This is a genomic window from Variovorax sp. YR750, assembly GCF_900109805.1.
Classification (GTDB): Bacteria; Pseudomonadota; Gammaproteobacteria; order Burkholderiales; family Burkholderiaceae_C; genus Variovorax; species Variovorax gossypii.
Genome location: NZ_FOBJ01000004.1, coordinates 445,812 through 502,450 on the forward strand (window position 1 = coordinate 445,812; position 56,639 = coordinate 502,450).

Consider the following 56,639-nt stretch of genomic DNA (forward strand, 5'->3'; position numbering starts at 1 on the left):
ATGAGCACCATGCCCAGCGAGATTTCCTTCAGCGGCCGGTCGAAGTACGGCTCGCACACGGTGCGGATGGCCGCTTCGAGCTCGTCGATGCGGGTGCCCACGGGAACCCAGCCGCTTTCGAGGTGCAGCTCGGCCACGCGCTTGTAGTCGCGCCGGAAGAAGGCCACGAAGTTCTGCGCGAGGTATTCCTTGTCCGACTCGGTCAGCGTGCCGATGATCCCGAAGTCCAGCGAGATGTAGCGCCCGAAGGTCTCGGGCTCCAGGCTCACCTGGATGTTGCCGGGGTGCATGTCGGCGTGGAAGAAGCCGTCGCGGAACACCTGCGTGAAGAAGATGGTCACGCCGTCGCGCGCCAGCTTGGGGATGTCGACGCCGGCCGCGCGCAGGCGGTCCATCTGCGCGATGGGCACGCCCTTCATGCGCTCCATCACGATGACCTCGGGGTGGCAGAAGTCCCAGAACATCTCGGGGATCAGCACCAGGTCGAGCGCGGCCATGTTTCGGCGCAGCTGGGCGGCGTTGGCGGCCTCGCGCACCAGGTCGAGCTCGTCGTGCAGGTACTTGTCGAACTCGGCGACCACCTCGCGCGGCTTCAGGCGCTTGCCGTCGGCCGAGAGGTTCTCGAGCCAGCCGGCCATCATGGCCATGAGCGCCAGGTCTTTCTCGATCACGCCGCGCATGTTGGGACGCAGCACCTTGACCGCCACCTCGCGCTCCTCGCCCTGGTTGGTGCGGATGGTCGCGAAGTGCACCTGCGCGATCGACGCACTGGCGATGGGCGTCTCGTCGAACTGCACGAACACGTCGCTCACCGGCCGGCGGAACGCGCGCTCGATGGTGGCGATGGCCACCGACGAGGGGAACGGCGGCACGCGGTCCTGCAGGAAGGCCAGCTCGTCGGCGATGTCAGGCGGCAACAGGTCACGCCGCGTCGACAGCACCTGGCCGAACTTCACGAAGATGGGGCCGAGGCGTTCGAGCGCCTCGCGCAGCCGTTGGCCTCGCGGCGCGTCGAGGTTGCGCCCGAAGGAAACGACGCGCGTGACCACGCGCAGCCAGGGCTTCTGGAAGCTCGAGAGCACCAGCTCGTCGAGGCCGTAGCGCAGCGCGACCCAGACGATGAACAGACCGCGGTAGAAGCGCCTCATTCGGCGTTGCTCGCCGAGCCAGCCTTGGCCGTGCGGTCGCCCACGAACTGGCGCAGCGCGCCCACCACGCGCCGCACGCCGTTGCCCAGCGTGTGCGCGGGCACGTCGCCGATCACGCGGGCGAGGTCATCCTCGATGTCCCAGCGCACGTGATCGACCAGCCAGTTGACCTCGGCCGCCAGCTGCACGTCGCCGATGATCTGCACGGCGGGCTTGTCGCCGCGAAGCGCGGCGCGGGCGATGTCGAAGGGGGAATCGTCGGTGACGGTGAGCGTCAGCTCGGGCACCGAGCCAGCGGGCGCCAGGTCGAGCAGGCCGGCCGGCGTGGCCACCAGCTCCATGGTCACGAAGCGCCACTGAAAGCGCACCACCCGCCCCTGCTGGCGCAGCAGCCGCTGCTGGGCTTCAGGCTCCTGCTGGAGCACATGATTGAGGAACAGCACCGCGCGGTTCTGTATCTCGTGGACCGCCCAGTCCGGGGGCTGCAGGCGCTCGCCAATGGTGTTGAAGAGGTCGCCTAGAAAAGAAAATGGGGACGATGGTGTGGCCATGTCCCCATTATCCCGCCTGCGTCGCGGCCCCGAGAGGGCCGCGTTCCAGGTTTTTCTTGCCTGCCTGCGTTTACTGCAGTGCCTGCACGCCGGCCACCAGCCAGCCGCTGTTGCCGCTGACGGGCTTGGTCATGTTCCAGACTTCGCGGAACGGGCCCGGGCCGGCCGAGGCGTCTTCGCGGATCATGCCGGAGAACTCCACGCTGGCCATGTAGGCGTCAGGCAGCTCCTCGATACCGAGCAGCTTGGCGTCGAGCATCACGACTTCGGTCTTGTTCGAGGCACCGCCGGTGTGGCTGGCGCGATCGGCCAGCTGCGAGCGGATCTCGTCGACCATGCCGTCGGTCATCATCGAACGCAGCGTCGACACGTCGGCGCGGTCCCATGCGTCCTGCAGGGTCACGAAGTTGCGCTTTGCGGCGCCGAGGAAGCCGTCGACGTCGAAACCGGCGGGGATGCCCCACGACTGCGAGCCGCCGAGCGCCGAGCCGATCATGCTGCCGCCTGCCGCTGCGCCAGCCGCCGAGAGGCTGCTGCCGTGCGGCGTGGCGTCGAAGGCAGCGTTGTTGCGCTCCCAAGGACGCGCCGATGCGTCGTTGCCCACGTTGTTCGGGCTGTACTGCGCCGGAGCGCTCGCGTTGCTCGGGCTGGCACCAGCGCCCTGGAAGGCGAAGCCGCCCTGGCGGTTGGCGACGGGCTGCGAGCGCGACTTGATCATGCGCCACACCACCACGCCGGCCAGCACGAGCAGGCCGATCAGCAGGATGTTGGCGAAGCCGGCGCCGAGGCCCAGCGAATTGGCGAGCCATGCGAGACCCAGGCCGGCGGCGAGGCCGCCGAGCATCGCGCCCCAAGGACGCTTCGGCGCTGCTGCTGCCGGCGCGGGCGTCGCGGGCTTGGCCGCCGCGGCGTTGGTAGCGTTCTGCTGCGCGGGCGCGGACGGTGCCGCGGACTCGCGCTGCGTCACGTTGGACGACTGGCGACCCACCGACTTGCCGCCACCGATGCGCGCAGCCTCGGCCTGGACACTGACCAGTACCAACGCGGCTGCCAGGAACAAAGAACTCAAACTCTTCATATCGTCGTCTCCTCTCGAGCGAAAGATCCGCTTGTCAACACTTGATTCCAACATGGAGGGCAGCGATTCCCCCAGTCATGTTGTGATAGTCCACATGTCCGAAACCGCCCTCTTTCATGAGGGTCTTGAGCTCCTCTTGCGAGGGATGCATCCGGATCGATTCGGCGAGATAGCGATAGCTCGCGTCATCGCCGGCAACGAGCTTGCCGAGCCTCGGCAGCACGTTGAAGGAGTACCAGTCGTAGGCCTTCGCGAGCGGCTTCGCGACCTTCGAGAACTCGAGCACCAGCAGCTTGCCGCGCGGCTTGAGCACGCGGTTCATCTCCTTGAGCGCCGCGTCCTTGTGCGTCATGTTGCGCAGGCCGAAGGCCACGGTGACCACGTCGAAGTGGTTGTCGGGAAAGGGCAGCTTCTCCGCGTCGCAGACCATGGTGGGCAGCACCACGCCGGCGTCGAGCAGGCGGTCGCGGCCGGTGCGCAGCATGGCCTCGTTGATGTCGGTGTGGACCACCTGGCCGCTGGCGCCGACCTTCTTCGCGAAGGCGAGCGCGAGGTCGCCGGTGCCGCCCGCGATGTCGAGGACGCGCGAGCCTTCGCCCACGTTCGCGACCATGACGGTGTACGCCTTCCAGGCGCGGTGCAGGCCGGCCGACATCAGGTCGTTCATGATGTCGTAGCGCGATGCGACCGAATCGAAGACACCGCGAACGCGGCTGGCCTTCTCGCTTTCGTCGACCGTTTCGAAGCCGAAGTGTGTGGTACTCATGCGACCGATGTTAGGCCGGAAGCCTTCACATCAAGTCGACGACCCCGCGCGCACGGCGGACATTTGTTGCTTTTTCAGCCCCGCCCTTTCTGGGCGTAGGGCTATCTTTTCAATAGCACGCGCGGAGTTTCGGGCGAACCGGCGAGCTCAGTGGCTGCCGCAGGCGTGGCCGCCCTTCTCGATCATCGGCGCGTCTCGATCGACGCCCGCTTCGGCGAGCCGGCGTTCGTAGGCGGCCCACAGCTCGGCCTGCTTCTCGCCCAGTTCGTAGAGCAGGTCCCAAGAGTAGATGCCGGTGTTGTGGCCGTCGCTGAAGGTCGGCTGCACGGCGTAGTTGCCCACCGCCTCGAGGTCGACGAGCTCGACCTCGCGCTTGCCGGTCTGCAGCACTTCCTGGCCCGGGCCGTGGCCCTGCACTTCGGCCGATGGCGAATAGATGCGCATCAACTCGAAGGGAATGCGAAAGGTGGCGCCGTCGGAAAAGCCCACCTCGAGCACGCGCGACTGGCCGTGCACGGTGATCGATTGCGGCGTCGGTGCGCCCGGTTTCAAGCCTGCCATCAGAAACTCCTGTTGCCCAGGCGCTCGATCATCGCCGCTTCGGCCGCGGGCAGGCGTGCGGCAATCTCCGCTTCCTGCACCGCATCGCGCTCGCGCTGGACCGGCGCCCACACCGAGCCCGGGAAATGGCTGTCGGTCGAGAAGCGCGCGATGACGTGCCAGTGCAGGTGCGCCACCATGTTGCCGAGCGCGGCGAGATTGATCTTGGTCGGGTTCAGGTGCTCGCGCAGGCACTGCTCGATCACCGTCACCGCATCCATGCACAGCGCGCGGTCGGCCGCGTCGAGGTCGGAGAACTCGGCCGCATGATCGCGCCACACGACGCGATAGAAAGCCGGAAAACCCGCTTCCTCCGCATGGATGACGCGCAGCTTCGCGCCCTCGAACACGAGGCGCCCGCCCGGGCCTTCGCACAGCACGCAGCCTTGTACCTTCGTCACACCAGCACCCGTTCGATGCCGCCCTGGTTGGCTGCCGCAACGTAGTTGGGCATCCAGTCTTCGCCGAGGATCTTGTTGGCCATCTCGACCACGATGTAGTCGGCTTCGAGCAGGCCGTTGTTCAGGTCGCCGCCGTAGCGCGAGAGGCCTTGCAGGCAGCTCGGGCAGCTGGTGAGGATCTTCACGTTGTCCTTCTCGCCGACCTTGCCGGCCTCGCGCAGCGCAGCCTCGCCCTTCTTCAGCTCTTCTTCCTTGCGGAAGCGGATCTGCGTGGAGATGTCGGGCCGCGACACGCCCAGCGTGCCCGACTCGCCGCAGCAGCGGTCGTTCTTGAGCACGTTGTCGCCCACCAGCGCCTTCACCGTCTTCATCGGGTCCTGCTGCTTCATCGGCGAGTGGCAGGGGTCGTGGTACAGGTAGCCGCCACCGGCCGCATCGGCCAGCGTGATGCCCTTCTCGAGCAGGTACTCGTGTATGTCGATGATCCGGCAGCCCGGGAAGATCTTGTCGAACTGGTAGCCCTGCAGCTGGTCGTAGCAGGTGCCGCAGCTCACCACCACCGTCTTGATGTCGAGGTAGTTGAGCGTGTTGGCCACGCGGTGGAAGAGCACGCGGTTGTCCGTGATCATCTTCTCGGCCTTGTCGTACTGCCCGCTGCCGCGCTGCGGATAGCCGCAGCACAGGTAGCCCGGCGGCAGCACGGTCTGCACGCCCGCATGCCAGAGCATCGCCTGCGTGGCGAGCCCCACCTGCGAGAACAGCCGCTCCGAGCCGCAGCCCGGGAAGTAGAAGACAGCCTCCGTCTCGGAGGTCGTCGCCTTCGGGTTGCGGATGATCGGCACGTAGTCCGCATCCTCGATGTCGAGCAGCGCGCGCGCCGTCTTCTTCGGCAGGTTGCCCGGCATCTTCTTGTTGATGAAGTGGATCACCTGCTCCTTGACGGGAGCCGGCCCCAGCGAGGCCGGGGGCGCCGAGGTCTGCTTCTTCGCGAGGCCACGCAGCAGGTCGTTGGCCAGTCGCTGCGCCTTGAAGCCCACGCCCACCATGCCCGCGCGCACCGCCTTGATGGTCTGCGGATTGGTCGCGTTGAGAAAGAACATCGCGGCCGCGTTGCCGGGACGGAAGCTCTTCTGGCCCATCTTGCGCAGCAGGTTGCGCATGTTCATCGACACGTCGCCGAAGTCGATCTTCACCGGGCAGGGCGTGAGGCACTTGTGGCACACCGTGCAGTGGTCGGCCACGTCCTCGAACTCTTCCCAATGCTTGATGCTCACGCCGCGCCGCGTCTGCTCTTCGTAGAGAAAGGCCTCCACCAGCAGCGAGGTCGCGAGGATCTTGTTGCGCGGGCTATACAGCAGATTGGCGCGCGGCACGTGCGTGGCGCACACCGGCTTGCACTTGCCGCAGCGCAGGCAGTCCTTCACGCTGTCGGCAATGGCGCCGATGTCGCTCTGCTGCATGATGAGCGACTCATGCCCCATGAGGCCGAAGCTCGGCGTGTAGGCGTTGGTCAGGTCGGCGTGCAGCGTCTCGGGCTTGCCGGCGGGCGCGCGCAGCAGCTTGCCCTTGTTGAAGCGGCCCTCGGGGTCGACCTTGGCCTTGTATTCGGTGAAGGGGCGCAGCTCCTCGTCGCTAAGGAACTCGAGCTTGGTGATGCCGATGCCGTGCTCGCCCGAGATCACGCCGTCGAGGCTGCGCGCCAGCGCCATGATGCGCACCACCGCGGCATGCGCGGTCTGCAGCATGTCGTAGTTGTCGCTGTTGACGGGGATGTTGGTGTGCACGTTGCCGTCGCCCGCGTGCATGTGCAGCGCGACCCACACGCGGCCCTTGAGCACGCGCTTGTGGATGGCCGCGCACTCGGCCAGGATGGGCGCGAACTCGGCGCCCGTGAAGATGGCCTGCAGCGGCTGGCGCAGCTGGGTCTTCCAGCTCGCGCGCAGGGAGTGGTCCTGCAGCTGCGGGAACAGCGTGTCGACGTTTTCCAGCCAGCCGGCCCACAGGGCGCGCGTTTCCTGCACCAGCGCCACGGCCTGCGCGACGCGGTCTTCCAGCAGCTCGGCCGCGGGGATCTCGTGCGCGTCGTCGGTCTTGCCCAGCGGCAGATTGCCGCGCATCAGGAAGGCTTCGAGCTCGTCGGTGAGCGCGAGCTTGTTCTGCAGCGACAGCTCGATGTTGATGCGCTCGATGCCGTCGCTGTACTCGGCCATGCGAGGCAGCGGGATCACCACGTCCTCGTTGATCTTGAAGGCGTTGGTGTGGCGGCTGATGGCGGCCGTGCGCTTGCGGTCGAGCCAGAACTTCTTGCGCGCCTCGGGGCTGATGGCGATGAAGCCTTCGCCGCTGCGCGAGTTGGCGATGCGCACCACTTCCGAGGTGACGCGGGCCACCGCGTCGGCGTCGTCGCCGGCGATGTCGCCGAACAGCACCATCTTCGGCAGGCCGCCGTGCTTCTTCGACTTGGTGGCGTAGCCCACGGCCTTCAGGTAGCGGTCGTCCAGGTGCTCCAGGCCGGCCAGCAGCACGCCCGAGCGCTTCTGCTCGGCGAACATGAAGTCCTTGATCTCGACGATGCTGGGCACGGCGTCCTTGGCGTTGCCGAAGAACTCCAGGCACACGGTGCGCGTGTGCGCCGGCATGCGGTGCACCACCCAGCGGCAGCTGGTGATGAGGCCGTCGCAGCCCTCTTTCTGGATGCCGGGCAGGCCCGAGAGGAACTTGTCGGTCACGTCCTTGCCGAGGCCTTCCTTGCGGAAGGTGCGGCCCGGGATCTCGAGGCGCTCGTTGCGCAGCTTCGTCCTGCCGTCGGCGGCGTAGTACTGCAGCTCGAACACGGCACTGTCGACGTCGTGGATCTTGCCGAGGTTGTGGCCGATGCGCGTGACCTCGAGCCACTCGGCCTGCGGCGTCACCATGCGCCACGAGGCGAGGTTGTCCAGCGCCGTGCCCCACAGCACGGCCTTCTTGCCGCCCGCGTTCATGGCGACGTTGCCGCCGACGCACGAGGCCTCGGCGGAGGTCGGGTCGACCGCGAAGACGAAGCCCGCGCGCTCAGCCGCATCGGCCACGCGCTGGGTGACGACGCCCGCCTCGGTCCAGATGGTCGGAACGGGGTCGGCCAGCCCGGGCAGCGCGACGTGCTCGACCTCGGTCATCGCCTCGAGCTTCTCGGTGTTGATGACGACGCTGTTCCAGGTCAGCGGGATGGCGCCGCCGGTGTAGCCGGTGCCGCCCCCGCGCGGGATGATGGTCAGGCCCAGCTCGATGCAGCCCTTCACCAGCAGGGCCATCTCGGCTTCGCTGTCGGGGCACAGCACGACGAAGGGGTACTCCACGCGCCAGTCGGTGGCGTCGGTGACGTGGGCCACGCGCGAGAGGCCGTCGAACTTGATGTTGTCCTTCGCCGTGAGGCGGCCCAGCACGCGGGTGGCCTTGCGGCGCAGGGCGGCGACGTCGCGGAACTTGGTGTCGAAGGCAGCCACCGCCTCGCCCACGAGGCCGGTGAGCTCGCCCACGAGCTGGTCGCGCGGCAGGTCGCTGTCGGGGGTGCGGCGCTTCTGCACCTCGGCCAGGCGGTGCCTGAGGGCATCGACCAGCTGGCCGCGGCGGCGCGGGTTGTCGAGCAGGTCGTCGACGAGGTAGGGGTTGCGCTGGACCACCCAGATGTCGCCCAGCACCTCGTAGAGCATGCGCGCCGATCGGCCGGTGCGGCGCTCGGCGCGCAGGGTCTGGAGCAGTTCCCAGCCGCGTTCGCCCAGCAGGCGAATCACGATCTCGCGATCGGAGAAGCTGGTGTAGTTGTACGGGATCTCGCGCAGTCGTACAGGCTCTGCGGCCTGCGACAACAGCGTGTTCAACGCAGTCGGAGCATTCATCGGGTGGGGCGCCTCGGCCGGACGCTGCGCGCCCATAGCCGGGCTGGGGATTTTATTGCAGGGCTTGGGGTCTTGCCGCGTGGCGGTGGTTGCGACCTTGTGCTAGGCGCAGCTTTCCGGGGATCCCGCCCCTATCCGGGCCCCCGCCCCCCCTGCCGCCGGCTCCGGATCAGCCCGGATCAGAACAGCACGCGGCTGCGGATCGTCCCGTTCACCTTCGCGAGCTTCTCCAGGGCCAGGTCGGAAGAGGCGGCGTCGATGTCCATCACCACGTAGCCGATCTTCTCGTTGGTCTGCAGGAACTGCGAGGAGATGTTGATCTGGTTGTCCGAGAAGATCTTGTTGATCTCCGACAGCACGCCGGGCACGTTGCGGTGCACGTGCAGCAGGCGGTGCTTGCCCGGGTGCGCCGGCAGCGCCACCTCGGGGAAGTTGACGGAAGACGTCGAGGTGCCGTTGTCGCTGTACTTGACCAGCTTCTCCGCCACTTCCAGCCCGATGTTGGCCTGCGCCTCCATGGTCGAGCCGCCGATGTGCGGCGTCAGGATCACGTTGTCGAGGCCGCGCAGAGGCGACTGGAACTCGTCCTTGTTGCTGCGCGGCTCCACCGGGAACACGTCGACGGCGGCGCCCAGCAGCTTGCGGGCCTTCAGGGCCTCGGCCAGCGGCTCGATCTCGACCACCGTGCCGCGCGAGGCGTTGATGAGGATGGAGCCGGGCTTCATCGCCGCGATCTCGGCCGCGCCGATCATCCATTGCGTGGCCTGCGTCTCAGGCACGTGCAGCGTGACGATGTCGCTCTGGGCCAGCAGCTGGTGCAGGTCGCGCACCTGGCGCGCATTGCCCAGCGGCAGCTTGGTGACCACGTCGTAGAAGGCCACGTGCATGCCCAGCGCCTCGGCCAGCACCGACAGCTGCGCGCCGATGGAGCCGTAGCCCACGATGCCCAGCGTCTTGCCGCGGATTTCGTATGCGTTGTCGGCCGACTTGAGCCAGCCGCCGCGGTGCGCAACAGCGCTCTTCTCGGGCACGCCGCGCAGCAGCAGGATGGCTTCGGCGAGCACCAGCTCGGCCACCGAGCGGGTGTTGGAATAAGGGGCGTTGAACACCGCCACGCCATGCTCGCGGGCGGCTTCCAGGTCGACCTGGTTGGTGCCGATGCAGAAGCAGCCGGCGGCCACCAGCTTGTGGGCGGCGGCGAACACATCGGCCGTGAGCTGGGTGCGCGAGCGGATGCCCAGGAAGTGCACGTCGGCGATCTTCGCCTTCAGTTCGGCATCGGGCAGCGCGCCCGGCAGCGACTCGATGTTGGTGTAGCCGGCGGCGCGCAGCACCTCCACGGCCGAGGGATGGATGCCTTCGAGCAAGAGGAACTTGATCCTGCTTTTGTCGAGGGATGTTTTGCTGCTCATGGAGGTCTCTTGGAAGCCCCGGCCATGGCGACAGGCTAGGCCAAAAAAAGGGCGGGCGATGCTAGCATGGTGCGGCGCAGCATGCGGGGCCGCGCCCCGTGCCGGCCTGATGCGAACAGGGCCAAGGAGCCAGCGGCGCCAAAGGGGTTTCCCCGATTGGAGGAAACCCGTGCTCCGTGCGCCAATGTGACGCGGCTGTGTCATCCACATGCCCTAGCATCCGCGCTTTCCATTTTTCCCTTCAGGAGTCTTCATGCGATTCAAGACGCTCGCCTTGGCATCGGCGTTGGCCGCCACCACGCTCTTCAACGTGGCGCAGGCCCAGACCGAGATCCAGTGGTGGCATTCCATGACCGCCGTCAACAACGAGTGGGTCAACGACCTGGCCAAGCAGTTCAACGAGAGCCAGAAGGAATACAAGGTCGTCCCGACCTTCAAGGGCACCTACGACGAATCGATGACGGCCTCCATCGCGGCCTTCCGCGCCGGCAACGCACCGCACATCCTGCAGGTGTTCGAGGTGGGCACCGCCACCATGATGGCCAGCAAGGGCGCCATCGTGCCGGTGGGCCAGGTCATGAAGGACGCGGGCGAGAAGTTCGACCCGGCCGCCTACATCCCCGCAGTGGCCGGCTACTACACCGCCCCCAACGGCCAGATGCTGAGCTTCCCGTTCAACAGCTCGACCACCATCTTCTATTTCAACAAGGACGCCTTCAAGGCCGCCGGCCTGCCCACCGACAAGGCGCCGTCGACCTGGCCCGAAGTGGTCGCCGCCGCCGCCAAGCTCAAGGCCAGCGGCCACAAGTGCCCGTTCACCACGGCATGGCAGAACTGGACGCAGGTCGAGAGCTTCTCGGCCTGGCACAACGTGGAGTTCGCCAGCAAGAACAACGGCCTGTCGGGCCTGGACGCACGCCTGAAGGTCAACTCGCCGCTGCACCTGCGCCACATCGAGAACCTGGCCAGCATGGCCAAGCAGGGCCTGTTCATCTACAAGGGCCGCGGCAACGTGCCCGAGGCCTCGTTCGTGTCGGGTGAGTGCGCCATGATCAACACCTCCTCGGGCTTCTACGGCAACGTGGCCAAGAACGCCAAGTTCGCCTACGGCCTGGCTCCCCTGCCCTACTACCCGGACGTGCCGGGCGCACCGCAGAACACCGTGATTGGCGGCGCCAGCCTGTGGGTCATGTCGGGCAAGAAGCCGGCCGAGTACAAGGGCGTGGCCAAGTTCTTCAGCTTCATCTCGACGCCTGAAGTGCAGTCCGCCAGCCACAAGCGCACGGGCTACCTGCCCGTGACCACGGCCTCGTACAAGCTCACCGAAGACTCCGGCTTCTACAAGCAGAACCCCGGCACCGACGTGGCCGTGACGCAGATGATCCGCAAGGTCACCGACAAGAGCCGCGGCATCCGCCTGGGCAACTACGTGCAGATCCGCGCCATCGAGGACGAAGAGCTCGAACAGGTCTGGAACGGCAAGAAGACCGCCAAGGAAGCCCTCGACGCCATCGTGACCCGTGGCAACGAGCAGCTGGAACGCTTCCAGAAGGCCAACAAGGGCTGACGCCCGGCCGCCGGACAGCTTCCGTGTCCGGCTAATATCGCCCGCCCCCGTCCGCTCTTGAGAAAGAGCGGGCGCGGCGGGATTTTTTACGTAGAGGGTTCATGGAAAAACGCGTTTTCTTTCGCTCGGGCTGGCTGCCCTGGCTGCTGCTTGCACCGCAGATGGCGGTGATATTCGTGTTTTTCTTCTGGCCGGCGGGGCAGGCCCTCCTGCAGTCGCTGCAGCAGCAGGACGCGTTCGGCACCTCCGTCGATTTCGTCGGGCTGCAGAACTTCAAGGAACTGTTCGAAGACCCGGCCTATGGCGAGTCGTTCAAGACCACCGCCGTCTTCTCGGTGCTGGTCGCGACCATCGGCCTCACCCTGTCGCTGACGCTGGCGGTGTTCGCCGACCGCATCGTGCGCGGCGGCATGTTCTACAAGACCATGCTGATCCTGCCGTACGCCGTGGCGCCCGCGGTGGCCGCCGTGCTGTGGGTCTTCATGTTCTCCCCCTCGCTGGGCGTGGTCGCTTATGCGCTCGGCAAGATCGGCATCGACTGGAACCACCTGCTCAATTCCAAGCACGCGATGACGCTGATCGTGATGGCCGCGGTGTGGAAGCAGATCTCCTACAACTTCCTGTTCTTCCTGGCCGGCCTGCAGTCCATTCCCAAGTCGCTGATCGAGGCGGCCGCCATCGACGGCGCGCGCCCGTGGCGCCGCTTCTGGACGGTGCAGTTCCCGCTGCTGTCGCCCACCACCTTCTTCCTGCTGGTGATGAACGTGGTCTACGCGTTCTTCGACACCTTCGCCATCGTCCACGCCGCCACCGAAGGCGGCCCGGGCAAGGACACGGAAATCCTCGTCTACAAGGTCTATCACGACGGCTTCAAGGCCCTGGACCTTGGCGGCTCGGCAGCGCAGTCGGTGGTGCTGATGGTGATCGTGATCGCGCTCACCATCGTGCAATTCCGCTACGTCGAAAAGAAGGTGCAGTACTGACATGGTTGAAAGAAGAAGCACCCAGGGCATCCTGGCCCACGTGGTGATGATCCTCGGCGTCCTGATCGTCGCCTTCCCCATCTACCTCGCATTCGTGGCGTCCACCCACACCGCGCAGGAGATCGTGCAGCGGCCGATGCCGCTGCTGCCCGGCTCGAACATGCTCGACAGCTACAAGGGCGCGCTCTTCGGCCGCGCGAGCAGCGCGGGCTCCAACGCCCCGGTGGCCCACATGATGTGGGTGAGCTTGGTGACGGCGCTGGTCATCGCCATCGGCAAGATCACCATTTCGCTGCTGTCGGCCTTCGCCATCGTGTACTTCCGCTTCCCGTTCAAGAAAATCTGCTTCTGGGCGATCTTCGTGACGCTGATGCTGCCGGTGGAAGTGCGCATCCTGCCCACCTACAAGGTGCTGTCGGACCTGAGCATGCTGAACAGCTACGCGGGCCTCACGGTGCCGCTGATCGCGTCGGCCACGGCCACCTTCCTGTTCCGGCAGTTCTTCCTGACCGTGCCCGAGGAGCTCACCGAGGCCTCGCGCATGGACGGCGCGAGCCCGATGCGCTTCTTCTTCGACGTGCTGCTGCCGTTGTCCAAGACCAGCATCGCCGCGCTCTTCGTGATCCAGTTCATCTACGGCTGGAACCAGTACCTGTGGCCGCTGCTGGCGGTCACCAACGAAGACATGTACCCGATCGTGGTCGGCATCAAGCGGCTCATCGCCGGCGGTGACGGCCAGAACGAATGGAACGTGGTGATGGCCACCGCCATCCTCGCGATGCTGCCGCCCGCGCTGGTGGTGGTGCTGATGCAAAAGTGGTTCGTCAAGGGCCTTGTTGATACCGAGAAATAAAGAATGGCTGCTCTTTCCCTACGCAACGTCATCAAGCGCTACGGCCACGGGCCCAAGGCCAACCAGGTCATCCACGGCGTGAGCGCCGAGATCGCCGACCACGAGTTCATCGTCATCGTCGGGCCCTCGGGCTGCGGCAAGTCGACGCTGCTGCGCATGGTGGCCGGCCTGGAAGAAATTTCCGCCGGCGAGATCGCCATCGGCAACAGGGTCGTGAACCAGCTCGAGCCTTCCGAGCGCGACATCGCCATGGTGTTCCAGAACTACGCGCTCTACCCGCACATGAGCGTGTTCGCGAACATGGCCTACGGCCTGAAGATCGCGAAGGTGCCGCCGGCCGAGATCAAGGTGCGCGTCGACAAGGCCGCGAAGATCCTCGAGCTGGGCCACCTGCTGGAGCGCAAGCCGCGCGAGCTTTCCGGCGGCCAGCGCCAGCGCGTGGCCATGGGCCGCGCCATCGTGCGCCAGCCGCAGGTGTTCCTGTTCGACGAACCCTTATCGAACCTCGACGCCAAGCTGCGCGCCCAGACCCGCTTCGAGATCCAGAAGCTGCACCGCGAGCTCGGCATCACCTCGCTGTTCGTCACGCACGACCAGGTCGAGGCCATGACGCTGGCGCAGCGCATCATCGTGATGAACGGCGGCGTGATGGACCAGTTCGCGACGCCTGAAGAGGTGTACTCGCGCCCCGCCACCACCTTCGTGGCGAGCTTCATCGGCTCGCCGCCGATGAACCTGCTGAAGCACGCGCCGGGCGTGCGCCCCGGCCAGATCCTGGGCATCCGTCCCGAGCACCTGGTGCTCGACGAGAACGGCTGGTCGGTGCAGGTCGAGCACGTCGAACTGCTGGGTGCCGAGCGGCTGGTGTACGGCCGCATCGGCGACGAGCAGATCATCATGCGCACCGACGAGGCAGACCACCCGCCAGTTGCCGGCGACACGGTGAAGATCGCCGCGCGCGAAGAAAAACTGCACTGGTTCGACGCCGGCTCCGGCAAGCGCGCAGACTAGCCAATGCTCGCCCCCGGGCTGCGCGCACTTCGTGTCGCTTCGCCAACCCCCTGCCGGGGGCGGCACCGGCGGCCCGGCAAAGCCGGTTCCGCGGTGCCTCACGAAGAAACCGGGGCCGCACTTAAAGAATGCTCATGAAATCCTGGCCCTACCCCCGCTGGGTCGCGCACCGCGGCGCCGGCAAGCTCGCCCCCGAAAACACCCTCGCCGCATTCCGTCTCGGCGCCTCGCACGGCTATCGCATGTTCGAGTGCGACGCCAAGCTCAGCGCCGACGGCGTCGTCTTCCTGATGCACGACGCCACGCTCGACCGCACCACCAACGGCCATGGCACCGGCGGAGAGCAAGCCTGGAGCGCGCTGGCACAGCTCGACGCGGGCGGCTGGCACTCGACCGCCTACGCGGGCGAGCCGCTGCCCACGCTGGAGAACCTCGCGCGCTTCTGCCTGGCCAACAGCTACCTGCTCAACATCGAGATCAAGCCCACGCCCGGCGCCGAGCGCGAGACCGGGGAAGTCGTGGCACGCGAAGCCGCCCGCCTGTGGCAAGGCGCGGCCGTGCCGCCGCTGCTCACGTCCTTCCAGGTCGAGTCGCTCAAGGGCGCGCAAGCGGTGCAGCCTGAACTGCCTCGCGGCCTGCTGCTCGACAAGCTCTGGGACCGCTGGCTCGAAGCAGCCAAGGAACTCGGCTGCTCGGCCATCGTCTGCAACCACACGCTGTGGGACGCGGCGGTGGTGGCGCTGGTTCATGGCGCGGGCATGCGTGCGCTGAGCTACACGGTGAACGACGACAAGGCCGCGCAGCGGCTGATCGACCTGGGCACCGACGGCATCATCACGGACAAGGTCGACCTGTTCAGCCCTGCCGGCTGACGCTGCGGAACCGGGGCTGCACTCCGGGGCTGCACTTCTTACCGGCCCTTACGACATGGCGGCTTCTATGATGCGGCCATGAGTTGGACCCTACGCTTCGCGAGCCTCTGCCTCGCGGCCCTGTGCATGTGCGGCGGCGCGCTGGCCCAGCCGGACCTCGGCACCAGCGGCAACGCCAACAGCGCCGCGGCGGCCGCCACGCCTCCCGCCCCCACCGTGGCGGAACTGCGCGCCCAGTTCACCAGGCTCAGCACCGCGGCCGAAACCGACGAGGACGCGCGCAAGCTGCTCGCGCAGATCAACGACATCGGCCAGCAGGCCGACAAGTTCGTCACGGCGCGCACCGGCGAACTCGCCGACCTGAACGCCAAGCTCGGCGAACTGGGCAACCCTCCCGCCGCCGGCGCCACCGAAGACCCCGACATCACCCGCCAGCGCGCCCGCCTGACCAAGGAGCGCAACGCGCTGGACGCCGACATCCGCCTCGCCCGCCTGCTCTCGGTCGACGTGCGGCAGCGCGGCACCGAGCTGGTCACGCAGCGCCGGGCGCTGTTCGAGGCGCAGCTCACGGAGCGCGCGGCCTCGCCGCTGACGGCCGAGTTCTGGAGCGACCTGCGCGAGGCCTGGCCCGACGACCTGGTCCGCCTGAAGGCGATGGTTTCCTCGGTGAACGACGGCCTGGAGGCCGCCATGCAGCCAGAGACGAGCCTGCAGGTGATCGCGGCGCTGGTCGCCGCGCTGCTGCTCGCGGTGTTCGGCAACTGGGCGGCGGAGGCCCTGCTGGTCTGGCTCGCCGCGCGCTTCCTGCCGGCGGGTCGGCTTAGGCGCTCGCTGCTGGTGATCGGCATCGTCGCGAGCCACGTGCTGCTCGTGGCCATCGCCGCGCACGGCTTCGTCGAGGTGCTGAAGGAGTTCGCCACCTGGGAGCCGCAGGCGCGCAAGGTGCTGAATTCGACGGCGCAGGCGCTGGTGTTCATGGCTTTCGTGATCGGGCTGGGCCGCGGGCTGCTCGCCACCAGCCGGCCTTCGTGGCGCCTGCCGCCGATTCCCGACGCCATGGCCACGCGGCTGGCTGCCCTGCCCTGGCTGGTGGCGCTGGTGGCCGCGCTGGCCTGGACGCCCGCGGAGGTCAACTCGCTGATCGACGCGAGCTTCGCGGCCGTGGTGGCCACGCACGTGCTCACGGCGCTGGTGCTGACGGCGCTGGTCGCCACGGTGCTCTATGTCGTGAAGCCGTTGCGCGCCGACGCGGCCGAGGCGGGCCTGCCCGAGCGGCCGATGTGGGTCGGCCTGCTGGTGGCGCTGATCGGTGCGCTGATGATCGCGATCTGGGTGCTGGTGGCCGTCGGCTACGTGGCGCTCGCCAGCTTCCTGGCCTCGCAGCTGACCTGGAGCGGCATCGTCGCGGCCGCGTTCTACGTGCTGTTCAAGTTCGCGGACGACGTGTTCATGGCCACGGTGTCCTCGCGCGCCGGCTTCGGCCAGCGGCTGCAGAAGAGCTTCAACCTCGCGCCGCAGACACTCGACCAGGCAGCCACGGTGCTGTCGGCGCTGAGCCGGGTGGCTCTCTTCTTCTACATGTTGGTGGCGCTGGCCGCGCCGCTGGGCACGGGGCCGGGCGAGGTGTTCCAGCGCGGCGGCAAGATCGGTACCGGCATGAAGGTGGGCGAGTTCCAGCTGGTGCCGGGCGCGATCCTGAGCGCCGTCGGAGTGGCCGTGGTGGGCTTCATCCTGCTGCGGATCTTCAAGCGCTGGCTCGCGGGCAGCTACCTGCCGAACACCAAGTTCGAGCCGGGCATGCAGAGTTCCATCACCACGCTGCTGGGCTACGTGGGCGGCATCCTGGTGATCGCCTTCTCGCTGTCGGCGCTGGGCATCGGCATCGAGCGCATCGCGTGGGTGGCGAGCGCGCTGTCGGTGGGTATCGGCTTCGGCCTGCAGGCCATCGTGCAGAACTTCATCTCGGGGCTGATCCTGCTGGCCGAGCAGCCGGTGAAGGTGGGCGACTGGGTCGTGCTCGGCACGGCCGAGGGCGACGTGCGGCGCATCAACGTGCGCGCCACCGAGATCCAGCTGGGCGACCGCTCCACGCTGATCGTGCCGAACTCGGAGTTCATCACCAAGACCGTTCGCAACATGACGCTGGCCAACGCCGAGGGCCGCGTGCTGATCCGCCTGCCGATGCCGCTGACCACCGACGCGCAGCGCGTGCGCGAGCTGATCCTCGCGGCCTGCAAGGCGCACGAAGGCGTGCTGGAAACTCCGGCGCCCTCGCTCACGCTGGAGGGCATCGAGAACGGGCTGCTGATCTTCCAGGCGATCGCCTACGTGGCGAGTCCGCGGCTGGCGGGCGGCGTGCGCAGCGACCTGCTGTTCACGATCCTCGACGACCTGAAGAAGGCCTCGCTGCCGCTGGCAGTGCCGACGATGGTGATGGCCGCCGCCCCTGAAGTGCCCGCCGCGCCGGCGGCCGTGCCTTCGTCGCCTGCGTCGCCGATCCCGGGTGTGCCTCCGGCCTGAGCAGGCCGGCCGTTCACTCCAGCGGCAGCGCGGTGGTGAACTTGATCTCGTTGAGACACACGCTCGAGCGCACCGCCGACACGCCGGGCATGTGCATCAGCGTGTGCATCAGGAACTGCGAGAGCGCCTCCAGGTCGTGCGCGACGACCTTGAGCACGTAGTCGAAGTCGCCCGTCACCGAGTAGCACTCCAGGATCTGCTTCATGTCGGCGATCAGGTCCTGGAACTTGGGCAGCTCGTCGACGTGGCCGCGCGCCATGGTCACGTGGATGAAGGCGATCACGCCCAGCCCGATGTGGCGCGCGTTCAGCCGCGCCGCGTAGCCGTGGATGAGCCCCAGCTCCTCCAGCCGGCGATGGCGCCGCAGGCACTGGGCGGGCGAGAGATTGGCCACCTCCGCCAGCTCCAGGTTGGAGGCCCGGCCGTGGGCCTGCAAGTGCTCGAGAATCTTCCGGTCGATCCGGTCCAGTGCGATGTCATGCAATTTCTTCTCCCTTTGCACCAAGTCGATGCAATTTTATGGCGCAAAGCGGGGTAAGCCCGAGGCTTTCATGCACCTTAATTGTGCAAAGTACGATCTAGACTTCGAGCCGCCCGGACCGCATGCCGCGATGTCCAGCCGCTGAATCCCTTGCCGCCGGCACCCGCCGGCGGCTTCAGACGCATCCATTCCCCACCCGGAGACCCTTTCCCGTGAAAAACGCTTTGCTTCGCACCCCCTTCAGCGCAGTGGCCCTGGCCCTCGGCATGCTGGCCGCCGCGCCTTCGTTCGCGGCCGACACCAAGTCGGTGGCCGTGACCGCCATCGTCGAGCACCCGGCGCTGGACGCGGTGCGCGACGGCGTGAAGGCCGAGCTGAAGGCCTCGGGCTACGAGGAAGGCAAGAACCTCAAGTTCACCTACCAGAGCGCGCAGGGCAACGTGGGCACCGCCGCCCAGATCGCCCGCAAGTACGTGGGCGACCAGCCCGACGCGATCGTCGCCATCGCCACGCCGTCGGCGCAGGCCGTGGTGGCCGCCACCAAGAGCATTCCGGTGGTGTACTCGGCGGTCACCGACCCGGTGGCGGCCAAGCTGGTGAAGAGCTGGGAGCCCACGGGCACCAACGTGACGGGCGTGTCCGACCTGTCGCCGCTGGAAAAGCACATCGCCCTCATCAAGCAGGTGGTGCCCAATGCCAAGCGCGTGGGCGTGATCTACAGCCCCGGCGAAGCCAACTCGGTGGCCATCGTCGACTCGCTCAAGAAGGCCGCATCGGCCGCCGGCATGACCGTGGTCGAGGCCGCCGCCGCCCGCACGGTGGACGTGCCGACCGCCGCGCAGAGCCTGGTCGGCAAGGCCGACGTGATCTACACGCCCACCGACAACAACGTGGTCTCGGCCTTCGAGGGCATCGTGAAGGTTGCGCAACAGGCTAAGCTGCCCGTGGTGGCGGCCGACACCGCCACCGTCGAACGCGGCGCCGTGGCCGCCCTGGGCCTGAACTACACCGACATCGGCCGCCAGACCGGCAAGGTCGTGGTGCGCATCCTCAAGGGCGAGAAGCCCGGCGCCATCGCCTCGCAGACCAGCGCCAACTTCGAGCTGGTGGTGAACCCCGGCGCCGCCAAGCTGCAGGGCGTGACGCTGTCCGACGAGCTGCTGAAGACCGCGAAGGTCGTGAGCACGAAGTAAGAAGCCGCCGGCTTTCCGCTTTTTCCCATGTCCCTCATCGCTTCGCTGGGCGCCATCGAGATCGGCCTGATATTCGGGCTGGTCGCGCTGGGCGTCTTCCTGTCGTTCCGCATCATCAACTTCCCCGACCTCACGGTGGACGGCAGCTTCCCGCTGGGCGCCGCCGTGGCCGCGACGCTGATCGTCGCGGGCTGGAACCCGGTCGCCGCCACCGCGGTGGCCTGCGTGGCCGGCGCCGTCTCGGGCTGGGTCACGGCCTGGCTCAACGTGAAGCTGAAGATCATGCAGTTGCTCGCGAGCATCCTGGTGATGATCGCGCTGTACTCCATCAACCTGCGCGTGATGGGCAAGCCCAACGTGGCGCTCATCACCGAACCCACCGTGTTCAGCATGGCCAGCTTCGGCGGCATGCCCGAGCAGTGGGCCAAACCGCTGTTGCTGCTCCTGATCGTGATCGTCGCGAAGATCGTGGTCGACATGTTCTTCGCCTCGGAAGCCGGCCTGGCGATGCGCGCCACCGGCGGCAACGCGCGCATGGCTCGGGCCCAGGGCATTTCCACCGACTTCCACACCATGGCGGGCCTGGCGCTGTCGAACGCGCTGGTGGCGCTGGCCGGCGCGCTGTTCGCGCAGAGCCAGGGCACGGCCGACATCTCGATGGGCGTGGGCACGATCGTGATCGGCCTGGCGGCGGTGATCATCGGCGAGACGCTGATACCGGCGCGCAGCATGGTCATCACCACGCTGGCCTGCATCATCGGCGCGCTGCTCTACCGCTTCTTCATCGCGATGGCGCTGAACACCGACTTCATGGGCCTGCAGGCGCAGGACCTGAACCTGGTGACCGCCGTGCTGGTGGCCTTCGCGCTGCTGGTGCCCGCCTACAAGCGCAGGCTGGGTGGCCTGTTCAAGGGGAAGAACTGATGCTGCGCGCCCAACAACTCGAGATGACCTTCAACCCGGGCACGCCGATCGAGAACCGCGTGCTGCGCGGGCTCAGCCTGGAGATTCCCACCGGCCAGTTCGTCACCGTGATCGGATCGAACGGCGCGGGCAAGTCGACCTTTCTGAATGCGGTGAGCGGCGACCTGATCGTCGACAAGGGCCGCATCGAGATCGACGGCAAGGACGTGACGCGCATGAACGCCTGGCAGCGCTCGGGCATGGTGGCCCGCGTGTTCCAGGACCCGATGGCCGGCACCTGCGAGGCGCTGACCATCGAGGAGAACATGGCGCTGGCCTGGAAGCGCGGCGAGCGCCGGGCCTTCGGCTTCGCGCTCAACCGCAACCTGCGCGAGCTGTTCCGCGAGAAGCTGTCGATCCTGAAGCTGGGGCTGGAGAACCGCCTGGCCGACCGCATCGGCCTGCTCTCTGGCGGGCAGCGGCAGGCCGTGAGCCTGCTGATGGCCTCGCTCAAGCCCTCGCGCATCCTGCTGCTCGACGAGCACACGGCCGCGCTCGACCCGAAGACGGCCGCCTTCGTGCTGGAGCTCACGGCAAAGATCGTCGAGGCCGGCCAGCTCACCGCGATGATGGTGACGCACAGCATGCGCCAGGCGCTGGACTACGGTTCGCGCACGGTGATGCTGCACGAGGGCCAGGTGATCCTCGACGTGGCCGGGCCGCAGCGCTCGGGGCTCGACGTGCCAGACCTGCTGCGCATGTTCGAGCAGACCCGCGGCGAGAAGCTGGACGACGACAAGCTGCTGCTGGCCTGATGGAGCCGGACGCCGTCCTCGTGCGCGGCATGCGCGCCGACGACCTCGACGCGGTGCTGGCAATCCAACTCGCCTGCTACGGCGCGGGCTTCGTGGAAGACGGCGCGCTGATCGCGAGGCGCCTTTGCGCCGCACCGCACACGGGATGGGTGGTGGAGCATCGGGGCGGCGTGCGGGCTTACCTGGCGGGCTATCCGTCGGTGGCCGGCAAGCTGACGCCGCTGCACGGCGAGTTCGAAGTGGCGCAGCGGCCCGATTCGCTCTACCTGCACGACCTGGCGGTGGACCCAGGCGCCTCGGGCCTTGGGCTGGGGCCCCAGCTGGTGCGCCATGCCTGGGCCCACGCACTGCAGGCCGGCTGGCGGCATTCGACGCTGGTGTCGGTGCAGTCGTCGGTGGGTTTCTGGCAGCGGCAGGGCTACGAGGCCACGCTGCCCGATGGACCGGGCCAGCAGGCTCGCCTCGCCACCTATCCGGGCGAATCGGTCTACATGATCCGCCGGCTGGACTGAAGAGAAGAAGGCCGGCCCTCAGCGGCGCCAGCCGCGCATCGCCAGCCACTGGACGACGCCGCAGACCACGACGAGCGCGGCGTAGGTCACCATCGCCCCGTCGCGCCCGAACACCACGAGCCCGACAACCAGCACCCCGACGCCGGCGGCGAAGGTCAGCGCGAACTGAACCCACCAGCGCGGAACGCCGGCACGTGCGCCGCCCAGGAAGCGCCCGGCAAAGGCCAGCACCAGGGCCAGGAAAGCCGCGGGTGCTACAAAATTAAGCAGGTGATTCAGGAGGGCCGGCAGGTCCATCGGGAGGGGTTGCGCACTCGCCGGATCATGCGTCCGGGGTTATGGCTGTCATAGGGAAAGCCATTTGTCCCCTGGCCAGCCTCGTGCGGCTGCTGATTTTATAATCACGGGCATGTCAGTCTGGGCCCTCGGCTTGAACCACACGACCGCGCCGCTCGATCTGCGCGGTCGTTTCGCGTTCGCGCTCGACCAGATCGCCCCCACGCTGCAGAGCCTGCGCAGTTCCTTCGCCTCCGGCCGCCATCCCCAGGTCGAGGCCGCGATCATCTCCACCTGCAACCGCACCGAGATCTATTGCGCCTCGGAGCATGCCGCGCTCGACCACACCTTCGGCTGGCTCGCGCAAAGCGGCGGCGTGGCCCCTGCCCTGCTGCGCTCGCACGCCTACACCCTGCACGACGGCGACGCCGCCCGCCATGCCTTCCGCGTGGCCAGCGGGCTCGATTCGATGGTGCTGGGCGAAGCCCAGATCCTCGGCCAGATGAAGGACGCCGTGCGCGCCGCCGAGACGGCCGGCGCCCTCGGCAGCACGCTCAACCAACTGTTCCAGCGCTCCTTCGCGGTGGCCAAGGAAGTGCGGACGGCCACCGAGATCGGCGCCCACTCCATCAGCATGGCCGCCGCCGCGGTGCGACTGGCCGGCCAGCTCTTCGAAGACCTGCGCAAGACGCGCGTGCTGTTCGTCGGCGCGGGCGAGATGATCGACCTCGCGGCCACGCACTTCGCCGCCAAGGAACCGAAGGCCATCGCCATCGCCAACCGCACGCTCGAGCGCGGCGAGAAGCTGGCCTCGCGCTTCGGCGGCGAGGCGATGCGGCTGGCCGACCTGCCCGCGCGGCTGGCCGGATTCGACATCGTGGTGAGCTGCACCGCCAGCACGCTGCCGATCATCGGCCTGGGTGCCGTGGAGCGCGCGCTCAAGGCACGCAAGCACCGCCCGATGTTCATGGTCGACCTGGCCGTGCCGCGCGACATCGAGCCCGAAGTGAAGGCGCTGGAAGACATCTACCTCTACACCGTGGACGACCTCGCCCAGGTCGTGCAGCAGGGCCAGGCCAACCGCCAGGCCGCCGTGGCACAGGCCGAGGTGATCATCGATGCCGGCGTGCAGAGCTTCATGCACTGGCTGGGCCAGCGCGGCACCGTGCCGCTGATCCAGCAGCTCAACGCGCAGGCCGACGAGTGGCGCGCCGCAGAGATGGCGCGCGCGCGCAAGCTGCTGGCCAAGGGCGAATCGGTCGAGGCCGTGCTCGAGGCCATGTCGCGCGGCCTCACGCAGAAGATGATGCACGGCGCGATGGCCGAGCTGCACGCGGGCGATGCCGCCTCGCGCGAGCAGACGGCGCAGACGATCTCGCGCCTGTTCCTGCGCAAAGAGCGTTAGCGGCGCTGGTCCGCTGCCCGGCTGCGGAAGCCGTGGCCTTCATGCGCATCGCCGCTGCATCGCGGCTTTTTCCTCCATTCATCCCGAGCTTCTTCCGTCGTGAAATCCTTTCTTCGCCACCAACTCGAACGCTACGCCCAGCGCCTGGGCGAGCTCGACTTCCTGCTCTCGCGCGAAGACATCATGAGCGACATGGCGCAGTACCGCACCATCTCGCGCGAGCATGCCGAGGTCACGCAGATCGCCGGCCGCTATGAGCGCTACAGGCAGCGCGAGGCCGACATCGCCGGCGCGAAGGAAATGCTCGACGACCCCGACATGGCCGAGATGGCGAAGGAGGAAATCGCCGGCGCCGAGGCCGAGCTGGTGCAGCTCGAGGACGAGCTGCAGCGCCTGCTGCTGCCCAAGGACCCTGACGACGCGCGCAACGCTTTTCTCGAAATCCGCGCCGGCACGGGCGGCGACGAATCGGCCCTGTTCGCGGGCGACCTGCTGCGCATGTACACGCGCTACTGCGAACGCGCGGGCTGGCGCTGCGAGATCGTCAGCGAGAGCGAGAGCGAGCTCGGCGGCTACAAGGAAGTAGTGGTGCGCGTGGTGGGCGACGACGTGTTCGGCCACCTGCGCTTCGAATCGGGTGGCCACCGCGTGCAGCGCGTGCCCGCCACCGAGACGCAGGGCCGCATCCACACCAGCGCCTGCACGGTGGCCGTGCTGGCCGAGCCCGACGAGACGGTGGCGGTGCAGATCAACCCGGCCGACCTGCGCATCGACACCTATCGCGCCAGCGGCGCAGGCGGCCAGCACATCAACAAGACCGACTCGGCGGTGCGCATCACGCACATCCCGACCGGCATCGTGGCCGAGTGCCAGGACGACCGCAGCCAGCACCGCAACAAGGCCAAGGCGCTGCAGGTGCTGTCGGCGCGCATCCAGGAGAAGGAGCGCAGCGAGCGCGCCGCCAAGGACGCCGCCATGCGCAAGGGGCTGATCGGCAGCGGCGACCGCTCGGACCGTATCCGCACCTACAACTTCCCGCAGGGGCGGCTGACCGACCACCGCATCAACCTGACTCTCTACAAGCTGCTCGCCATCATGGAAGGCGACCTGGGCGACGTGCTGCGCGCGCTGCGCGCCGCGCGCGAGGCCGAGCAGCTAGCCGAGCTGGAATCGAGCCTGCCGGCATGAGCGCCGTCGAAGACCCGCGTCCGGCCACTGTGGCGCAGGCGTTGGCCGCATCCATCGCGCTGGGCGTGGACAGGCTCGACGCCCAGCTGCTGCTGCTGCACGCGCTGGGCCGCGCGCCGCATGACCGGGCCTGGCTGCTGGCGCACGACACCGATGCGATGCCCGATGCCGCATGGTCCGCACTGGCCGCGCAGCTGTCGCGCCGCCGTGCTGGAGAGCCGGTCGCCTACCTGCTGGGCGAAAAAGAATTTCACGGGCTCAACCTGCAGGTCGATGCCCGCGTGCTCGTGCCGCGCCCCGACACGGAAACGCTGGTCGAATGGGCGCTGCAATGCCTCGAAGGCCAGACCGCCCCGCGCGTGCTCGACCTCGGCACCGGCAGCGGCGCGATCGCCCTTGCACTGCAGCACGCCCGGCCCGACGCGCAAGTCGACGCGGTCGATGCCAGCGCCGATGCGCTCGCCGTGGCGCAGGCCAATGCCCGGAAGCTCGGCCTGCCGGTGCGCTTCGCGCAGGCGGACTGGCTCGACGGCGCTGCCAGCGGCTACACGGTCATCGCCAGCAACCCGCCGTACATCGCCGCCGGCGACCCGCACCTGCCTGCCCTGCGCCACGAGCCATCTTCCGCACTGGTCTCGGGCGCAGACGGCCTCGACGACATCCGCCGCATCGTGCAGGACGCCCCGGCCCATCTCGCCGAGGGCGGCTGGCTGCTGCTCGAGCACGGCCACGACCAGGCCGCGGCGGTGCGCGAACTGCTCGCCGCGCGCGGTTTCGCCGAAGTGCAAAGCCGCGACGACCTCGCCGGCATCCAGCGCTGCTCCGGCGGAATCTGGCGCACGGTGAAATAATCCCCCCAGCCTATTTTTTCAGGAGTCCCCATGTCCGACGCCCAGCAACGCATCGACGACCTCGTCAAGACCAACGACCTCGTGCTCTTCATGAAGGGCAATGCAAGCTTCCCGATGTGCGGCTTCTCGGGCCGCGCGATCCAGATCCTGAAAGCGGTCGGCGTCGACACCAAGACGCTGAAGACCGTGAACGTGCTCGACGACGACAGCATCCGCCAGGGCATCAAGGAATACAGCAACTGGCCCACGATCCCGCAGCTCTACGTGAAGGGAGAGTTCATCGGCGGCTCGGACATCATGATGGAGATGTACGAATCGGGCGAACTGCAGCAGGTGGTGAACGGCGCCAACGCCTGAAGCCTGGGGAACGGTCATGAGCCACGATCACGCGGACCACGACCACTCCCCTGAAGACGGCAGCGACAGTGCTGCCCCGGCCTGGAAGCACGACGGCGTGCGTGTGATCCCGGCCGACCGGCTCGACGCCAACACAGCCCAGACACCCGGCATGAACCGGGCAGCGGCCATCAACTTCGCCCGCGTGGGCGCGCAGAAGCTCTGGGCCGGCACGGTGACCATCCATGCCGACGCCAAGACCGGCGCCCACCATCACGGGCATCTCGAATCGGTGATCTACGTGGTGCGCGGCCGGGCCCGCATGCGCTGGGGCGAGAAGCTCGAGTTCACGGCCGAGGCCGGACCGGGCGACTTCATCTACGTGCCGCCGTACGTTCCGCACCAGGAAATCAACGCCAGCGCGACCGAGACGCTCGAATGCGTGCTGTGCCGCAGCGACGGCGAGGCAGTGGCGGTGAACCTCGACATCGAGCCTGTCGAGAAGCCCGAATCGGTGCTCTGGGTCGACCCCACTCACCCGCAGGGCGGGGTCTGAACGCTTTTCGGGTGCAGAGTCATGGCACCATGGTGGCCGTCTTCGACGTGCCAACATGACCCTCACCCAAAGCCTGCTCATCATCGCGCTGCTGATCGCGCTGAGCGCCTTCTTCTCCCTCGCCGAAATCACCCTGGCCGCCTCGCGCCGCCTGCGCCTGCGCCAGATGGCCGACGAGGGCGATCCCAGGGCCGAGAAGGTGCTGCGGGTGCAGGAGCAGCCGGGTCACTACTTCACCGTGGTGCAGATCGGGCTCAACGCGGTGGCGATACTCGGCGGCGTGGTTGGCGAAGGCTCGCTCAGCCCGTACTTCGCGGTCATCTTCGAGAAATGGCTCAGCCCCGAGGCCTCGGCCAGCGCGGCCTTCCTGTGCTCGTTCGTGATCATCATCGCGGTGTTCCTGGTGTTCGCCGACCTGTTCCCCAAGCGGCTGGGCATGAGCAACCCCGAGCGGCTGGCGATACGGATGGTCGGCCCGATGCTGCTGCTGATCACCACCTTCAAGCCGCTGGTGTGGTTCTTCACGCGCTGCACCGACCTGCTGTTCAAGGCGCTCGGCATGCCGATGGCGCGCGACGACAAGATCACCTCGGCCGACATCCTGGCCATGACCGAGGCCGGCGCGCAGGCCGGCGTGCTCGCGGTGCGCGAGCAGCAGGTGATCGCCAACGTGTTCGAGCTCGACACGCGCCTGGTCAGCAGCGTGATGACGGTGCGCGACAACATCGCCTGGTTCCTGCACGACGACCCCGAGTCGGTGCTGCGCGCGCGCATCATCGCCGAGCCCTTCTCGGCCTACCCGGTGTGCGACGGCGACATCGACCACGTGCTGGGCTACGTCGATGCCAAGGACATGTTCCAGCGCGTGCTGAGCGGCCAGCCGCTGGCCTTCGACCAGGGCCTGCCGCTGCACAAGGCGCTGGTCATCCCGGACCGGCTGTCGCTCACCGAGGTGCTCGAGCAGTTCCAGCAGGCGCACGAAGACTTCGCGATCATCGTCAACGAATACAGCCTGGTGGTGGGCGTGATCACGCTGAACGACGTGATGAGCACGGTGATGGGCGACCTGGTGTCCACGCCCGACGAGGAGCAGATCGTCCAGCGCGACGAGAACTCATGGCTGATCGACGGCATCACGCCCATCCAGGACGTGCAGCGCGCGCTGCACATCGACGAACTGCCTCACTCGGAGGAGTACGAGACGCTGGCCGGCTTCCTGATGGTGATGCTGCGCCGCGTGCCCAAGCGCACCGACAACGTGAGCTGGGGCGGCTACACCTTCGAAGTGATGGACGTCGACAGCTACCGCATCGACCAGGTGATGGTCACCAAGGGCTCGGGCACCGCGAAGGCGCCGGCGAACTGAGCAGACAGAAAAAAGGAAGGCGTCAGGCCGCCGAGCGGTCCTTGTCCTTTTCTTTTTCCTTCTCGCGTTCCCTGTCGTTGAACACCCAGAACCGCTGGTTGGCGAAGACCGCGTTCGGATACGGCGACTTGCCGCGGCTGCCGTTGTAGCGGCCGAGCGTCATGAACAGGTCGCCGTTCTCGCGGTCGAGGTAGTGGCGAAGAATGACGCAGCCGAAGCGCAGGTTGGTCTGCATGTGGAAGAGCTTGGCCGGGTCGCTGTCGCCGATCACGCGCGTCCAGAACGGCATGACCTGCATGTAGCCGCGCGCTCCGGCGCTCGACACCGCGAACTTGCGGAAATTGCTCTCGACCTGGACCAGCCCCAGCACCAGGCTCACTTCGAGCCCCGAGCGCTTGGCTTCGTACCAGACGGTCTGCAGGAATTCGATGCGCGAAGGTGCGTCGGCGATCTTCTTCTTGAGCCGCTCGCTCATCTCGCCCAGCCAGCGCAGATAGGCGAGCCGGGCTTCGGTGCTCGCGAACTGCGGCACCGGCGGTGCCTTGTTGTGAATGGCGGAGCTCAGCGCGGTGCGCACCGAGTCGATCAGCGGCTCCTCGATCTGCGCGCCGGCATGGGCGGCCTGCGGCAGCGACAGCACGGTGAGGGCGCCTGCAGTCACGGCGCCGCCCAGGCACTGGCGTCGCGAGAGGCCGCCCTCCAGGCTCATTTGGCGAGCTTGCCGGCGATGAAGTCGGCGATGCCGGCCGCGGGCACCTTGGTGGCGGCCGTGTCGCGGCGGTGCTGGTACTCGAGCTGGCCTTCCTTGAGACCACGGTCCGAGATGACCACGCGGTGGGGCACGCCGATCAGCTCCCAGTCGGCGAACATCGCGCCGGGACGCTCGCCCCGGTCGTCGAGCAGCACGTCGGCGCCCTTGGCCAGCAGCTCTTCGTAGAGGGCCTCGGCAGCCGCCTTGACCTCGGGGCTGCGGTCCATGCCGATCGGGCAGACCACCACCGTAAAGGGGGCGATGGCGTCCGGCCAGATGATCCCGCGCTCGTCGTGGTTCTGTTCGATGGCGGCGGCCGGCAGGCGGGTGATGCCGATGCCGTAGCAGCCCATCTCGAGGAACTGCGGCTTGCCGCCTTCGTCGAGATAGGTGGCGTTCATGTCCTTGCTGTACTTGGTGCCCAGCACGAACACGTGGCCCACCTCGATGCCGCGCTCGATGGCCAGCACGCCCTTGCCGTCTGGCGAGGCGTCGCCGGCGACCACGTTGCGGATGTCGGCCACCAGGTCGGGCTCGGGCAGGTCGCGGCCCCAGTTGACGCCGGTCATGTGGAAGTCGATTTCGTTGGCGCCGGTGATCCAGTCGGCCATGACGGCGGCTTCGCGGTCGGCCACCAGCTTCACGGGCTTCTTCAGGTTCAGCGGGCCCAGGTAGCCGGGCTTGCAGCCGAAGTGGTCCTCGATCTCGGCCAGGGTCGCGAAGCGGAAGCCCTGGTTCAGGCCCGGCAGCTTGCCGACCTTGATCTCGTTCATGTCGTGATCGCCGCGCAGCAGCAGCAGCCAGACCTGCGAGCCCTTGATGTCGCCGGCCTCATTGACGACGTCGGTGGCGAGCACGAGCGACTTGATGGTGGTCGACAGCGGCACGCCCAGCAGCTCGGCCACGTCGGCGCAGGTGCTCTTGCCGGGGGTCGGCGTCTTCTCGAGCGCCTTGGCGGCCGCGGGGCGCGGACCGGCCGGGGCCAGCGCCTCGGCCTTTTCCATGTTGGCGGCGTAGTCGCTGTCAGGGCAGTAGACGATGGCGTCCTCGCCAGTGGCGGCGATCACCTGGAACTCTTCGCTCAGGTCGCCGCCGATGGCGCCACTGTCGGCCGCTACGGCACGGTAGCGCAGGCCGAAGCGGTCGAAGATGTTGCGGTAGGCCTGCGCCATGACCTGGTAGCTCGCCTTGGCGGCGTCGAGGTCGCGGTCGAAGCTGTAGGCGTCCTTCATGATGAATTCACGCCCGCGCATCAGGCCGAAGCGCGGACGGCGCTCGTCGCGGAACTTGGTCTGGATCTGATAGAAATTCTTCGGCAGCTGCTTGTAGCTGCGGATTTCCTGCCGGGCGATGTCGGTCACCACTTCTTCGCTGGTCGGCTGGATCACGTAGTCGCGGTCGTGGCGATCCTTGATGCGCAGCAGCTCGGGGCCCATCTTGTCGAAGCGGCCGGTTTCCTGCCAGAGCTCGGCCGGCTGCACCACGGGCATCGTCATCTCGACGGCGCCGGCGCGGTTCATCTCCTCGCGGACGATGGCCTCGACCTTGCGGATCACGCGCAGCCCCATGGGCATGTAGGTGTAGATGCCCGTGCCGAGCTTCTTGATCATGCCGGCCCGCATCATGAGCCGGTGGCTCGCCACTTCGGCGTCAGCGGGCGCTTCCTTGAGGGTGGAGACGAAAAAACGGGAAGCTTTCATCGGGATTGCGGTGATGGATTCGCTGGATTCGAGGTTCGGAAGTGGGGAACTGCTCCCCCGGAGAGACCCTGAGAGCCTGGCATCGGCAGCTTGCCGAGGGCAACCCGGCATGCATAATCGACTCAGTTCAAAAATTGGGGTTTGATTATGCTCGACCGGGACGGCTTCAGGCCCAACGTCGGCATCATCCTGCTCAACCAGAGAAACCAGGTTTTCTGGGGCAAACGCATACGCACGCATTCCTGGCAGTTTCCGCAAGGCGGCATCGACCGTGGCGAAAGTCCCGAGCAGGCCATGTTCCGGGAACTGCACGAGGAAGTGGGGCTCCACCCGGAGCATGTGCGCATCGTGGCCCGTACCCGCGACTGGTTGCGCTACGAGGTGCCGGATCGGTTCATCCGCCGTGACGCACGGGGGCACTACAAGGGCCAGAAACAAATCTGGTATCTGCTGCAACTCATCGGGCACGACTGGGATCTCAACCTGCGTGCAACCGACCATCCCGAATTCGACGCCTGGCGCTGGCATGACTACTGGGTGCCGCTCGACGTGGTCGTCGAGTTCAAGCGCGGCGTCTACGAGATGGCGCTCACCGAGCTTGCTCGTTACCTGCCGAGGCAGGACTTCCGCAACCGCTTCCTGCGCAGCAACGTGCGCGCCCGAGAATTCGAGCGCCACTCGCCGGACGCCGGGGCGCCGCCCGGACTGGACCTGCCGCCCGGCGGCAGTTTCGATCCGCATCCCGACATTCCTTCTGCGAGCAATGAACCTCCTGTCCAAGACAACAAGGCACCACCGCCCCTTCCGACGCAGCGCTGAGCGCGTTCTCCTGCTGGCCTGTTTCGGCATCCTCGCGGGATGCGCCTCGGGCCCCCACGACACCGACAACCCCGATTGGGCACAGGCCGGCATGCCGCCCCCGCCCAAGCGGTACGAGACGGACAAGGAGTGGGAAGAAACGGCCACCCCGCCGCCGCCGGCCTTCAGCGAAAGCCGCCTGCTGCCGATCGAAATGCCGCCCTACATGAGCCTGAAGTTCGGCATCGATCCGCAGACGATCGCAATCACGGGCGACGGCATCGTGCGCTACGTGGTGGTGGCCCAGAACCGCAGCGGTGGTGCGACCAACGCTTTCTACGAGGGCATCCGCTGCTCCACGGCCGAGATGAAGAGCTACGCGCGCTACAACAACGGCACCTGGCAGGACGTGACGAAGCCGGAGTGGAAACGCCTGAGCGACATGAATTCCAGCTACACCCGCAAGCTGGCCACGCAGGCCCTGTGCCGAGGCAACGCGCCGCGTGCGTCGGTGGGCGACATGGTTCAGAACATCCGCAATCCTGTGCGGGAAGTGCAGTAAGCGACCTGCGCTCGAGTCGAGCGCAATGAAAAACGGGGCCCATGGGCCCCGTTTGTTTTTCGTTCTCTCTCTCAGCCCGGCATCAACACCATGTTGTCGCGATGAACCATCTCCGGCTCCGCGACGTATCCCAGCAGGCGTTCGAATTCGGACGAAGGCTTGCGGCACAGCAGCCGCGCCTCCACGCTCGAGTAGTTGGCGAGGCCCCGGGCCAGCTCGACACCGTCGACGTCGCGCACCGCGATCACGTCCCCGCGCGAGAACTCGCCTGAAACGCCCGTCATGCCGATCGGCAGCAGGCTCTTGCCCTCGGCCCGCACCTTGGCGGCCGCGCCCGCATCGACGACAACGGAGCCGCGCAGCTGCAGGTGGTCGGCCATCCAGCGCTTGCGGGCCTGGTGCTTGGCGGTCTGCGCCACCAGCAGCGTGCCAATGGATTCGCCCTTCGCCAGCCGCAGCAGCGCGTCGGCTTCGCGGCCCCAGGCGATGACCGTGGATGCGCCCGAGCCGGCGGCGCGCTTGGCCGCGAGGATCTTGGTAATCATGCCACCCTTGCCGATGCTCGAACCCGCGCCACCGGCCATCGTCTCGAGTGTCGGGTCGCCTGCGGCGGCCTCGTGCACGAACTTCGCGTCGGGGTCCTTGCGCGGGTCGGCCGTGTAGAGGCCCTTCTGGTCGGTGAGGATGACCAGCGCATCGGCTTCGACCAGGTTGGCAACGAGGGCGCCGAGCGTGTCGTTGTCGCCGAACTTGATTTCGTCGTTGACGACCGTGTCGTTCTCGTTGATGACCGGCACCACGCCCAGCTTGAGCAGCGTGACCAGGGTCGAGCGGGCATTGAGGTAGCGCTCGCGATCGGCCAGGTCGGCGTGGGTCAGAAGTACCTGGGCGCTGCCGATCTCGTTCTCGCGCAGCTTGGTCTCGTACATCTGGGCCAAGCCCATCTGCCCGACGGCAGCCGCGGCCTGGAGTTCATGGACTTCGTGCGGGCGGGTGCGCCAGCCGAGGCGCTTCATGCCTTCGGCGATCGCGCCGCTCGACACCATCACCACTTCACGACCGTCGCGCACCAGCGCTGCGAGCTGCCGGCACCACTCGCCGATGGCGGCCTCGTCGAGACCGCGCCCCTCGTTGGTCACGAGGCTGGACCCCACCTTCACGACGATACGGCGGGCATCCCGCAAGGCAGTGGATCCGGAGTTCGACGAGGTCATTTTGGGGTTGTAACGGTCTTGAATGCTGCTTGGGGTGCTGTCTTCCATCGGTCCGGCACCGGCCGACCGGTGCCGCTCAGGAGCCTTCGGGCGGCAGCGGCACGAAGCGCGGATCCACTTCGACCGGCTGGTGCTCGGCCACCTGCTGCGCCTTGACCTGCTGGTAGATGGCCTGCACCAAATGTTCGCAGCCTTCGCGGGTGAGCGCGGAGATCTCGAACACCGGGCCCTTGAAGCGCAGGCGCTTCACGAACTCCTTGATGCGCGCGGCGCGCTCGTCGGCGGGCACCATGTCGAGCTTGTTGAGCACGAGCCAGCGCGGCTTCTCGTAGAGCTCGGCGTCGTATTTCTTCAGTTCGCCGACGATGGCCTTGGCCTGCGCGACCGGGTCGATGCTGTCGTCGAAGGGAGCCATGTCGACCACATGCAGCAACAGGCGCGTGCGCTGCAGGTGCCGCAGGAAGAGATGGCCGAGGCCGGCGCCTTCGGATGCGCCTTCGATCAGGCCGGGCAGGTCCGCGACCACGAAGCTCTGCTCGGGGCCGACGCGCACCACGCCCAGATTCGGGTGCAGCGTGGTGAAGGGATAGTCCGCGATGCGCGGGCGGGCGTTCGAGATGGCGCTGATCAGCGTCGACTTGCCGGCATTCGGCATGCCGAGCAGGCCCACATCGGCAAGCACCTTGAGCTCGAGCTTGAGGCTGCGCTTCTCGCCGGGCCAGCCCGGAGTCTTCTGACGCGGGGCACGGTTGATGGCGCTCTTGAAACGCATGTTGCCGAAGCCGCCGTCGCCGCCCTTGGCGATGGTGATGACCTCGCCGTCCTTCAGCAGTTCGAACAGCACCTCGCCGGTTTCGGCATCGGAAATGATGGTTCCGACCGGCATCTTGAGCGTGATGTCGTCGCCGGCGGCACCGAACATGTCGGAGCCCATGCCGTGCTCGCCGCGCTTGGCCTCGTGGCGACGCGAGTAGCGGAAATCGACCAGGGTGTTGAGGTTGGAATCGGCCACCGCGAAGACGTGGCCGCCACGGCCGCCATCGCCGCCGTTGGGGCCGCCGAATTCCTTGTACTTCTCATGACGGAACGACACGCAGCCGTTGCCGCCATCGCCGGCGGCGATGTCGATGAAGGCTTCGTCGACGAACTTCATGGGATGTCCAGTTTACAAATGAAGAAGCCCCGGCAATGCGGGGCCTCGGGAAGGTCGAGTTGACTCGGGGCTTAAGCCGCGGGAGTCACGTTGACCGTGTGCTTGTTGAGCGCACCCTTGGTGCCGAACGACACATGGCCGTCGACCAGGGCGAACAGCGTGTGGTCCTTGCCCACGCCGACGTTCACGCCGGGGTGGAACTGGGTGCCGCGCTGACGCACGATGATCGAGCCTGCGCTGATCAGTTCGCCGCCGAAAGCCTTCACGCCGAGCATCTTGGGCTTGGAATCGCGCCCGTTTCGCGTAGAGCCGCCGCCTTTTTTCTGTGCCATGGAACCTGCTCCTTAGCCAGCGATCGCGCCGATTTGCAGCTCGGTGAACTGCTGGCGATGGCCTTGACGTTTCTGATAGTGCTTGCGACGGCGCATCTTGAAGATGCGAACCTTGTCGTGCTTGCCGTGCGACAGTACCGTGACCGTCACCGTTGCACCGGACACCAGGGGCGTGCCAACCTTGATTTCAGCGCCGTTGCCGACAGCAAGAACCTGGTCGATCACGATTTCCTGGCCTACGTCCGCAGCAATCTGTTCTACTTTGATTTTCTCGCCGGAAGCAACGCGATATTGCTTGCCACCGGTTTTTATGACCGCGTACATGTAAACCTCTTAGAAATGAGTCTCCGCGGCGAATTCCGCAGAGCCCAAGATTATAGCGCGGTTTGTGCTCGCTAACCACCCTTGGCTCGAAACGCCCCTGGCAAACCACGCCGGCTCCCTATAATTTGCGCCTTCCGGCCCTTTTCCTGACTGGGCTGCCCTTATCTTAAGCAGCGCCTTCGCCTTGCCAGTTCCAGCCGCCGACACCTCCCCCACCGCCACCGTGCTGGACCTGATTGCCGGCGACATGGTCGAAGTCGACCGTGTGATCGCCCGCCGCCTCGACACGGGCGTGCCGCTGGTCAGCCAGGTTTCCAGATACATCATTTCTGCCGGCGGCAAGCGCCTGCGGCCGGCACTCCTGCTGCTGATGTCGGGGGCACTGGGTTACACAGGCGAGCAGCGATTCAATCTGGCGGCCGTCGTGGAGTTCATCCATACCGCCACGCTCCTGCACGACGACGTGGTCGACGAGTCGACCCTGCGACGCGGTCGGGCGACCGCCAATGAATCGTTCGGCAACCCGGCCAGCGTGCTGGTCGGCGACTTCCTGTACTCGCGCGCATTCCAGATGATGTTGGATGCCAACAACATGCGCGTGATGCAGATCCTGGCCGAGGCCACCAACGTGATCGCCGAGGGCGAGGTGCTTCAGCTGATGAACATGCACGACGCATCGCTGGACGAAGCAGCCTATCTGCGCGTGATCCGGTCGAAGACCGCCAAGCTCTTCGAGGCCAGCACGCGTCTCGCCGCCGTTCTGGCAAATGCCACGCCAGAGGTGGAAGAAGCCTGCGCCACCTACGGCCAGGCGCTCGGCACCGCCTTTCAGGTGATCGACGATGTGCTGGACTACGCAGGCGACATCAACGAGACGGGAAAGAACGTCGGCGACGACCTGCGCGAGGGCAAGACCACGCTGCCGCTCATCTTCGCGATGCAGCAAGGCACCTCTGCGCAGAGCGAACTGGTGCGTGCCGCCATCGAGGCCGGCGACACCGCCCAGTTGGGCAAGGTCGTCGAGATCGTTCGTGAAACCGGAGCGCTGGATGCCTCGCGTGCCGCCGCCGCAGCCGAAGCGCAGCGTGCGATTCATGCACTAAAAGATTTCCCGTCCAATTTGCACGCTTCAGGTTTGCTACAATTGGCGGCTCAGTTGCTTGAGCGACGTGCCTGAACACCTCTTTGAGTTGGCATCTAGGACGACTTCTTCTTTCTTGCAACCATCGGGGTGTAGCTTAGCCTGGTAGAGCGCTACGTTCGGGACGTAGAGGCCGGAGGTTCGAATCCTCTCACCCCGACCAGCCTTTGGCTGGCATAAATAGACAAATGGCCATGCCTGTTGCTGTGTAGCGATTTACAGCACAGGAGTGTTCAGCGATGATCGTGAAGCAAATTTTCACATCTTTTTCACTCGCTGAATGGCCGCTGCCGAACTTCCTGTTAAAGAACCCTCGCAGATTGCCCTCCCAGGGCTTGCGCGCGCCCTGGTTTCGGCCGGCAAGCTTCCTGCCAAGGCGGCCGAGGACATCTACCAGAAGTCCCTCAGCGGCCGCACCAGCTTCATCGCGGAGCTGACCGGCTCCGGCGCCGTCTCGGCAGCCGACCTCGCTCACACCCTGTCCACGGCCTTCGGCGCCCCGCTGCTCGACCTGGACGCCATCGATCCCCAGCGTCTGCCGAAGGATCTGGTCGACCAGAAGCTGTGCCATGCGTACCGCATCGTCGTTCTCAGCAAGCGCAACAACCGTCTGATCGTTGCAACAGCCGATCCGTCCGACCAACAGGCGGCGGAGAAGATCAAGTTCGCTTCCCAGATGGGCGTCGACTGGGTCATCGCCGAGTACGACAAGCTGTCGCGAATGATCGAAGCCGCCGCCGTCAGCGCCGCGGAAACCATCAACAGCATCGTCGGCAGTGAGTTCGAATTCGACGAGGTCTCTGCCGAGACGGCCAGCGAAAGCAACGACCAGGCAATCGCCGAAGTCGAGGACGCGCCGGTCGTTCGCTTCCTGCACAAGATGCTGCTCGACGCCGTCAGCATGCGCGCCTCGGACATCCACTTCGAGCCCTACGAGCACAACTACCGCGTGCGCTTCCGGGTCGACGGCGAGTTGCGCGAGGTCGCCAGCCCGCCCACCGTCATCAAGGACAAGCTGGCCTCGCGCATCAAGGTCATTTCCAGGCTCGACATCTCCGAGAAACGCGTGCCGCAGGACGGCCGCATGAAGCTCAAGATCGGCCCCGATCGCGTGATCGACTTCCGCGTGAGCACGCTGCCCACGCTGTTCGGCGAAAAGATCGTCGTTCGTATTCTCGACCCGAGCAGCGCACGCCTGGGCATCGACGCCCTCGGCTACGACGCGGACGAGAAGGCACGGCTGCTGCATGCCATCGGCCGGCCTTACGGCATGGTTCTGGTCACCGGGCCCACAGGCTCGGGCAAGACGGTGTCGCTCTACACCTGCCTGAACCTGCTGAACCAGCCCGGCGTCAACATCGCGACGGCGGAAGATCCGTCGGAAATCAACCTGCCCGGCGTCAACCAGGTCAACGTCAATGAACGCGCGGGCCTGACTTTCGCAGCCGCGCTGCGCGCCTTCCTGCGCCAGGATCCCGACATCATCATGGTCGGCGAAATCCGCGACCTCGAAACCGCCGACATCTCGATCAAGGCCGCGCAGACGGGTCACCTGGTGCTCTCCACGCTGCACACCAACGATGCGCCGACCACGCTCACGCGGATGCGCAACATGGGCATCGCGCCGTTCAACATCGCATCGAGCGTGATCCTGATCACGGCGCAGCGCCTCGCGCGACGCCTGTGCACCGTCTGCAAGCTGCCGGCCGACATCCCGCGCGAAACACTGCTCGAGGCAGGCTTCCAGGAAGAAGAACTGGACGGCTCCTGGAAGCCCTACCGCCCCGTCGGCTGCTCCGCCTGCAGCAGCGGCTACAAGGGCCGCGTCGGCATCTATCAGGTGATGCCGATCTCGGAGGCGATCCAGGAAATCATCCTGCGCGACGGCAGCGCACTCGACATCGCCACGCAGTCGGAAGCCGAGGGCGTGCGTTCGCTGCGCCAATCGGGTCTGCGCAAGGTCATGCAAGGTCTCACTTCGCTGGAAGAAGTGGTGGCCTGCACCAACGAATAACGAACATACCGAATACCGGAGATCGAATGGCAACAGTGGCATCCTCCCGCACCCAGCCCACACACAAGGAATTTGTCTTCGAATGGGAAGGCAAGGACCGCAACGGCAAGCTGGTAAGAGGCGAACTTCGTGCTGCCGGCGAAAACCAGGTGCAGGCCGCTCTGCGCCGCCAGGGCGTGCTCGCCTCCAAGATCAAGAAGCGCCGCATGCGCTCGGGCAAGGCGATCAAGCCCAAGGACATCGCGATCTTCACGCGCCAGTTGGCGACCATGATGAAGGCCGGCGTACCCCTGATGCAGTCCTTCGACATCGTCGGGCGCGGCAACGCGAACGCGAGCGTGGCCAAGCTGCTCAACGACATCCGCAGCGACGTGGAAACCGGTACGTCGCTGTCGGCTGCCTTCCGGAAGTTTCCGAAGTACTTCGACAACCTCTACTGCAACCTGGTGGAGGCTGGTGAAGCGGCCGGTATTCTCGAAGAACTGCTGGACCGGCTCGCGACCTACATGGAGAAGACCGAGGCGATCAAGTCCAAGATCAAGTCGGCCCTGATGTATCCGACCTCCGTGATCGTTGTGGCCTTCGTGGTGGTGGCGATCATCATGATCTTCGTGATTCCTGCATTCAAGCAGGTGTTCACGTCATTCGGAGCCGATCTGCCCGGACCGACGCTGTTCGTGATGGCGATGAGCGAATTCTTTGTCTCGTACTGGTGGTTGATCTTCGGCGGTATTGGCGGCGGAATCTATTTCCTCCTGCAGGCATGGAAGCGCAACGAGCGCTTCCAGAGGTTCATGGACCGCCTCCTGCTGAAAGTACCGATCTTCGGCGTACTGATCGAAAAATCCTGCGTAGCCCGCTGGACCCGCACGCTGGCCACCATGTTCGCCGCCGGTGTCCCCCTGGTCGAAGCCCTCGACTCCGTGGGCGGCGCCTCGGGCAACACCGTCTATGGCGACGCCACGGCGAAGATCCAGCAGGAAGTCTCCACCGGCACCAGCCTCACGGCCGCCATGACCAACGTCAACCTGTTCCCCTCCATGGTGATCCAGATGACCGCCATCGGCGAGGAGTCCGGCTCCATCGATCACATGCTGGGCAAGGCCGCCGACTTCTACGAATCCGAAGTCGACGACATGGTCGCAGGCCTTTCCAGCCTGATGGAGCCCATCATCATCGTGTTCCTCGGCACCATCATCGGTGGCATCGTGGTGTCGATGTACCTGCCCATCTTCAAGCTCGGCCAGGTCGTTTGATGCTCGTTTCGCGGGAGTTCGACACCGTCTTCGCCGGTGTCCTGGGGTTATTGATCGGCAGCTTCATGAACGTCGTCATCTACCGCACGCCGGTGATGATGTACCGCGAATGGCTCGCCGACGCAGTCGCCAACCTCATGTCGTCGAAGAACGCGCCCTCGCTGTGGTCGCTTGCTTTCGGCCCCAAAGTCGCGGCGCCCGCCGGACTGGAAACAGAAGCCGACAAGGCGGCCGAGATCCTCGAGAAGCAACCTCCCTTCGACCTGACGCGTCCCGCATCGCGCTGCGGAAGCTGCGGGCACAAGATCCGCTGGTACGAGAACATCCCCGTGCTGAGCTATGCCGTGCTGCGCGGACGTTGCTCGTCGTGCAAGACCGCGATCAGCCCGCGCTATCCATTGGTCGAACTGATCACTGGAGGCCTCTTCGCCCTCTGCGCCTGGCGTTTCGGCATTACGCCCGCCGGGGCACTGTGGGCCACATTCGGTGCCGTTCTGATCTGCCAGTTCCTGATCGACTTCGACACCCAGTTCCTGCCCGATTCGCTCAACTACCCCCTGCTGTGGCTGGGCCTGATAGGCGCGGCCATGGGCTGGACCGGCATCTCTCTGAGCTCGGCCGTCTGGGGCGCGGTGTTCGGCTACCTGAGCCTCTGGCTTGTGTACCATGGCTTTCGCCTGATCACGGGCAAGGAAGGCATGGGCTATGGAGACTTCAAGCTGCTGGCGGCACTGGGCGCATGGCTCGGCGCCGACTACCTCATCGCGATCATCCTCGTCTCTTCGCTGGTGGGCGCGGTGATCGGCGTGTCTCTTCGCATCGCCGGCAAGCTGGCGCACAAGGACATTCCCATCGCCTTCGGTCCCTTCCTGGCCGGCGCGGGCCTCGTGTGTCTCGTGGCCGGCCCTGAACTCGTGAGGCAGTGGATCCCGTTCGCCTTTCCCCTCGGCGCATTGATCCATTGACATCCGCATGGTTGTGCGGCGAATCGGCCTGACGGGCGGCATAGGCAGCGGCAAGAGCACCGTCGCAGGGCTGCTGGTAGCCCAGGGCGCGGTCCTGGTGGATACCGACGCCATCGCACGAGCCATCGCGCTCCCCGGCGGCATCGCGATGCCCGCCCTCGAAGCAGCCTTCGGTCCCGGGATCATCGACCCGGACGGAGGCCTGGACCGCGCCGCCATGCGCCAGATCGTTTTCGCCGACGCCGGAGCCAAGGCCCGCCTCGAATCGATCCTCCACCCCCTGATCGGCGCCGAAACCCAGCGCCAGGCCGCCGCGGCCGGCGAGGATGCGATCGTCGTATTCGACGTTCCCCTGCTCGTCGAATCCGGCCGCTGGCGTGCCATCGTCGACCGGGTGCTGGTGGTCGACGCCACCGAGGAAACGCAGCTGAAGCGCGTCGTGGCACGCTCGGGTTGGGCGCCCGAGGCGGTCAAGGCGGTGATCGCCCAGCAGGCTCCGCGCAGGGCGCGCAGGGCCGCCGCCGACACCGTGATTTACAACGAGTCCCTGACCCTGGAGGAACTCGCTCAGCAGGTCCGGGGTTTCTGGGAACGGTGGGCTAAGTCAAGCACGCGATAATTTGGGGTTGACGCCGCGACGGCTACACGACGACCACGTCAAACGGCGCACGCCCAAGCGCCCCTCACGATGCTTTTCAATTCGTATCCCTTCATCTTCGTCTTCTTCCCGCTGGTCCTGATCGGCTTCTTCCTGATCGGCGCGCGCAGTCCCCGGTCGGCGGCGGGTTTCCTGGCACTGGCGTCCCTCTTCTTCTACGGGTGGTGGAGCGTCAAGGCGCTGCCCCTGCTGCTGGGATCGATCTGCGTCAACTACTGGTTCGGGCTGAGGCTGACCCCCTCCCCGGGCCGGGAAGACAAGCACCGCAAGACGCTCCTGATCATCGCGCTGGTGGTCAATCTCGGGGTGCTGGCCGTCTTCAAGTACGCCAACTTCTTCCTCGAGAACGTCGACGCCGGCCTGGCCGCCGCGGGCCTGCCGCAGATCGACCTGGTGCACATCGTGCTGCCGATCGGCATCTCGTTCTACACCTTCACGCAGATCGCCTTCCTGGTCGACTGCTGGCAGGGCAAGGTGCACGAGCGCAGCTTCATCCACTACGTGCTGTTCGTGACCTACTTCCCGCACCTGATCGCGGGCCCCGTGCTGCATCACGCGCAGATGATGCCGCAGTTCAACAGCCCGGCCACCTACAGGATCAACGCCAACAACATCGCGCTGGGCCTGGGCATCTTCGTCTTCGGCCTGGCCAAGAAGATGCTGATCGCCGACCCGATGGGCCAGTACGCCGACATGATGTTCAAGGGCGTGCACGAAGGCGTGATGCCCTCGCTCTACACGGCCTGGTTCGGGGTGCTGGCCTATACGCTGCAGATCTACTTCGACTTCTCGGGCTATTCCGACATGGCCGTCGGCCTGTCGCTGTGCGTGGGCGTGCAGCTGCCGCTCAACTTCAGGTCGCCCTACAAGTCGACCAACATGATCGAGTTCTGGCGCCGCTGGCACATCTCGCTGTCGACCTTCCTGCGCGACTACCTCTACGTGCCGCTGGGCGGCAACCGCAAGGGCCCGGCGCGCCGCTACATCAACCTGTTCCTGACCATGCTGCTGGGCGGCCTGTGGCACGGTGCCGCCTGGACCTTCGTCATCTGGGGCGCGCTGCACGGCTTCTACCTGATGGTCAACCACTTCTGGAATGCCAAGGTGCGACGCGGCAGGACCGAAACCACCTGGTACGGCCGCGTGATCGGCTGGCTCATCACCTTCGTCTGCGTGATGATCGCCTGGGTCGTGTTCCGCGCCGACAGCATGACGGCCGCCATCGAGATCTACAAGGGCATGCTGGGCATGCACGGCGCCCCCGTGTCGGCCTTCAGCGAGTTCCGCGTGCCGTTCCGCAAGCCGGAGTTCTTCCAGACGCTCCTGGTCGGCATCGTGATCTGCCTGGCGCTGCCGCCCACCATCACGCTCGACCGCTGGATTCCCAGCGTCGCCGGCCTGGCCGGACGCCCGCGCCTGCAGCGCCTGGCTACCTGGATCACCGGCCTGGGCTGCGTCTATCTTTTTGGCCTGTGCGTGTCCAAGTTCGGCAGCTACAGCCCCTTCCTCTATTTCCAGTTCTGACATGGAAGACACGAAATCGGCCAGGACCTGGCTTCGCATCTTCGCCGCCGGCTACCTGGTGTGCTGCGCACTGCTGCTGGTCAGCCTCTTCACGCCCATCCCCTACGGCGACCTGACCCGTATCGGGCGCATCTCCGAACGCGAATTCGGCTGGCACGAGCCGCCGCCGCCCATCCCCGACGCGGATGTGAAGACCTGGCCCATCAACGAATCCGACATTCTCGTGATCGGCGACAGCTTCTCCGTGCGCTATGCATGGCAGTCGTCCCTCGTAGGCGCGGGCTACAAGGTCACGACCACGCACTGGGACAACCTCGGCGGCGTCGTTTGCGACGACTTCTCCGGCTGGCTCGAGAAGTCGGGCTTCAAGGGCAAGGTAGTCATCGTCGAGAGCATCGAGCGCCTGCTGTACGACCGCATCGAGAAATCGCAGTCGTGCAAGACCATGAAGCACGCCTTCAAGCCGACGCCACCGCCCTTCGAGAACCCGTCCAGGCCCGCCCCCGGCTTCCAGCTCAACTGGGACGCCCAGTTGCTCAGCGGCTGGTTGACATATCAAAACACGAAGGAAATCCTGGCCTCCGACAGCTGGACCAACACGCCCGACCGCTGGGGCCCGCTGATCGACGCCCGCGTGGTGCCCGAGGGCTGCAAGCAGTTCAGCCACCGCGCCTGCGACAAGCTGCTGATGACCGCCGAAGACCGCGTCAACCATGCGCTGACGGCCGAATCGGCGCAGTTCATGAAGCGCTTCGAGAGCACCGCCGCGCCCTACAAGGTGGTGTGGATGGTGGTGCCGAACAAGACCAGCGTGTATTTGCAACAAAACCATGCCGATGCGTTCCGCGCCGCGTTCAACCCGCAAAATATCGGCCCTGACCTGTTCGCCCTGGCGGAACAGAACCGTTTCAAGATGAAGGATCTTTTCCCCGCCAACGAGACCCACGTGTCGACCCGGGGTTACATTCTTTTCGGGCAGCGTATGCTGGAGGCTGTGCGCGAGGTGTTTCCGCCACCGGTCGCCAAGACGCAATGAGCCCGAACCCGACGTGAAAAACCGATACGCGTGATCCTCTACGAGTACCCCTTCAACGAGCGCATCCGCACGTACCTGCGGCTCGAGCACCTGTTCCGCCGCCTCGGCGAGCTGGTGCCGGCCGAGTCCCCCCTGTCCCACCACTACGCCCTGGTCACGATCTTCGAGATCATGGACGTCGCCGCGCGCGCCGACCTCAAGGCCGACGTGCTGCGCGACCTGGACAAGCACAAGAACGTCTTCAACAGCTACCGCGGCAATCCGGCCATCGCCGAGGCCGTGCTCGACCAGGTCGTCGGCCAGCTCGAAGGCAACTTCGCCACCCTCAACAGCGTGGCCGGCAAGGCGGGCCAGGCGCTGACCGAGAACGAGTGGCTCATGAGCATCCGCAGCCGCGCCGGCATTCCGGGCGGCACCTGCGAGTTCGACCTGCCCGCCTACTACGCCTGGCAGCACCGCCCCGTCGCCAGCCGTCGCGCCGACCTGGAACGCTGGTCGAACACGCTTTCGCCCCTGGCCTCGTCGATCTACCTGCTGCTCAAGCTGCTGCGCGACGCCGACGTGCCCTACAAGGTGATCGCGGTCAACGGCCAGTTCCAGCAGAACCTGCCCCAGGGCCGCAGCTTCCAGCTGCTGCGCCTGCGCATCGACCCCAAGCTGGGCCTCATCCCTGAAATCAGCGGCAACCGCCTCATGGTCTCGGTGCGCCTCATGCGTCACGACAAGGACGACCGCCTGCACCAGAGCTCGGAGGACGCGCCTTTCGAGCTGACCCTCTGCGCATGACGACGCAGGTGAACAGCAAGGGCGAGCGCATCGTCCGCTGCCCCACCTGTGGGGGCGACAGCGTCTACGCGCCGAGCAACGCCTACCGGCCTTTCTGCAGCGCCCGCTGCAAGGGCATCGACCTGGGCGCGTGGGCCAGCGAGGAATTCCGCATGCCGGCCGAGGCGCCGCCGGACGACGAACCCTTCGGCGATCCCAAGATCCAGTAGCTGCTTGCTGCTTACTTCCCGGCCGGGCCGTCGTCGAGCAGCGCCGGGTCGATGTACGTCGCGAAGCTGCGCGCGTAGCGAGGCCGGAGATGGCCGATGTCCTTGTACGCCGGCGAACCGTCGTCGGGCATGCTGCGAAGGCAACGGCCATCGGCGCACAGGCTGGCAAAGGGCTCGATGACCCGTGCGCCGTTGGCCAGCGCCACCTGCTTCAACCTCTCGTTGAATTGCGCCTGGTCCGCCGGCATCGGCGCCCCGGCCTGCCCGGAGGCTGCCGTCATCCCGCCCAGCCGGCTGCCCTGGATCTGCCCGAGCGGGTCGAAATCCATGCCCACCGGATTGCCGAGCACCAGGTAGACCGTCTTTTTCGCCGACAGGCGCTTCAGCACCTGGCCCAGCGACTCGAGCGACCGGTCGATGCCGTCGCCACCGATGAACGGATGCACCGCCTTCCGGTCGTCGACGAAGTAGTTCACCGTCGGCCCCGCGCCGGTGAAATAGCAGCTCCAGCAGGCGCCCAGCACCACCGAATCGATCTCCGGCTTGAGCGCCAGGTCGAGCACCGCCTTGCGCCGCTCGTCGCAGCCGGTGTCGGGGCCGCTGAACAGGCCCGGCACCGGCGGGCACGAGCCCTTGGTCGCGAAGTACACGGTGCGTGCCTTGTCGGACTGCGTGCGCACCAGTTCGAGTGCGCGCGGCGCGTACTGCTCGACATGGCTGTCGCCGATCAGCAGCACGTTGTGCTTGCCGTTACCCGCGCGGTAGACGAACTGGTCGCCCAGCGCGGACTCCTCGAAGCCGCCGTAGTAGTTGTCCTCGCGCGTCGCGTCGGCCACCGCCTGCAGCGCCGGGCTGTCGTGGCGCGGCGATGGCGCGCCCAGGAAGACCAGCACGCCGGCCAGCGCCAGCGCCGCACCTGCGCCCGCCAGCCCGCGCAGCATCGCCTGCGAAAGGTGCAGCTTGACGAAGCGCTCGAGAAAACGATACGTGGCCCAGGCCAGCACCACCGACGCCACCACCAGCACGATGCGCAGCTGCAGCGGCGGCTCTCCGCCGGTCACGATGCGCGCGTACGAAAGCAGCGGCCAGTGCCAGAGGTACAGCGGGTAGCTGATGAGCCCGATCCACACCATCACCCGGTTCGACAGCAGGTACTTGTTGAGCACGCCGTTCGGCCCGGCCGCGATGCAGCTCACCGCGCCCAGCACCGGCAGCAGCGCCCACCAGCCCGGAAACGCCTTCGTGCTGCGCGTCATGACCAGGCCCAGCACGAGCAGCGCCATGCCGACGATCGACTGCAGGTGCTTCGTCCACGGGCGCGAATCTGCCGCTCCCGAAGCGGCGGCTTGCAGCCGCATCGCCGCCAGCAGCCCGCCCGCCATCAGCTCCCAGGCGCGCGACAGCGGCGAGTAGAACGCCGCCGCGCGGTGCGCCTGCACCGTCAGCACGTTGACGAGGAAGGAGATCACGGCCACCACCAGCACCACGCGCAGCATCGGCCAGCGCTTGCGCCAGGCCAGCCCCAGCATCAGCGGCCAGAAGATGTAGAACTGTTCCTCGATGCCCAGCGACCACAGGTGCAGCAGCGGCTTGGTCTCTGCCGTGGCGTCGAAGTAGCCGGCCTCGCCCAGGAAAACTAGGTTGGCGAAAAAGGCTGCGCCGCCCGTGGTCTGCTTGCCCAGCTGCGAGAACTCGCCCGGCAGCAGCACGTACCAGCCGAAGGCCAGCGTCACCAGCAGCACCAGCACCAGCGCCGGAAAGATCCGCCGGATGCGCCGCGCGTAGAAGTCGCGATAGCTGAAGTCGCCCGCCGCCAGGCTCTGCAGGAGGATGGTCGTGATCAGGAAGCCCGAGATCACGAAAAAGATGTCGACGCCGATGAAGCCACCCGGCAGCAGGCTCGGGAAAGCGTGGTACGCCAGCACCGAGCCGACTGCGATGGCTCGCAGGCCGTCGATGTCCGGGCGGTACTTGGGATGCATGGTCGCGTCTTGGTCGATCGGTCGGCCGGCGGGGTCCGCTCAGCGCGACGGCTGCTGCGCCGAAGCCGCGGCGGGCGAGGACCCGCTGCGCACGGTGCGGTCGAAGTAGCTCGCCTCTTCGCGCGTGTAGCGCGGGCGCAGGTGGTCGGCGTCCTTGTATGCGGGGGCACCGTCGGGCAGCGTGACCAGGCAATGGCTGCCGTCCTTGCACAGCACCGCCATCGCGTCGATCGGCTCCGCCCCGCTCGCCTCGGCAATGGCGCGCAGGCGGTCGTTGAGCTGCTTCTGGTCGGCCGGCAGTGGTGCCGTCGGCGCGGAAGTCATGGCCTCCATGTGCGTCAGGCGGCTGCCTTCGATCAGGCGCTTGGGCGTGAATTCGGGGCCGCCGGGGTTGTCGAGCAGCAGGAAGACCTTCTTGTGGCGCGCCAGCTCGCGCAGCGTGGCTTCCAGCGAGGCCAGCGAGCGCTCGATGCCGTCGCCGCCCTGGAAGGGATGTACCTGCTTGTCGGGCCCGCGGTAGTAGTACTCCAGCGCGCCACGGCCGACGAAATAGCAGTTCCAGCAGCCGCCGATGACCACCGAATCGATTTCCGGGCCCATCGCATAGGCCAGCATGGCGTCGCGGCGCTCGGCGCAGCCGATGTTCTTGTCCGCGTACACGCCCGGCACCGCCGGGCACGCGCCCTGGGTCACGAACCAGGCCGACTTGTCGGGCATCGACAGCGTGCGCGACAGCTCCATGATGCGCGGCGCGTACTGCTGCACGTGGCTGTCGCCCACGAAGAGCACGCGCTTCGGCCCGCCCCCGGTCTTGTAGACCAGCTGCTCGCCGATCTGGTCGAGCTTGAAGCCCGCGTAGTAGTCGGCATCCAGCGTGGCATTGGCGACGATCTGCAGCCGCTCGCTGTTGTTGCGGGGCCCGGGCGCGCCGAAGAAGATCGCGGTGCCCAGTGCGGCGATCAGCACCATGCCCACGCCCAGTGCCTTCAGGATGCCCGAGCCGGCGCGGCTTCTGGTATGGCGCTCGACGAAGCGGTACGTGCCCCAGGCCAGCAGCACGCTGGCCACCATCGCGCCCGCGCGGTAGACCGGCGAGGGATGCAGCGGATCGGCCTCCACGATGCGCACGAAGGCCAGCAGCGGCCAGTGCCACAGGTACAGCGGATAGCTGATGAGCCCGATCCACACCATCACCCGGTTCGACAGCAGGTACTTGTTGAGCACGCCGTTCGGCCCCGCGGCGATGCAGCTCACGGCGCCCAGCGTGGGCAGCAGCGCCCACCAGCCCGGAAAGGCCTTGTTGCTGCGGATCATCACCAGCCCGAGCACGATCAGCCCCACGCCCAGCACCGACTGCAGGTGGCTGCGCCAGGCGCTCGGCGTTGGCGGCTTCAGCCGCATGCAGGCCAGGATGCCGCCCACCATCAGTTCCCAGAAACGGGAGGCCGGCGAGTAGAACGATGCCGCCGGCAGCGGGTGCACCGTCGTCACGTTCACCACGAACGAGACCGCCGCCACCGCCAGCACCACGCGCACGATCGGCCAGCCCTTGCGCCAGGCGAGCCCCAGCAGCAGCGGCCAGAAGATGTAGAACTGCTCCTCGATGCCCAGAGACCACAAATGCAGCAGCGGCTTGGTTTCGGCAGCCGTGTCGAAGTAGCCCGACTCGCCCCAGAACACCAGGTTGGCGACGAAGGCCGCGCCGCCCACCGTCTGCTTGCCGAGCTCGGCGAACTCGTCGGACAGCAGCAGGTACCAGCCCGCGCACAGCGTGGCGAAGAGCACCACGATCAGCGCCGGGAAGATCCGCCGGATGCGCCGCGCGTAGAAGTCGCGGTAGCTGAAATCGCCCGCCGCGAGGCTCTGGAGAATGATGGTCGTGATCAGGAAGCCCGAGATCACGAAGAAGATGTCGACCCCGACGAAGCCGCCCATCAGCGCCGTCGGGAACGCGTGATACACCAGCACGGAGCCCACGGCGATTGCACGCAGGCCGTCGATGTCCGGACGGTACTTGGGATGCATCAAGCGATCAGTTTGCCGGCGCGTCGGCAGGCGCGACCACCGGCGGCGGCACGAACGGCAGGCCGCGCTCTTCCGACAGCCACTGCAGCACCGGGAACGCGCCCGGCAGCACCGGCGTCACGTCCAGCGGCAGCTGCTGCCAGGCCATGCGCTGGCCTTCACGCATCTCGAATTCGCCGCTCCAGGCCGTGACCTTGCACCAGTGCAGGCGCACCAGCGCGTGCGGGTAGTCGTGCTCCGTGACCTTCCAGACCTCGGCGCCGTCGATGGTGATGCCGAGTTCTTCCTGCAGCTCGCGCCGCAGCGCCTCTTCGACCGTCTCGCCCGCCTCGATCTTGCCGCCGGGAAACTCCCAGAAGCCCGCATAGGCCTTGCCCTCGGGCCGCGTGGAAAGCAGCAGCGCGTCGTCGGCCAGGCGGATCAGCACGCCGACCGCGACCTCCGTGTGCTTGCGGGCTTGTTCGCTCACGCCTTGCTCCGCCCCGCGTAGTCGCGCGCGAACTGGTAGGCCACGCGGCCGCTGCGCGAGCCGCGCTCCAGCGCCCACACGAGCGCCTCGGGCCGCGCCGCCGCGATGGCGGCCTCGTCCACGCCGAACGACGAGAGCCACTGGCCCACGATCGTCAGGTATTCGTTCTGGCTGAAGGGATAGAAGCTCACCCAGAGGCCGAAGCGCTCCGACAGCGAGATCTTTTCCTCGATCACCTCGCCGGGATGGACTTCGCCGTCCTCGGTGTGGGTGTACGAAAGGTTGTCCTTCATGTACTCGGGCAGCAGGTGGCGCCGGTTGCTGGTCGCGTAGATCAGCACGTTGGGCGTCGATGCGGCGATGGAGCCGTCGAGGATCGACTTCAGCGCCTTGTAGCCTGGCTCGCCCTCGTCGAAGCTCAGGTCGTCGCTGAACACGATGAACTTCTCGGGCCGCTGCGAGACCACCTCGACGATATCGGGCAGGTCGGTGAGCTCGGCCTTGTCCACTTCGATCAGCCGCAGCCCCTGCGGCGCATAGGTCTGCAGGCAGGCGCGGATCAGCGACGACTTGCCCGTGCCGCGCGCGCCGGTCAGCAGCACGTTGTTGGCCGGCTTGCCTTCGACGAACTGCTGCGTGTTGCGCGCGATCTTTTCCTTCTGTACGTCGATTTCCTTCAGCGAGTCGAGCGACATCGCAGCCACGTGCTTCACCGGCTCGAGCACACCGTGGCCCGAGCTGCGGCGGCGGTAGCGCCAGGCGATGGATGCGTTCCAGTCGGCGGGCTCCGCCAGCGGTTGCGGAAGAATCGATTCGATGCGGGTGATGAGCTGTTCGGCGCGTTCGATCAGCTTCTGGAACTGCTCATTCATGACCGGTAGTCGGCATTGATCGTCACGTATTCGTGGCTGAAGTCGCAGGTCCACACGGTTTCGCTGGCCTTGCCACGGCCCAGGCCGATGCGCACGGTGATCTCGCTCTGCTTCATTACGCGCTGGCCGTCTTCCTCGCGGTACGACGGATTGCGTCCGCCCTTGACGGCCACATGCACGTCGTCCAGGAACAGGTCGATGCCGGTCTGGTCGAGGTCCGCGATGCCTGCATAGCCCACGGCCGCCAGGATGCGGCCCAGGTTCGGGTCGCTGGCGTAGAACGCGGTCTTGACCAGCGGCGAGTGCGCCACGGCGTAGGCCACCTGCTTGCACTCGGCGGCGTCCTTGCCGCCTTCGACCTGCACGGTGATGAACTTGGTCGCGCCCTCGCCGTCGCGCACGATGGCCTGCGCCAGCTTGCGCGCCACGTCCTGCATGGCGGCCACGAGCGCCTTGCCGTCGGCCGAGTCGAGCGAGGTGATGGTCGCGTTCGTGGCCTTCTGGGTCGCGATGACCACGAAGGAGTCGTTCGTCGAGGTGTCGCCGTCGATGGTCACGCGGTTGAACGAGGCATCGGCCAGCAGCCTGGCCAGCGGCTGGATCAGCGACGGATCGATCTTCGCGTCGGTCGCCAGGAAGCCCAGCATGGTCGCCATGTTCGGGCGGATCATGCCGGCGCCCTTGCTGATGCCGGTGATGGTGACGGTGACGCCGCCGACCTGCGCCCGCTGGCTGAACGCCTTGGGGATCGTGTCGGTGGTCATGATGCCTTCGGCCGCGCGCGCCCAGTTGTCCTCCTTGGCATCGGCCAGGGCGGCGGGCAGGCCCGCCTCGATTCGGTCGACGGGCAGCGGCTCCATGATCACGCCGGTGGAGAACGGCAGGATCTGCTCGGGCGAGATCTCCAGCTTGCGCGCCAGCGCGATGCAGGTGGAGCGCGTGCGCATCAGGCCGTCTTCGCCGGTGCCGGCATTGGCATTGCCGGTGTTGATGACCATCGCCCGGATGCCGTGGTTCGCTGCCAGGTGATCGCGGCAGACCTGCACCGGCGCGGCGCAGAAGCGGTTCTGCGTGAACACGCCGCCGACAGCCGAACCCTCGTCGATCAGCACGACCGTCAGGTCCTTGCGATTGGCCTTGCGCACACCCGCTTCGGCCACGCCGATGCGGACGCCGGGCACCGCGAACAAGGCGGCGGGATCAGGGGCTGACAGGTTCACGGGCATGGCACTTATTCCTTCTTGCGTATCAATTTTCATCGGCACCGACAAGACGCACTTTTCGTCGCCAGGGACACCGCGGAACCGGCTTTGCCGGGCCGCCGGTATCGCCCCCGGCGAGGGGGTTGGCGGCCACACGAAGTGCGGCAAGCCCGGGGGAGTATGTTTACTTCAGGTGAGCTTGCCGTGGCACTGCTTGTATTTCTTGCCGCTGCCGCAGGGGCAAGGGTCGTTGCGGCCGACGCGGGCGAAGGCCGCGGCTTCCGCGCTGAGCGCGCCCAGGCCGGCTGCCGCGATGCGGCGCTGGTTTTCCTCGTCGACGCGGACCTCGACCTCGCCCGTCTCGGTCGGCGCCGAGTAGGTGATGTTCGAGACGTTCTCGCCGCGGCTTTCCATCGCTTCGGCGGCCTGCTCGAGCTGCTCGCTCGACTGCACGCGCACCGTCATGAGCTGGCGGGTGACTTCGTTCTTGACCGAATCGAGCAGCTGGCCGAAGAGCTCGAAGGCTTCGCGCTTGTATTCCTGCTTGGGCTGCTTCTGCGCGTAGCCGCGCAGGTGGATGCCCTGGCGCAGGTAGTCGAGCGAGGCCAGGTGTTCGCGCCAGTGGGTGTCGATGCTCTGCAACAGCACCATGCGCTCGAACTGGGTGAAGTTCTCCTGGCCGATCAGCGCGACCTTGGCGTCGAAGGTCTCGTTGGCGCTCTTGAGCACCTTCTCGACGATGTCCTCGTCGGCGATGGCTTCGGAGGCTTCCACTTCCTTCTTGAGCGGCATGTCGATGCCCCACTCGGTGAAGAGGCTGTTCTCGAGGCCGTCCAGGTCCCACTGCTCCTCGACCGATTCGGCCGGCACGTACTGGCGCGCGAGGTCGATGAAGCAGCCTTCGCGCAGCGCGGCGATCTGCGCCGTGAGGTCGGCTGCGTCGAGGATGTCGTTGCGCTGCTGGTAGATCACCTTGCGCTGGTCGTTCGACACGTCGTCGTACTCGAGCAGCTGCTTGCGGATGTCGAAGTTGCGCGCCTCGACCTTGCGCTGCGCGCTCTCGATGCTGCGCGTGACGATGCCGGCCTCGATGGCTTCGCCGTCGGGCATCTTCAGGCGGTCCATGATCGCCTTCACGCGGTCGCCCGCGAAGATGCGCATCAGCGGATCGTCCAGGCTCAGGTAGAAGCGCGAGGAGCCCGGGTCGCCCTGGCGGCCCGAACGGCCGCGCAGCTGGTTGTCGATGCGGCGCGACTCGTGGCGTTCGGTGGCGATGATGCGCAGGCCGCCGAGCGACTTCACGAACTCGTGGTCCTTGTTCCACTCGGCGCGGATGTGGGCGATGTCGGCCTGCTTGGCTGCCTCGTCGCGGCCTTCGTCGTTCTCGATGGCCTCGATCATCTTCTCGATGTTGCCGCCCAGCACGATGTCGGTGCCGCGGCCGGCCATGTTGGTCGCGATGGTGATCATCTTCGTACGCCCGGCCTGCGCCACGATGTCGGCTTCGCGCGCATGCTGCTTGGCGTTGAGCACCTGGTGCGGCAGGCCCGCCTGGGTGAGCAGGCCGTCGATGATCTCGGAGTTCTCGATGGACGAGGTGCCCACCAGCACCGGCTGGCCGCGCTCGTAGCACTCGCGGATATCCTGGATGGCCGCCTCGTACTTCTCGCGCGTCGTCTTGTAGACGCGGTCGAGCTGGTCTTCGCGCTTGCTCGTGCGGTTCGGAGGAATGATGACGGTCTCGAGGCCGTAGATCTCCTGGAACTCGTAGGCCTCGGTGTCGGCCGTGCCGGTCATGCCGGCGAGCTTGGAATACAGGCGGAAGTAGTTCTGGAAGGTGATGGAGGCCAGCGTCTGGTTCTCGGCCTGGATCTCCACGCCTTCCTTGGCTTCCACGGCCTGGTGCAGGCCGTCGCTCCAGCGGCGGCCGGTCATGAGGCGGCCGGTGAACTCGTCGACGATCACCACCTCGCCCTGCTGCACCACGTAATGCTGGTCGCGGTGGTACAGGTGACGGGCGCGCAGCGCCGCGTTCAGGTGGTGCATCAGCGTGATGTTGGCCGGATCGTAGAGCGACGCGCCCTCGGGCAGCAGCTTGAACTCGCTGAGCAGGCGCTCGGCGTTCTCGTGGCCGTCCTCGGTCAGGAACACCTGGTGCGTCTTCTCGTCGACCGTGAAGTCGCCGGGCACCGTGACGCCCTCGCCCGTGCGCGGATCGGCTTCGCCTTCCTGCTTCTTGAGCAGCGGCACGACCTTGTTGATGGCGAGGTAGAGATCGGTGTGGTCTTCCGCCTGGCCGCTGATGATCAGCGGCGTGCGGGCCTCGTCGATCAGGATGGAGTCGACCTCGTCGACGATCGCGTAGTTCAGCCTGCGCTGGACCCGGTCGCCCGGCTCGTAGACCATGTTGTCGCGCAGGTAGTCGAAGCCGTACTCGTTGTTCGTGCCGTAGGTGATGTCGCTGCGGTAGGCGGCCTGCTTTTCCTCGCGCGGCATCTGCGGCAGGTTGATGCCCACCGTGAGACCGAGGAAGTTGTAGAGGCGGCCCATCCAGGTCGCGTCGCGGTTGGCGAGGTAGTCGTTCACCGTGACCACGTGCACACCATTGCCCGACAGCGCGTTCAGGTACACCGGCAGCGTGGCGGTCAGCGTCTTGCCTTCGCCGGTGCGCATTTCGGAAATCTTGCCGTTGTGCAGCGCCATGCCGCCGAGCAGCTGGACGTCGAAGTGGCGCATCTTCATGACGCGCTTGGAGCCTTCGCGCACCGTGGCGAAGGCTTCGGGCAACAGGGCATCGAGGGTTTCGCCCTTGGCGATGCGGTCCTTGAACTCCTGGGTCTTGGCGCGCAGTGCGTCGTCGCTGAGCTTCTCGAACTCGGGTTCGAGCGCATTGATGCGTTCCACCGTCTTGCGATACTGCTTGAGCAGCCGATCGTTGCGACTGCCGAAAATCTGGGTCAGGAAGTTGGTTGCCATGGGTGGAGATGGGCGGGCGCCTGATGAGATACGGCAGGCACTTCGACCGGATTCCCTAAGATATGGTGAAAGCAGTTGGGCGCGCTTTCAATGAAAGCAAGCGGCCTTTTTCCAGCGCGAGCGCCGGCAAACCGGGCATTTTAGCTGTCTTGTTTCTGACCCCTGTATTACCCATGTATCGCCGACTTCCCCCCGCCATTTCACTGCAGGAAGCTGCGGAAGGCGCCCCCACGCTGGGCAGCCTGATGGCGCGTGCGCGCGACACCACCGAGCGGCTGAAGGCCGTGGAAGGCCTGATCCCGCCGGCCATGCGCCCAGCCGTCCAGGCCGGACCGGCCGAGGGCGACGTCTGGTGCCTGCTGGTCAAGGGCAGCGCCGCGGCGGCCAAGCTGCGCCAGCTGTCGCCAATGCTCGTCACCCGGCTCAGGAACCGGGGCTGGAACGTGGCGACGATTCGGATCAAGGTGCACACGGGGCGCTGACGGCATCGGCTGACCCAGTCGATTTTTGATTTTTTGTCTGGAGATAGATAATACTTCCAGATGACAACCTTCACCGCGCCCGCCGACGCCCGGCTCCTGCTGCTCGACAAGACCCAGGTCGACGCCCTCCTCTCCCCCGACGAAGTGCTCCAGGCAGTGCAAGAGGCCTTCGTGCTGCACAGCGAGCGCGAGGGCCGCGTCTTCCCGGTAGTGCGCGAGCCGCTGAGCACCGGCGGCGTGTTCGGCATCAAGTCGGGCGACGTGCAGGCCCAGGGCCTGCTCGGCTTCAAGGCGGCCGGCTTCTGGCCGGCCAACCGGCAACGCGGCGGCGAGCCCCATCAGGCGACGATCATGCTGATCGACCCGGCAACCGGTCGGCCGCTGTGCGTGATCGACGGCAACACGGTGACGACCGTGCGCACGGGCGCGGCCGGCGGGCTCGGCCTGCAGCGGCTCGCGCGGGCCGACAGCACGCGACTGTGCCTCTTCGGCACCGGCGTGCAGGCGCGCATCCAGCTCGACTTCGCGCTGCGCCTCGTGCCCTCTCTGCGCGAGGTTCTCTACGTGAGCTCGAACGGCCTGCGCAATCCCGCATTCGAAGCCCACTTCGCCAGCCGTTGCGACATCGCGCCGGCCACGGACCGCAACACCGCCGTGACCCGCAGCGACATCGTGATCACCGCCACCCCGGGCGGCGGCGCGCTGTTCGATCTCGATGCCGTGCAGCCCGGCACGCACCTCAACTGCGTCGGTGCCGACACCCGCGGCAAGCGCGAACTCCCCGAGGGCCTTCTGCAACGGGCACGCCTCGTCGTCGACGACCGCACGCAGGCACGGCAGATCGGCGAAACGCAATGGGCACCCGACACCGCCTGCATCGAACTGGGCGACCTGCTCAGCGGCAGGGAAAGCTTCGAGCGCGCACGCGAAGACATCACCGTCTTCGACATGACGGGCCTCGCATTGCAGGACCTGACCGTCGCGCGCCTGCTGCATGCGCGCGCGGCCGAAACCGGCATCGGCACGCGCATCGCCTGGCCCTGGTGACGCTGCGCGTGCGCAACGGGAAGACGCGTCGCGCCTTGCCCGGCACCGCGGCTCCCTGGCATTGAAAGCGTGAATTTTTTAATGCCGGGGGAAGAACATTCCTGGCATCGTCGACCTGACATTTTTCGACAGCCTTTGTCATCAATGACCAGCTGACGCGATTTCGTGCGCGGCTCGTTCGAAAAGACAAATCGAACACGCCAATTTCTTCTCGCCTCGACAAAACAACCTGCGTTCCGGCGAATCACCGAGCCTATTGAAGACCGTCATTGGTTGACATCAACGGTCATTGTCCAATTCGATTGCCGATCGCTACATTCCGCCACCCAAAAGGTCATGGCGAATCCGGCAATACGCCTCTCCATGACAGTCGCTGCCGAACGAACAGAGAGGTTGGAATGATTTCACTCGAGCCCTGCAAACAGGCCTCACCGCCGCAACTTGCGGCATCGATCACGGGCACGTGATCGACGCGGGATCCAGTCCCGCCCGATAGCCGAAACACCGGCCGTCACCCTCTTCACGAATTTCCGGAATCACTGAACCGACACGGCAATTGCCGTGCCGGCGCTTTGCTTCGGCTTCGAGCTTTGCGTTCTCGACGCAGCGACTCCGCCGCGCAGGAATTTCTATTTCTGCATTTTTTCCTCGTCAATTTCTGAGATTCCATGAACAAGCTTTATCGCAGCAGCACCTCCGGCCGGCCTCGCTTCAAGTTGTCCGCAGTGACTGCCGCGGCTCTTGCAGCCGGCCTGCAGCTGACGGCATCGGACGCCGCCGCATCGACCTACGCGCCAGCCAACTGCAGCACCACGACCTCCGCAACGATCGGACGGGTGACCGTCATCGGAACGAATGCCCAGCCTGTCGACGGAAGCGGCACCTGGTCCAATATCCTGGGCTGCGACACGAGCGGCGGCGGCCTCAGTGGCGTCTCGGTGTTCGGCACTTACTCCAAGGGAACCGGCAACGGCTCGGCCGTTTTCGGCTTCTCCGGCACCGCCGGCCAGTGGGGCAGCGCAGTCGGCCTCTCGGCCGATGCCTCGGGCACCGGCAGCACCGCGGTCGGCTTCGGCTCGCAGGCCCTGAGCCTGAATTCGATCGCGATCGGCGGCGCGGGCGGCGACGGAACCACCGCCCTGTCGGCCGCCGATTCCACGACCGCCTCGGGCAACGGCGCCATCGCCATCGGCAGCAGCTCGATCAAGGGAGCCCACGCCGCGGCAGCGGACAGCCTCGCGATCGGGGGACAGTCCTCGGTCGCCGCCGGTGCCGCTTCCGGCGTGGCAATCGGCCTGGCCGCGACCGTGTCCGGCAGCGGCGCCGTTGCGATCGGCGCGGCGACCCATGCGGCCGGCAAGGACGCGGTGGCGCTCGGAAACGGAGCGGCGGCGAACTACGACAACAGCGTCGCCATCGGAGCGGCCAGCAGCACGGCCGGTTCGCTCGCCGCACTGCAGGGCGTGGCCGCCTACACGCCCTTCGCTGGCGCGGCCATCGCCGGCACCACACCCGCGGGCGAAGTGTCCATCGGTGCCGCCGGCAGCGAGCGCAGGCTCACCAACGTCGCCGCCGGCGCAGCGGCGACGGATGCAGTCAACGTCAGCCAGCTCTCGACGGCCACCGCTTCGCTGTCCACCTC

General features: G+C 66.6%; 52 protein-coding genes and 1 tRNA gene (2 of these 53 cut by a window edge). 31 read left to right on the top strand and 22 right to left on the bottom strand.

The annotated features are described in order from the left end of the window. The 8 genes from ubiB to serA all read right to left on the bottom strand — a co-directional run. On the bottom strand, positions 1-1,148 hold the 5' portion of the coding sequence (ubiB, locus tag BMY35_RS11315) for a ubiquinone biosynthesis regulatory protein kinase UbiB (protein WP_093198261.1). Its footprint begins 427 nt before the window's first position; 1,148 of the gene's 1,575 nt are visible here — the first part of the coding sequence; its start codon is at positions 1,146-1,148; its stop codon lies off the left edge, out of view. Beyond that, positions 1,145-1,699 (bottom strand): ubiquinone biosynthesis accessory factor UbiJ, encoded by a 555-nt coding sequence (locus BMY35_RS11320; protein WP_093198264.1) that lies wholly within the window; start codon positions 1,697-1,699, stop codon positions 1,145-1,147. Before BMY35_RS11320 ends, ubiB begins: the two co-directional genes overlap by 4 nt. A 70-nt stretch (positions 1,700-1,769) precedes the next feature. Beyond that, positions 1,770-2,777: a Tim44 domain-containing protein gene (locus tag BMY35_RS11325; RefSeq protein ID WP_093198266.1), complete on the bottom strand. Its 1,008-nt coding sequence runs from the start codon at positions 2,775-2,777 to the stop codon at positions 1,770-1,772. Positions 2,778-2,811: 34 nt separating this feature from the next. Next, positions 2,812-3,543, bottom strand: coding sequence for a bifunctional demethylmenaquinone methyltransferase/2-methoxy-6-polyprenyl-1,4-benzoquinol methylase UbiE (ubiE, locus tag BMY35_RS11330; RefSeq protein WP_093198268.1), 732 nt, complete (start codon positions 3,541-3,543; stop codon positions 2,812-2,814). 147 nt (positions 3,544-3,690) lie between these two features. Further along, positions 3,691-4,104, bottom strand: a complete 414-nt coding sequence (locus BMY35_RS11335; protein ID WP_093198270.1) for a gamma-butyrobetaine hydroxylase family protein — start codon at positions 4,102-4,104, stop codon at positions 3,691-3,693. After that, positions 4,104-4,544, bottom strand: coding sequence for an HIT family protein (locus BMY35_RS11340; protein ID WP_093198272.1), 441 nt, complete (start codon positions 4,542-4,544; stop codon positions 4,104-4,106). The genes BMY35_RS11335 and BMY35_RS11340 overlap by 1 nt, the downstream gene beginning before the upstream one ends. After that, entirely contained in the window at positions 4,541-8,419 is a 3,879-nt protein-coding gene (locus BMY35_RS11345) for a DUF3683 domain-containing protein (protein WP_093198493.1), read from the bottom strand. Before BMY35_RS11345 ends, BMY35_RS11340 begins: the two co-directional genes overlap by 4 nt. A gap of 179 nt (positions 8,420-8,598) precedes the next feature. After that, positions 8,599-9,831, bottom strand: a complete 1,233-nt coding sequence (serA, locus tag BMY35_RS11350) for a phosphoglycerate dehydrogenase (RefSeq protein ID WP_093198275.1) — start codon at positions 9,829-9,831, stop codon at positions 8,599-8,601. A gap of 253 nt (positions 9,832-10,084) precedes the next feature. Here serA and ugpB point away from each other — a divergent pair, with 253 nt between their 5' ends. The 6 genes from ugpB to BMY35_RS11380 all read left to right on the top strand — a co-directional run bounded on the left by ugpB (position 10,085) and on the right by BMY35_RS11380 (position 17,637). Then, entirely contained in the window at positions 10,085-11,398 is a 1,314-nt protein-coding gene (gene ugpB / locus BMY35_RS11355; RefSeq protein WP_093198277.1) for a sn-glycerol-3-phosphate ABC transporter substrate-binding protein UgpB, read from the top strand. 101 nt (positions 11,399-11,499) lie between these two features. Further along, on the top strand, positions 11,500-12,381 hold the full coding sequence (gene ugpA, locus BMY35_RS11360) for a sn-glycerol-3-phosphate ABC transporter permease UgpA (RefSeq protein ID WP_093198280.1): 882 nt from the start codon (positions 11,500-11,502) through the stop codon (positions 12,379-12,381). A 1-nt stretch (position 12,382) separates the two neighbouring features. Continuing rightward, the gene (gene ugpE / locus BMY35_RS11365; protein WP_093198282.1) at positions 12,383-13,234 is read left to right on the top strand and encodes a sn-glycerol-3-phosphate ABC transporter permease UgpE; all 852 of its coding nucleotides are present in this window, start codon (positions 12,383-12,385) and stop codon (positions 13,232-13,234) included. 3 nt (positions 13,235-13,237) lie between these two features. Then, positions 13,238-14,245, top strand: coding sequence for a sn-glycerol-3-phosphate ABC transporter ATP-binding protein UgpC (gene ugpC, locus BMY35_RS11370; protein ID WP_093198285.1), 1,008 nt, complete (start codon positions 13,238-13,240; stop codon positions 14,243-14,245). 128 nt (positions 14,246-14,373) lie between these two features. Further along, positions 14,374-15,117 (top strand): glycerophosphodiester phosphodiesterase, encoded by a 744-nt coding sequence (gene ugpQ, locus BMY35_RS11375; protein WP_093198287.1) that lies wholly within the window; start codon positions 14,374-14,376, stop codon positions 15,115-15,117. 78 nt (positions 15,118-15,195) lie between these two features. Then, entirely contained in the window at positions 15,196-17,637 is a 2,442-nt protein-coding gene (locus BMY35_RS11380; RefSeq protein ID WP_093198289.1) for a DUF3772 domain-containing protein, read from the top strand. Positions 17,638-17,650: 13 nt separating this feature from the next. Here BMY35_RS11380 and BMY35_RS11385 read toward each other — a convergent pair whose 3' ends face one another. Then, on the bottom strand, positions 17,651-18,121 hold the full coding sequence (locus BMY35_RS11385; RefSeq protein ID WP_093198292.1) for an Lrp/AsnC family transcriptional regulator: 471 nt from the start codon (positions 18,119-18,121) through the stop codon (positions 17,651-17,653). Between the two features lie 263 nt (positions 18,122-18,384). Between BMY35_RS11385 and BMY35_RS11390 the strand changes: the two genes are divergently transcribed. From BMY35_RS11390 to BMY35_RS11405, 4 genes are read left to right on the top strand one after another with little or no spacing between them, the layout of a single operon-like run. Next, the gene (locus BMY35_RS11390; RefSeq protein WP_093198495.1) at positions 18,385-19,311 is read left to right on the top strand and encodes an ABC transporter substrate-binding protein; all 927 of its coding nucleotides are present in this window, start codon (positions 18,385-18,387) and stop codon (positions 19,309-19,311) included. A gap of 27 nt (positions 19,312-19,338) precedes the next feature. Next, positions 19,339-20,235, top strand: a complete 897-nt coding sequence (locus BMY35_RS11395) for an ABC transporter permease (protein WP_093198294.1) — start codon at positions 19,339-19,341, stop codon at positions 20,233-20,235. Next, positions 20,235-21,029, top strand: coding sequence for an ABC transporter ATP-binding protein (locus BMY35_RS11400; protein ID WP_093198297.1), 795 nt, complete (start codon positions 20,235-20,237; stop codon positions 21,027-21,029). The genes BMY35_RS11395 and BMY35_RS11400 overlap by 1 nt, the downstream gene beginning before the upstream one ends. Next, complete coding sequence (locus BMY35_RS11405) at positions 21,029-21,541, top strand: GNAT family N-acetyltransferase (RefSeq protein WP_093198300.1); 513 nt, start codon at positions 21,029-21,031, stop codon at positions 21,539-21,541. The genes BMY35_RS11400 and BMY35_RS11405 overlap by 1 nt, the downstream gene beginning before the upstream one ends. Positions 21,542-21,559: 18 nt before the next feature. Here the strand turns inward: BMY35_RS11405 and BMY35_RS11410 are convergent, their stop codons facing one another. Then, entirely contained in the window at positions 21,560-21,838 is a 279-nt protein-coding gene (locus BMY35_RS11410) for a hypothetical protein (RefSeq protein ID WP_093198303.1), read from the bottom strand. 112 nt (positions 21,839-21,950) lie between these two features. On the opposite strand from BMY35_RS11410, the gene hemA reads away from it, so the two are divergent. The 6 genes from hemA (at position 21,951) to BMY35_RS11440 (ending at position 27,519) form a co-directional block, all read left to right on the top strand. Then, positions 21,951-23,222: a glutamyl-tRNA reductase gene (gene hemA / locus BMY35_RS11415; RefSeq protein WP_093198305.1), complete on the top strand. Its 1,272-nt coding sequence runs from the start codon at positions 21,951-21,953 to the stop codon at positions 23,220-23,222. A gap of 99 nt (positions 23,223-23,321) precedes the next feature. Then, complete coding sequence (prfA, locus tag BMY35_RS11420; RefSeq protein WP_093198307.1) at positions 23,322-24,410, top strand: peptide chain release factor 1; 1,089 nt, start codon at positions 23,322-23,324, stop codon at positions 24,408-24,410. After that, the gene (gene prmC / locus BMY35_RS11425; protein WP_093198309.1) at positions 24,407-25,261 is read left to right on the top strand and encodes a peptide chain release factor N(5)-glutamine methyltransferase; all 855 of its coding nucleotides are present in this window, start codon (positions 24,407-24,409) and stop codon (positions 25,259-25,261) included. Before prfA ends, prmC begins: the two co-directional genes overlap by 4 nt. Before the next feature lie 30 nt (positions 25,262-25,291). Then, complete coding sequence (grxD, locus tag BMY35_RS11430; RefSeq protein WP_093198312.1) at positions 25,292-25,618, top strand: Grx4 family monothiol glutaredoxin; 327 nt, start codon at positions 25,292-25,294, stop codon at positions 25,616-25,618. A 16-nt stretch (positions 25,619-25,634) separates the two neighbouring features. After that, entirely contained in the window at positions 25,635-26,153 is a 519-nt protein-coding gene (locus tag BMY35_RS11435) for a cupin domain-containing protein (protein WP_093198313.1), read from the top strand. A gap of 55 nt (positions 26,154-26,208) precedes the next feature. After that, positions 26,209-27,519 carry a polyamine export protein PaeA gene (locus BMY35_RS11440; RefSeq protein ID WP_093198316.1) on the top strand — a complete coding sequence of 437 codons (1,311 nt, stop codon included), beginning with the start codon at positions 26,209-26,211 and terminating at the stop codon, positions 27,517-27,519. A gap of 22 nt (positions 27,520-27,541) precedes the next feature. Here BMY35_RS11440 and BMY35_RS11445 read toward each other — a convergent pair whose 3' ends face one another. Together BMY35_RS11445 and BMY35_RS11450 are read right to left on the bottom strand one after the other, a co-directional pair. Then, positions 27,542-28,228, bottom strand: coding sequence for a lytic transglycosylase domain-containing protein (locus BMY35_RS11445; RefSeq protein ID WP_093198318.1), 687 nt, complete (start codon positions 28,226-28,228; stop codon positions 27,542-27,544). Further along, complete coding sequence (locus BMY35_RS11450; protein WP_093198321.1) at positions 28,225-29,970, bottom strand: proline--tRNA ligase; 1,746 nt, start codon at positions 29,968-29,970, stop codon at positions 28,225-28,227. The genes BMY35_RS11445 and BMY35_RS11450 overlap by 4 nt, the downstream gene beginning before the upstream one ends. A 147-nt stretch (positions 29,971-30,117) precedes the next feature. On the opposite strand from BMY35_RS11450, the gene BMY35_RS11455 reads away from it, so the two are divergent. Next, positions 30,118-30,789 (top strand): RNA pyrophosphohydrolase, encoded by a 672-nt coding sequence (locus BMY35_RS11455; RefSeq protein ID WP_093198323.1) that lies wholly within the window; start codon positions 30,118-30,120, stop codon positions 30,787-30,789. Continuing rightward, positions 30,734-31,330 (top strand): CNP1-like family protein, encoded by a 597-nt coding sequence (locus BMY35_RS11460; RefSeq protein WP_177213611.1) that lies wholly within the window; start codon positions 30,734-30,736, stop codon positions 31,328-31,330. The genes BMY35_RS11455 and BMY35_RS11460 overlap by 56 nt, the downstream gene beginning before the upstream one ends. 71 nt (positions 31,331-31,401) lie before the next feature. On the opposite strand, the gene proB is transcribed toward BMY35_RS11460, so the two are convergent. The 4 genes from proB to rplU form a co-directional block, all read right to left on the bottom strand. Then, the gene (gene proB, locus BMY35_RS11465; RefSeq protein ID WP_093198326.1) at positions 31,402-32,544 is read right to left on the bottom strand and encodes a glutamate 5-kinase; all 1,143 of its coding nucleotides are present in this window, start codon (positions 32,542-32,544) and stop codon (positions 31,402-31,404) included. A 76-nt stretch (positions 32,545-32,620) separates the two neighbouring features. Beyond that, positions 32,621-33,697 (bottom strand): Obg family GTPase CgtA, encoded by a 1,077-nt coding sequence (cgtA, locus tag BMY35_RS11470; RefSeq protein WP_093198328.1) that lies wholly within the window; start codon positions 33,695-33,697, stop codon positions 32,621-32,623. 71 nt (positions 33,698-33,768) lie between these two features. Then, the gene (gene rpmA, locus BMY35_RS11475) at positions 33,769-34,029 is read right to left on the bottom strand and encodes a 50S ribosomal protein L27 (RefSeq protein WP_093057448.1); all 261 of its coding nucleotides are present in this window, start codon (positions 34,027-34,029) and stop codon (positions 33,769-33,771) included. Positions 34,030-34,041: 12 nt separating this feature from the next. Further along, positions 34,042-34,353, bottom strand: coding sequence for a 50S ribosomal protein L21 (gene rplU / locus BMY35_RS11480; protein WP_057592097.1), 312 nt, complete (start codon positions 34,351-34,353; stop codon positions 34,042-34,044). Positions 34,354-34,537: 184 nt separating this feature from the next. On the opposite strand from rplU, the gene BMY35_RS11485 reads away from it, so the two are divergent. The 10 genes from BMY35_RS11485 to BMY35_RS11530 all read left to right on the top strand — a co-directional run bounded on the left by BMY35_RS11485 (position 34,538) and on the right by BMY35_RS11530 (position 43,942). After that, positions 34,538-35,530, top strand: a complete 993-nt coding sequence (locus tag BMY35_RS11485) for a polyprenyl synthetase family protein (protein WP_093198331.1) — start codon at positions 34,538-34,540, stop codon at positions 35,528-35,530. Positions 35,531-35,580: 50 nt separating this feature from the next. Beyond that, a tRNA-Pro gene (locus BMY35_RS11490) sits at positions 35,581-35,657 on the top strand. 117 nt (positions 35,658-35,774) lie between these two features. Continuing rightward, on the top strand, positions 35,775-37,508 hold the full coding sequence (pilB, locus tag BMY35_RS11495; protein WP_093198333.1) for a type IV-A pilus assembly ATPase PilB: 1,734 nt from the start codon (positions 35,775-35,777) through the stop codon (positions 37,506-37,508). A gap of 26 nt (positions 37,509-37,534) precedes the next feature. Next, a complete protein-coding gene (locus BMY35_RS11500; protein WP_093198336.1) occupies positions 37,535-38,764 on the top strand; it encodes a type II secretion system F family protein in 1,230 nt (409 codons plus the stop codon). After that, positions 38,764-39,729 carry a prepilin peptidase gene (locus BMY35_RS11505; RefSeq protein WP_093198338.1) on the top strand — a complete coding sequence of 322 codons (966 nt, stop codon included), beginning with the start codon at positions 38,764-38,766 and terminating at the stop codon, positions 39,727-39,729. The genes BMY35_RS11500 and BMY35_RS11505 overlap by 1 nt, the downstream gene beginning before the upstream one ends. Positions 39,730-39,736: 7 nt before the next feature. Next, entirely contained in the window at positions 39,737-40,348 is a 612-nt protein-coding gene (gene coaE, locus BMY35_RS11510; protein ID WP_177213612.1) for a dephospho-CoA kinase, read from the top strand. Between the two features lie 69 nt (positions 40,349-40,417). Further along, the gene (locus tag BMY35_RS11515) at positions 40,418-41,911 is read left to right on the top strand and encodes an MBOAT family O-acyltransferase (RefSeq protein WP_093198340.1); all 1,494 of its coding nucleotides are present in this window, start codon (positions 40,418-40,420) and stop codon (positions 41,909-41,911) included. Between the two features lies 1 nt (position 41,912). Continuing rightward, a complete protein-coding gene (locus tag BMY35_RS11520; protein ID WP_093198342.1) occupies positions 41,913-42,947 on the top strand; it encodes a hypothetical protein in 1,035 nt (344 codons plus the stop codon). Between the two features lie 30 nt (positions 42,948-42,977). Then, entirely contained in the window at positions 42,978-43,733 is a 756-nt protein-coding gene (gene zapD, locus BMY35_RS11525; protein ID WP_093198345.1) for a cell division protein ZapD, read from the top strand. Then, positions 43,730-43,942: a DNA gyrase inhibitor YacG gene (locus tag BMY35_RS11530; RefSeq protein ID WP_093198347.1), complete on the top strand. Its 213-nt coding sequence runs from the start codon at positions 43,730-43,732 to the stop codon at positions 43,940-43,942. Before zapD ends, BMY35_RS11530 begins: the two co-directional genes overlap by 4 nt. A gap of 11 nt (positions 43,943-43,953) precedes the next feature. Here the strand turns inward: BMY35_RS11530 and BMY35_RS11535 are convergent, their stop codons facing one another. The 6 genes from BMY35_RS11535 to secA all read right to left on the bottom strand — a co-directional run bounded on the left by BMY35_RS11535 (position 43,954) and on the right by secA (position 53,468). Then, complete coding sequence (locus BMY35_RS11535; RefSeq protein ID WP_093198350.1) at positions 43,954-45,924, bottom strand: acyltransferase family protein; 1,971 nt, start codon at positions 45,922-45,924, stop codon at positions 43,954-43,956. A gap of 39 nt (positions 45,925-45,963) precedes the next feature. Next, complete coding sequence (locus BMY35_RS11540; RefSeq protein ID WP_093198353.1) at positions 45,964-47,949, bottom strand: acyltransferase family protein; 1,986 nt, start codon at positions 47,947-47,949, stop codon at positions 45,964-45,966. Positions 47,950-47,956: 7 nt separating this feature from the next. Then, positions 47,957-48,418: an NUDIX domain-containing protein gene (locus BMY35_RS11545; RefSeq protein ID WP_093198355.1), complete on the bottom strand. Its 462-nt coding sequence runs from the start codon at positions 48,416-48,418 to the stop codon at positions 47,957-47,959. Next, entirely contained in the window at positions 48,415-49,290 is an 876-nt protein-coding gene (locus BMY35_RS11550; RefSeq protein ID WP_093198358.1) for an ATP-binding protein, read from the bottom strand. Before BMY35_RS11550 ends, BMY35_RS11545 begins: the two co-directional genes overlap by 4 nt. Next, entirely contained in the window at positions 49,287-50,516 is a 1,230-nt protein-coding gene (gene argJ, locus BMY35_RS11555) for a bifunctional glutamate N-acetyltransferase/amino-acid acetyltransferase ArgJ (protein WP_093198360.1), read from the bottom strand. The genes BMY35_RS11550 and argJ overlap by 4 nt, the downstream gene beginning before the upstream one ends. A 165-nt stretch (positions 50,517-50,681) precedes the next feature. After that, positions 50,682-53,468 carry a preprotein translocase subunit SecA gene (gene secA / locus BMY35_RS11560; protein WP_093198362.1) on the bottom strand — a complete coding sequence of 929 codons (2,787 nt, stop codon included), beginning with the start codon at positions 53,466-53,468 and terminating at the stop codon, positions 50,682-50,684. 173 nt (positions 53,469-53,641) lie between these two features. Between secA and BMY35_RS11565 the strand changes: the two genes are divergently transcribed. From BMY35_RS11565 to BMY35_RS11575, 3 genes are all read left to right on the top strand, one after another. Beyond that, the gene (locus BMY35_RS11565; RefSeq protein ID WP_093198364.1) at positions 53,642-53,950 is read left to right on the top strand and encodes a hypothetical protein; all 309 of its coding nucleotides are present in this window, start codon (positions 53,642-53,644) and stop codon (positions 53,948-53,950) included. Positions 53,951-54,010: 60 nt separating this feature from the next. Next, the gene (locus BMY35_RS11570; RefSeq protein WP_093198367.1) at positions 54,011-54,997 is read left to right on the top strand and encodes an ornithine cyclodeaminase family protein; all 987 of its coding nucleotides are present in this window, start codon (positions 54,011-54,013) and stop codon (positions 54,995-54,997) included. Positions 54,998-55,665: 668 nt separating this feature from the next. Beyond that, a protein-coding gene (locus tag BMY35_RS11575; protein ID WP_093198369.1) for a YadA family autotransporter adhesin crosses the window boundary here: on the top strand, positions 55,666-56,639 show its beginning. The gene runs 1,195 nt beyond the window's last position; the window shows 974 of its 2,169 coding nt (coding positions 1-974); it begins with the start codon at positions 55,666-55,668; its stop codon lies off the right edge, out of view.

Coding starts and splice junctions, on each gene's coding strand:
- prmC (WP_093198309.1), top strand. CDS start 24,407: ATGAGCGCCGTCGAAGACCCGCGTCCGGCCACTGTGGCGCAGGCGTTG.
- BMY35_RS11325 (WP_093198266.1), bottom strand. CDS start 2,777: ATGAAGAGTTTGAGTTCTTTGTTCCTGGCAGCCGCGTTGGTACTGGTC.
- ugpA (WP_093198280.1), top strand. CDS start 11,500: ATGGAAAAACGCGTTTTCTTTCGCTCGGGCTGGCTGCCCTGGCTGCTG.
- ugpB (WP_093198277.1), top strand. CDS start 10,085: ATGCGATTCAAGACGCTCGCCTTGGCATCGGCGTTGGCCGCCACCACG.
- BMY35_RS11570 (WP_093198367.1), top strand. CDS start 54,011: ATGACAACCTTCACCGCGCCCGCCGACGCCCGGCTCCTGCTGCTCGAC.
- BMY35_RS11405 (WP_093198300.1), top strand. CDS start 21,029: ATGGAGCCGGACGCCGTCCTCGTGCGCGGCATGCGCGCCGACGACCTC.
- BMY35_RS11410 (WP_093198303.1), bottom strand. CDS start 21,838: ATGGACCTGCCGGCCCTCCTGAATCACCTGCTTAATTTTGTAGCACCC.
- rplU (WP_057592097.1), bottom strand. CDS start 34,353: ATGTACGCGGTCATAAAAACCGGTGGCAAGCAATATCGCGTTGCTTCC.
- BMY35_RS11455 (WP_093198323.1), top strand. CDS start 30,118: ATGCTCGACCGGGACGGCTTCAGGCCCAACGTCGGCATCATCCTGCTC.
- proB (WP_093198326.1), bottom strand. CDS start 32,544: ATGACCTCGTCGAACTCCGGATCCACTGCCTTGCGGGATGCCCGCCGT.
- BMY35_RS11345 (WP_093198493.1), bottom strand. CDS start 8,419: ATGAATGCTCCGACTGCGTTGAACACGCTGTTGTCGCAGGCCGCAGAG.
- pilB (WP_093198333.1), top strand. CDS start 35,775: ATGGCCGCTGCCGAACTTCCTGTTAAAGAACCCTCGCAGATTGCCCTC.
- BMY35_RS11440 (WP_093198316.1), top strand. CDS start 26,209: ATGACCCTCACCCAAAGCCTGCTCATCATCGCGCTGCTGATCGCGCTG.
- ugpE (WP_093198282.1), top strand. CDS start 12,383: ATGGTTGAAAGAAGAAGCACCCAGGGCATCCTGGCCCACGTGGTGATG.
- BMY35_RS11520 (WP_093198342.1), top strand. CDS start 41,913: ATGGAAGACACGAAATCGGCCAGGACCTGGCTTCGCATCTTCGCCGCC.
- BMY35_RS11460 (WP_177213611.1), top strand. CDS start 30,734: ATGAACCTCCTGTCCAAGACAACAAGGCACCACCGCCCCTTCCGACGC.
- cgtA (WP_093198328.1), bottom strand. CDS start 33,697: ATGAAGTTCGTCGACGAAGCCTTCATCGACATCGCCGCCGGCGATGGC.
- BMY35_RS11445 (WP_093198318.1), bottom strand. CDS start 28,228: ATGAGCCTGGAGGGCGGCCTCTCGCGACGCCAGTGCCTGGGCGGCGCC.
- BMY35_RS11320 (WP_093198264.1), bottom strand. CDS start 1,699: ATGGCCACACCATCGTCCCCATTTTCTTTTCTAGGCGACCTCTTCAAC.
- rpmA (WP_093057448.1), bottom strand. CDS start 34,029: ATGGCACAGAAAAAAGGCGGCGGCTCTACGCGAAACGGGCGCGATTCC.
- BMY35_RS11390 (WP_093198495.1), top strand. CDS start 18,385: ATGCTGGCCGCCGCGCCTTCGTTCGCGGCCGACACCAAGTCGGTGGCC.
- BMY35_RS11380 (WP_093198289.1), top strand. CDS start 15,196: ATGAGTTGGACCCTACGCTTCGCGAGCCTCTGCCTCGCGGCCCTGTGC.
- ugpC (WP_093198285.1), top strand. CDS start 13,238: ATGGCTGCTCTTTCCCTACGCAACGTCATCAAGCGCTACGGCCACGGG.
- grxD (WP_093198312.1), top strand. CDS start 25,292: ATGTCCGACGCCCAGCAACGCATCGACGACCTCGTCAAGACCAACGAC.
- BMY35_RS11535 (WP_093198350.1), bottom strand. CDS start 45,924: ATGCATCCCAAGTACCGCCCGGACATCGACGGCCTGCGAGCCATCGCA.
- secA (WP_093198362.1), bottom strand. CDS start 53,468: ATGGCAACCAACTTCCTGACCCAGATTTTCGGCAGTCGCAACGATCGG.
- BMY35_RS11540 (WP_093198353.1), bottom strand. CDS start 47,949: ATGCATCCCAAGTACCGTCCGGACATCGACGGCCTGCGTGCAATCGCC.
- BMY35_RS11395 (WP_093198294.1), top strand. CDS start 19,339: ATGTCCCTCATCGCTTCGCTGGGCGCCATCGAGATCGGCCTGATATTC.
- BMY35_RS11530 (WP_093198347.1), top strand. CDS start 43,730: ATGACGACGCAGGTGAACAGCAAGGGCGAGCGCATCGTCCGCTGCCCC.
- BMY35_RS11505 (WP_093198338.1), top strand. CDS start 38,764: ATGCTCGTTTCGCGGGAGTTCGACACCGTCTTCGCCGGTGTCCTGGGG.
- hemA (WP_093198305.1), top strand. CDS start 21,951: ATGTCAGTCTGGGCCCTCGGCTTGAACCACACGACCGCGCCGCTCGAT.
- ugpQ (WP_093198287.1), top strand. CDS start 14,374: ATGCTCATGAAATCCTGGCCCTACCCCCGCTGGGTCGCGCACCGCGGC.
- BMY35_RS11565 (WP_093198364.1), top strand. CDS start 53,642: ATGTATCGCCGACTTCCCCCCGCCATTTCACTGCAGGAAGCTGCGGAA.
- serA (WP_093198275.1), bottom strand. CDS start 9,831: ATGAGCAGCAAAACATCCCTCGACAAAAGCAGGATCAAGTTCCTCTTG.
- BMY35_RS11500 (WP_093198336.1), top strand. CDS start 37,535: ATGGCAACAGTGGCATCCTCCCGCACCCAGCCCACACACAAGGAATTT.
- ubiE (WP_093198268.1), bottom strand. CDS start 3,543: ATGAGTACCACACACTTCGGCTTCGAAACGGTCGACGAAAGCGAGAAG.
- BMY35_RS11435 (WP_093198313.1), top strand. CDS start 25,635: ATGAGCCACGATCACGCGGACCACGACCACTCCCCTGAAGACGGCAGC.
- BMY35_RS11335 (WP_093198270.1), bottom strand. CDS start 4,104: ATGGCAGGCTTGAAACCGGGCGCACCGACGCCGCAATCGATCACCGTG.
- BMY35_RS11550 (WP_093198358.1), bottom strand. CDS start 49,290: ATGAATGAGCAGTTCCAGAAGCTGATCGAACGCGCCGAACAGCTCATC.
- BMY35_RS11400 (WP_093198297.1), top strand. CDS start 20,235: ATGCTGCGCGCCCAACAACTCGAGATGACCTTCAACCCGGGCACGCCG.
- argJ (WP_093198360.1), bottom strand. CDS start 50,516: ATGCCCGTGAACCTGTCAGCCCCTGATCCCGCCGCCTTGTTCGCGGTG.
- BMY35_RS11515 (WP_093198340.1), top strand. CDS start 40,418: ATGCTTTTCAATTCGTATCCCTTCATCTTCGTCTTCTTCCCGCTGGTC.
- BMY35_RS11450 (WP_093198321.1), bottom strand. CDS start 29,970: ATGAAAGCTTCCCGTTTTTTCGTCTCCACCCTCAAGGAAGCGCCCGCT.
- coaE (WP_177213612.1), top strand. CDS start 39,737: ATGGTTGTGCGGCGAATCGGCCTGACGGGCGGCATAGGCAGCGGCAAG.